This window comes from Methylobacterium sp. HMF5984 (assembly GCF_045033435.1).
Taxonomy (GTDB): Bacteria; Pseudomonadota; Alphaproteobacteria; order Rhizobiales; family Beijerinckiaceae; genus Methylobacterium.
On sequence record NZ_JBJFLN010000001.1, the window covers coordinates 1,758,657 to 1,815,116 of the forward strand.

The 56,460-nt window shown below is 70.2% G+C and carries 51 protein-coding genes (2 of these 51 running past the window's edge); 33 read left to right on the top strand and 18 right to left on the bottom strand.

What is annotated here, in order from left to right; translation table 11 throughout:
* On the bottom strand, positions 1-537 hold the beginning of the coding sequence (gene flhA / locus ACFZ8E_RS08370; RefSeq protein WP_147728230.1) for a flagellar biosynthesis protein FlhA. Its footprint begins 1,611 nt before the window's first position; only the first 537 of its 2,148 coding nucleotides appear in the window; the start codon lies at positions 535-537; its stop codon lies off the left edge, out of view.
* Positions 538-734: 197 nt separating this feature from the next.
* On the opposite strand from flhA, the gene ACFZ8E_RS08375 reads away from it, so the two are divergent.
* On the top strand, positions 735-1,475 hold the full coding sequence (locus tag ACFZ8E_RS08375; protein WP_243946191.1) for a general stress protein: 741 nt from the start codon (positions 735-737) through the stop codon (positions 1,473-1,475).
* Positions 1,476-1,503: 28 nt separating this feature from the next.
* Here ACFZ8E_RS08375 and ACFZ8E_RS08380 read toward each other — a convergent pair whose 3' ends face one another.
* From ACFZ8E_RS08380 to ACFZ8E_RS08400, 5 genes are all read right to left on the bottom strand, one after another.
* Positions 1,504-2,745 carry a capsule biosynthesis protein gene (locus ACFZ8E_RS08380; protein WP_147843642.1) on the bottom strand — a complete coding sequence of 414 codons (1,242 nt, stop codon included), beginning with the start codon at positions 2,743-2,745 and terminating at the stop codon, positions 1,504-1,506.
* A gap of 88 nt (positions 2,746-2,833) precedes the next feature.
* Positions 2,834-3,487 (bottom strand): ABC transporter ATP-binding protein, encoded by a 654-nt coding sequence (locus ACFZ8E_RS08385; RefSeq protein WP_147726065.1) that lies wholly within the window; start codon positions 3,485-3,487, stop codon positions 2,834-2,836.
* Between the two features lie 94 nt (positions 3,488-3,581).
* Positions 3,582-4,376 (bottom strand): ABC transporter ATP-binding protein, encoded by a 795-nt coding sequence (locus tag ACFZ8E_RS08390; RefSeq protein ID WP_147726064.1) that lies wholly within the window; start codon positions 4,374-4,376, stop codon positions 3,582-3,584.
* A gap of 7 nt (positions 4,377-4,383) precedes the next feature.
* Positions 4,384-5,193 (bottom strand): ABC transporter permease, encoded by an 810-nt coding sequence (locus ACFZ8E_RS08395; protein ID WP_243946193.1) that lies wholly within the window; start codon positions 5,191-5,193, stop codon positions 4,384-4,386.
* The gene (locus tag ACFZ8E_RS08400) at positions 5,193-6,173 is read right to left on the bottom strand and encodes an ABC transporter substrate-binding protein (protein WP_405042579.1); all 981 of its coding nucleotides are present in this window, start codon (positions 6,171-6,173) and stop codon (positions 5,193-5,195) included. Before ACFZ8E_RS08400 ends, ACFZ8E_RS08395 begins: the two co-directional genes overlap by 1 nt.
* 114 nt (positions 6,174-6,287) lie before the next feature.
* Between ACFZ8E_RS08400 and ACFZ8E_RS08405 the strand changes: the two genes are divergently transcribed.
* The 5 genes from ACFZ8E_RS08405 (at position 6,288) to ACFZ8E_RS08425 (ending at position 10,726) form a co-directional block, all read left to right on the top strand.
* The gene (locus ACFZ8E_RS08405) at positions 6,288-7,220 is read left to right on the top strand and encodes a 3-hydroxyacyl-CoA dehydrogenase NAD-binding domain-containing protein (protein WP_243946197.1); all 933 of its coding nucleotides are present in this window, start codon (positions 6,288-6,290) and stop codon (positions 7,218-7,220) included.
* Between the two features lie 116 nt (positions 7,221-7,336).
* The gene (locus ACFZ8E_RS08410) at positions 7,337-8,254 is read left to right on the top strand and encodes an AEC family transporter (protein ID WP_279596327.1); all 918 of its coding nucleotides are present in this window, start codon (positions 7,337-7,339) and stop codon (positions 8,252-8,254) included.
* A 128-nt stretch (positions 8,255-8,382) separates the two neighbouring features.
* Positions 8,383-9,615 (top strand): acyl-CoA dehydrogenase, encoded by a 1,233-nt coding sequence (locus tag ACFZ8E_RS08415; RefSeq protein WP_405042580.1) that lies wholly within the window; start codon positions 8,383-8,385, stop codon positions 9,613-9,615.
* Positions 9,616-9,731: 116 nt separating this feature from the next.
* Complete coding sequence (locus ACFZ8E_RS08420; protein ID WP_243946199.1) at positions 9,732-10,409, top strand: BA14K family protein; 678 nt, start codon at positions 9,732-9,734, stop codon at positions 10,407-10,409.
* A gap of 101 nt (positions 10,410-10,510) precedes the next feature.
* Entirely contained in the window at positions 10,511-10,726 is a 216-nt protein-coding gene (locus ACFZ8E_RS08425; protein ID WP_147726058.1) for a hypothetical protein, read from the top strand.
* Positions 10,727-10,829: 103 nt separating this feature from the next.
* On the opposite strand, the gene ACFZ8E_RS08430 is transcribed toward ACFZ8E_RS08425, so the two are convergent.
* Entirely contained in the window at positions 10,830-13,121 is a 2,292-nt protein-coding gene (locus ACFZ8E_RS08430) for an FdhF/YdeP family oxidoreductase (RefSeq protein WP_243936268.1), read from the bottom strand.
* A 185-nt stretch (positions 13,122-13,306) separates the two neighbouring features.
* Here ACFZ8E_RS08430 and ACFZ8E_RS08435 point away from each other — a divergent pair, with 185 nt between their 5' ends.
* From ACFZ8E_RS08435 to ACFZ8E_RS08445, 3 genes are all read left to right on the top strand, one after another.
* The gene (locus tag ACFZ8E_RS08435) at positions 13,307-14,701 is read left to right on the top strand and encodes a pentapeptide repeat-containing protein (RefSeq protein ID WP_405042581.1); all 1,395 of its coding nucleotides are present in this window, start codon (positions 13,307-13,309) and stop codon (positions 14,699-14,701) included.
* 62 nt (positions 14,702-14,763) lie between these two features.
* Entirely contained in the window at positions 14,764-16,098 is a 1,335-nt protein-coding gene (locus ACFZ8E_RS08440; RefSeq protein ID WP_405042582.1) for an alpha-amylase family glycosyl hydrolase, read from the top strand.
* A gap of 51 nt (positions 16,099-16,149) precedes the next feature.
* On the top strand, positions 16,150-16,671 hold the full coding sequence (locus tag ACFZ8E_RS08445) for an SRPBCC family protein (RefSeq protein WP_405042583.1): 522 nt from the start codon (positions 16,150-16,152) through the stop codon (positions 16,669-16,671).
* Positions 16,672-16,684: 13 nt separating this feature from the next.
* Here the strand turns inward: ACFZ8E_RS08445 and ACFZ8E_RS08450 are convergent, their stop codons facing one another.
* A complete protein-coding gene (locus ACFZ8E_RS08450; protein WP_147726067.1) occupies positions 16,685-17,161 on the bottom strand; it encodes a MarR family winged helix-turn-helix transcriptional regulator in 477 nt (158 codons plus the stop codon).
* Between the two features lie 171 nt (positions 17,162-17,332).
* Positions 17,333-18,754: an L-seryl-tRNA(Sec) selenium transferase gene (gene selA, locus ACFZ8E_RS08455; RefSeq protein WP_405042584.1), complete on the bottom strand. Its 1,422-nt coding sequence runs from the start codon at positions 18,752-18,754 to the stop codon at positions 17,333-17,335.
* Between the two features lie 121 nt (positions 18,755-18,875).
* Between selA and ACFZ8E_RS08460 the strand changes: the two genes are divergently transcribed.
* The 6 genes from ACFZ8E_RS08460 to ACFZ8E_RS08485 all read left to right on the top strand — a co-directional run bounded on the left by ACFZ8E_RS08460 (position 18,876) and on the right by ACFZ8E_RS08485 (position 24,751).
* A complete protein-coding gene (locus ACFZ8E_RS08460; RefSeq protein WP_405044348.1) occupies positions 18,876-19,670 on the top strand; it encodes a thymidylate synthase in 795 nt (264 codons plus the stop codon).
* Positions 19,670-20,191 (top strand): dihydrofolate reductase, encoded by a 522-nt coding sequence (locus tag ACFZ8E_RS08465; protein WP_405042585.1) that lies wholly within the window; start codon positions 19,670-19,672, stop codon positions 20,189-20,191. Before ACFZ8E_RS08460 ends, ACFZ8E_RS08465 begins: the two co-directional genes overlap by 1 nt.
* Before the next feature lie 235 nt (positions 20,192-20,426).
* The gene (gene hflK / locus ACFZ8E_RS08470; protein ID WP_147728693.1) at positions 20,427-21,599 is read left to right on the top strand and encodes an FtsH protease activity modulator HflK; all 1,173 of its coding nucleotides are present in this window, start codon (positions 20,427-20,429) and stop codon (positions 21,597-21,599) included.
* A complete protein-coding gene (gene hflC, locus ACFZ8E_RS08475; protein ID WP_147843690.1) occupies positions 21,596-22,552 on the top strand; it encodes a protease modulator HflC in 957 nt (318 codons plus the stop codon). Before hflK ends, hflC begins: the two co-directional genes overlap by 4 nt.
* A gap of 127 nt (positions 22,553-22,679) precedes the next feature.
* Entirely contained in the window at positions 22,680-24,203 is a 1,524-nt protein-coding gene (locus ACFZ8E_RS08480; RefSeq protein ID WP_405042586.1) for a Do family serine endopeptidase, read from the top strand.
* 161 nt (positions 24,204-24,364) lie between these two features.
* Positions 24,365-24,751 (top strand): DUF1640 domain-containing protein, encoded by a 387-nt coding sequence (locus ACFZ8E_RS08485; RefSeq protein ID WP_405042587.1) that lies wholly within the window; start codon positions 24,365-24,367, stop codon positions 24,749-24,751.
* Positions 24,752-24,757: 6 nt separating this feature from the next.
* Here ACFZ8E_RS08485 and serB read toward each other — a convergent pair whose 3' ends face one another.
* Positions 24,758-25,654 carry a phosphoserine phosphatase SerB gene (serB, locus tag ACFZ8E_RS08490; RefSeq protein WP_243946208.1) on the bottom strand — a complete coding sequence of 299 codons (897 nt, stop codon included), beginning with the start codon at positions 25,652-25,654 and terminating at the stop codon, positions 24,758-24,760.
* A 19-nt stretch (positions 25,655-25,673) separates the two neighbouring features.
* Between serB and miaA the strand changes: the two genes are divergently transcribed.
* The gene (gene miaA / locus ACFZ8E_RS08495; protein WP_405042588.1) at positions 25,674-26,597 is read left to right on the top strand and encodes a tRNA (adenosine(37)-N6)-dimethylallyltransferase MiaA; all 924 of its coding nucleotides are present in this window, start codon (positions 25,674-25,676) and stop codon (positions 26,595-26,597) included.
* 6 nt (positions 26,598-26,603) lie between these two features.
* Here the strand turns inward: miaA and ACFZ8E_RS08500 are convergent, their stop codons facing one another.
* Entirely contained in the window at positions 26,604-27,470 is an 867-nt protein-coding gene (locus ACFZ8E_RS08500; protein WP_243946299.1) for an NAD(P)-dependent oxidoreductase, read from the bottom strand.
* 206 nt (positions 27,471-27,676) lie between these two features.
* Between ACFZ8E_RS08500 and ACFZ8E_RS08505 the strand changes: the two genes are divergently transcribed.
* From ACFZ8E_RS08505 to ACFZ8E_RS08530, 6 genes are all read left to right on the top strand, one after another.
* Positions 27,677-29,734: a carbon starvation CstA family protein gene (locus ACFZ8E_RS08505; protein WP_405042589.1), complete on the top strand. Its 2,058-nt coding sequence runs from the start codon at positions 27,677-27,679 to the stop codon at positions 29,732-29,734.
* Positions 29,735-29,739: 5 nt separating this feature from the next.
* Positions 29,740-29,964 carry a YbdD/YjiX family protein gene (locus tag ACFZ8E_RS08510; protein WP_147844055.1) on the top strand — a complete coding sequence of 75 codons (225 nt, stop codon included), beginning with the start codon at positions 29,740-29,742 and terminating at the stop codon, positions 29,962-29,964.
* Positions 29,965-30,076: 112 nt separating this feature from the next.
* Positions 30,077-30,511 carry a tellurite resistance TerB family protein gene (locus ACFZ8E_RS08515; RefSeq protein ID WP_147844056.1) on the top strand — a complete coding sequence of 145 codons (435 nt, stop codon included), beginning with the start codon at positions 30,077-30,079 and terminating at the stop codon, positions 30,509-30,511.
* A 33-nt stretch (positions 30,512-30,544) separates the two neighbouring features.
* Positions 30,545-31,798, top strand: a complete 1,254-nt coding sequence (locus ACFZ8E_RS08520) for a YjgN family protein (RefSeq protein ID WP_405042590.1) — start codon at positions 30,545-30,547, stop codon at positions 31,796-31,798.
* A complete protein-coding gene (locus ACFZ8E_RS08525; RefSeq protein ID WP_405044349.1) occupies positions 31,795-32,925 on the top strand; it encodes a M48 family metallopeptidase in 1,131 nt (376 codons plus the stop codon). Before ACFZ8E_RS08520 ends, ACFZ8E_RS08525 begins: the two co-directional genes overlap by 4 nt.
* Before the next feature lie 143 nt (positions 32,926-33,068).
* Entirely contained in the window at positions 33,069-36,305 is a 3,237-nt protein-coding gene (locus tag ACFZ8E_RS08530; RefSeq protein ID WP_405042591.1) for an efflux RND transporter permease subunit, read from the top strand.
* Here the strand turns inward: ACFZ8E_RS08530 and gph are convergent.
* A complete protein-coding gene (gene gph / locus ACFZ8E_RS08535) occupies positions 36,296-36,979 on the bottom strand; it encodes a phosphoglycolate phosphatase (RefSeq protein WP_243946216.1) in 684 nt (227 codons plus the stop codon). The genes ACFZ8E_RS08530 and gph overlap by 10 nt on opposite strands.
* Positions 36,980-37,154: 175 nt before the next feature.
* Between gph and ACFZ8E_RS08540 the strand changes: the two genes are divergently transcribed.
* The 7 genes from ACFZ8E_RS08540 to ACFZ8E_RS08570 all read left to right on the top strand — a co-directional run bounded on the left by ACFZ8E_RS08540 (position 37,155) and on the right by ACFZ8E_RS08570 (position 43,766).
* A complete protein-coding gene (locus tag ACFZ8E_RS08540) occupies positions 37,155-37,619 on the top strand; it encodes a hypothetical protein (RefSeq protein WP_147842870.1) in 465 nt (154 codons plus the stop codon).
* Between the two features lie 166 nt (positions 37,620-37,785).
* Positions 37,786-38,499: a ribose-5-phosphate isomerase RpiA gene (gene rpiA, locus ACFZ8E_RS08545; RefSeq protein WP_405042592.1), complete on the top strand. Its 714-nt coding sequence runs from the start codon at positions 37,786-37,788 to the stop codon at positions 38,497-38,499.
* A gap of 83 nt (positions 38,500-38,582) precedes the next feature.
* Positions 38,583-39,155: a DUF2059 domain-containing protein gene (locus ACFZ8E_RS08550; RefSeq protein WP_405042593.1), complete on the top strand. Its 573-nt coding sequence runs from the start codon at positions 38,583-38,585 to the stop codon at positions 39,153-39,155.
* A gap of 79 nt (positions 39,156-39,234) precedes the next feature.
* Positions 39,235-40,422 carry an O-antigen ligase family protein gene (locus ACFZ8E_RS08555; RefSeq protein WP_147858168.1) on the top strand — a complete coding sequence of 396 codons (1,188 nt, stop codon included), beginning with the start codon at positions 39,235-39,237 and terminating at the stop codon, positions 40,420-40,422.
* The gene (gene gor / locus ACFZ8E_RS08560) at positions 40,419-41,804 is read left to right on the top strand and encodes a glutathione-disulfide reductase (RefSeq protein WP_405042594.1); all 1,386 of its coding nucleotides are present in this window, start codon (positions 40,419-40,421) and stop codon (positions 41,802-41,804) included. Before ACFZ8E_RS08555 ends, gor begins: the two co-directional genes overlap by 4 nt.
* 55 nt (positions 41,805-41,859) lie before the next feature.
* Positions 41,860-42,228 carry an RNA polymerase sigma factor region1.1 domain-containing protein gene (locus ACFZ8E_RS08565; RefSeq protein ID WP_147842866.1) on the top strand — a complete coding sequence of 123 codons (369 nt, stop codon included), beginning with the start codon at positions 41,860-41,862 and terminating at the stop codon, positions 42,226-42,228.
* Positions 42,229-42,383: 155 nt separating this feature from the next.
* On the top strand, positions 42,384-43,766 hold the full coding sequence (locus ACFZ8E_RS08570; protein WP_147727864.1) for a class II 3-deoxy-7-phosphoheptulonate synthase: 1,383 nt from the start codon (positions 42,384-42,386) through the stop codon (positions 43,764-43,766).
* Between the two features lie 59 nt (positions 43,767-43,825).
* Here the strand turns inward: ACFZ8E_RS08570 and ACFZ8E_RS08575 are convergent, their stop codons facing one another.
* Positions 43,826-46,648: an EAL domain-containing protein gene (locus ACFZ8E_RS08575; RefSeq protein ID WP_405042595.1), complete on the bottom strand. Its 2,823-nt coding sequence runs from the start codon at positions 46,646-46,648 to the stop codon at positions 43,826-43,828.
* Between the two features lie 280 nt (positions 46,649-46,928).
* On the opposite strand from ACFZ8E_RS08575, the gene ACFZ8E_RS08580 reads away from it, so the two are divergent.
* Positions 46,929-47,318: a plastocyanin gene (locus ACFZ8E_RS08580; protein WP_313898921.1), complete on the top strand. Its 390-nt coding sequence runs from the start codon at positions 46,929-46,931 to the stop codon at positions 47,316-47,318.
* 6 nt (positions 47,319-47,324) lie between these two features.
* Here ACFZ8E_RS08580 and ACFZ8E_RS08585 read toward each other — a convergent pair whose 3' ends face one another.
* Positions 47,325-48,599, bottom strand: a complete 1,275-nt coding sequence (locus ACFZ8E_RS08585; protein ID WP_405042596.1) for an efflux RND transporter periplasmic adaptor subunit — start codon at positions 48,597-48,599, stop codon at positions 47,325-47,327.
* 110 nt (positions 48,600-48,709) lie between these two features.
* A complete protein-coding gene (gene glp, locus ACFZ8E_RS08590) occupies positions 48,710-49,960 on the bottom strand; it encodes a gephyrin-like molybdotransferase Glp (protein WP_405042597.1) in 1,251 nt (416 codons plus the stop codon).
* Between the two features lie 52 nt (positions 49,961-50,012).
* Here glp and ACFZ8E_RS08595 point away from each other — a divergent pair, with 52 nt between their 5' ends.
* Both ACFZ8E_RS08595 and ACFZ8E_RS08600 read left to right on the top strand, forming a co-directional pair.
* Positions 50,013-50,186 (top strand): hypothetical protein, encoded by a 174-nt coding sequence (locus ACFZ8E_RS08595; protein WP_243933309.1) that lies wholly within the window; start codon positions 50,013-50,015, stop codon positions 50,184-50,186.
* 253 nt (positions 50,187-50,439) lie between these two features.
* On the top strand, positions 50,440-51,750 hold the full coding sequence (locus tag ACFZ8E_RS08600) for a hypothetical protein (protein ID WP_147858165.1): 1,311 nt from the start codon (positions 50,440-50,442) through the stop codon (positions 51,748-51,750).
* A gap of 21 nt (positions 51,751-51,771) precedes the next feature.
* Here ACFZ8E_RS08600 and ACFZ8E_RS08605 read toward each other — a convergent pair whose 3' ends face one another.
* The 3 genes from ACFZ8E_RS08605 to ACFZ8E_RS08615 form a co-directional block, all read right to left on the bottom strand.
* Positions 51,772-52,899: a GNAT family N-acetyltransferase gene (locus tag ACFZ8E_RS08605; protein WP_405042598.1), complete on the bottom strand. Its 1,128-nt coding sequence runs from the start codon at positions 52,897-52,899 to the stop codon at positions 51,772-51,774.
* Complete coding sequence (locus ACFZ8E_RS08610) at positions 52,896-53,891, bottom strand: sterol desaturase family protein (RefSeq protein ID WP_405042599.1); 996 nt, start codon at positions 53,889-53,891, stop codon at positions 52,896-52,898. Before ACFZ8E_RS08610 ends, ACFZ8E_RS08605 begins: the two co-directional genes overlap by 4 nt.
* 388 nt (positions 53,892-54,279) lie before the next feature.
* Positions 54,280-55,440 (bottom strand): glycosyltransferase, encoded by a 1,161-nt coding sequence (locus ACFZ8E_RS08615; protein WP_405042600.1) that lies wholly within the window; start codon positions 55,438-55,440, stop codon positions 54,280-54,282.
* 223 nt (positions 55,441-55,663) lie between these two features.
* Between ACFZ8E_RS08615 and ACFZ8E_RS08620 the strand changes: the two genes are divergently transcribed.
* Positions 55,664-56,460, top strand: partial view of a DUF1972 domain-containing protein gene (locus tag ACFZ8E_RS08620; RefSeq protein WP_405042601.1) — the 5' portion only. The gene runs 427 nt beyond the window's last position; only the first 797 of its 1,224 coding nucleotides appear in the window; the start codon lies at positions 55,664-55,666; the stop codon falls past the right edge of the window.

The following is a 56,460-nucleotide window of genomic DNA, read 5'->3' on the forward strand; positions in this document are numbered from 1 at the left end:
CTGCTTGCCGGGCATCGCGTCGAGGGTGAACCGCGCCGCGACCTCGGCGATGCGGCCCGAGCCCTTGGTGATCACGACGAAGTTCACGATGATCAGGATCGCGAACACGATGATCCCGATGACGAAGTTGCCGCCCATCACGAAGTTGCCGAAGGCTTCGATGACGTGGCCGGCCGCCGCCGTGCCCTCGTGACCGTGCCCGAGGATCAGCCGGGTCGAGGCGAGGTTGAGCGCCAGCCGCAGCATGGTCGCCATCAGCAGCAGCGTCGGGAAGACGGTGAACTCGAGCGGGTTGTCGATGAACAGCCCGGTCATCATGATCAGCACCGACATGATGATCGACACGGCGAGCAGCAAGTCGAGCAGCACCGACGGCAGCGGGAAGATCAGCACCGCGAGGATGCCCATCACCGCGGTGGCGAAGAACAGGTCGGTGCGCTTGGTGAGCGCATCGAGGCTGGCGCGGTTCGGCATCGAGAAGCCGGCGAGCGCCGACAGGCCTCCGCTCCGCTCCGACGCGATCGCCGTCTCGCTCATGTCCACCGCTCCCGCCCGCGACGGGCGGACCCGGCAAGATCTGCCGGGCGGATGGTTAGCGGCGCCTTAACGGACGCGATCGATGCCTAAGGCCAAGCTGGAACCCGGCTCGGATCCCGGGGCTTGAACGGGCTCGGGATCGGGTCCGCCGTCCAGGCGGTTTGCGCGATCCGAGGTTCGAGACCGGAGGAATGCCCATGGCGATGCGAGCCATCACCGCCCTGTTCGACGATTACGACGCGGCGGCCCGCGCGGTCGACAAGCTCGAGGCCGAGGGCATCCCGCACGGCGACATCAGCATCGTCGCGAACAACGCCGAGGATCGGCACGCCGGGCGCTTGGCCCCCGTCGGGGATCCGACGCGCTCGTCCGACCCGAACGACGCCAACGTCGGAGGCGCCGGCACCGGCGCGACGCTCGGCACCGTGCTCGGCGGCGGCGCCGGCCTCCTGGCGGGGCTCGGGATGCTGGCGATTCCCGGCATCGGCCCGGTGGTGGCGGCGGGCTGGCTCATCGCGACCGCAGCCGGCGCCGGCGTCGGCGCGGCGGCGGGCGGGCTGCTCGGCGCGCTGACCGGCGCCGGCCTCAGCGAGCACGAGGCGGAGACGTATGCGGAGGGCGTGCGCCGGGGCGGGACCCTCGTCACCGCGCGCGTCGACGAGGGCCATGCCGACCGCGTCCTCGCCATCCTTGATCGGCACGGCTCGATCGATCTCGACGAGCGGGCGCAGGGCTGGCGGGCACAGGGCTGGACCGGCGGGATGACCGGCTCGGACGGGGCGAGGGGCGAGATCGGGTCGACCGCGATCGGCGCCGCAGGCTCGACCACGACGGGGCTCGACACCGAGAGCGGTCACACCCTGCTGCCGGCGGAGGAGCACAAGGCCGCGGGCACGCCGCCTGCGCCGACCCAGACCTTCGGATCGGACCGCCGCTGACCGCCCGAACCTGGTCGCCTTGCGGCGATCAGGTTATCTGCTTGCGGGCGAACAGGGCGGCGGCGAAGAACACCGCCGCGCCCGCCGCGACCAGGCTGCTCATCAGCAGGCGCCGCGGTTGCGTCGAGGATTCCGCCAGCACCGGCTCGACGATCGGGCTGAAGAACTCGATCTGCCGCGCCGCGATCATCCGCGCGCGCTCGTTGGCGGCGATGACCTTGGCGTAGTATTTCTCGGTGTCCTTGCGCTCGTTGTCCAAGGCTTCGAAGCGCGTCAGCGCGTCGGAAAGCAGGCGCTTCTGCTCCGGATCCTGGCTCGCCGACTGACGCTCGATCCGGCTGATGTTGTCGTCGAGGTCCTTGATCTGCGCCTTCATGTCTTGGATCCGGCGCGATTCCGGTGCGAGGTCGCGCAGCGACATCGTCAGCTGAACCGACAGGTTGATGCGCGCGGCACGAAGCTCGCCGATCACCTTCAGATTGGTCTCGTTGGCCTTCTGGGCGTCGAGGACGCCGTCCCGGTTGCGCAGGTCGCGCACCGCGAGGCGGATCTTGGCGAGGCGTTCCTCGGCGAGGCGCATCTCGCGGTTGCTCTCGGCGACCGCGTCGGTGCGCGCGCGCATGCTGAGCTCGTTCACCATCCGCTCGGCTTCCGCCATCACCGCCTTGGTGATCGCCAGCGACTCGGCCGGGTCGAATGCCGACACCGTCAGCGACATGATGCCGGAGCTGCCCTCGAGCTCGACGTTCACGCGCTCGTGCCAGTATTTCAGGAACTTCTCGATCGGCTTCTCGGCGTCGAAGCGGGAGAGGAAGTCGATCTGATCCCGGCTGAACCATTCCCGGATCGGCAGCTTCGCCTGGATGACTTCCAGCATCGGCCGGCTGAGGACGTACTGGTGCGTGATCAGCACGTCCTGGGCCAGCATCTCCTTGGGAACGCCGGCGTTGGTGCCGACCGCGTCGGGGGTCGCCTTCTCGGCGCCGCCGAGCGCCGGGCGCAGCGCAAAGCGCGCCTCGGTGACGAAGCGGTCGGAGGCGATGAGGCCGTAATAGATCCCGCCGAGCGCGGTCGGCAGGACGAAGCAGAGCACGAACAGGATCGGCAGCCACGGATCGCTCTTCACGTGGCTCTGGTAGGAGCGGATGCCCTTCTTGCGGTCGGCGAAGCGGGACAGCCGCGCGATCTGGCTCAGCGACTCCGCCACCGCCTTGGACCGGTCGGCGGTCGTCAGCGGCTGGCCCTGGGGATTGCGGATCTCGACGTTCATGGACCTGCTGTTTCCGTTGTCCCGGCGGAGGCGGCGACCACCCTCGGCTTCGTGCGCGGCGAAACGATGTCCGCCGCGCCGCGCATCCTCACGCGTTCAGGCGGCGATAGACCTCGATCGCGTCGTTGACGTCCTCGTAGATGATCGCGCGGCCGTTGATCAGCACGATGCCCTGCGTGCACCACTCGCGGATGGTCTCCATCGAGTGGGACACCATGATGACGTCGGCCGACTTGCGCCGCTCGGCGAACACCTCCGAGCAGCGCCGCTGGAAGCGCGCGTCGCCGACCGCCGTGACCTCGTCGATCAGGTAGCAGTCGAACGGGATCGCCATGCTCATCCCGAAGGCGAGGCGGGAGCCCATGCCGGAGGAGTAGGTCCGGATCGGCACGTCGAGGTAGCTGCCGAGTTCCGAGAAGTCCTCGACGTAGTCGAGCACCCGCTTCGGGTCCTCGCCGTACACCCGGGCGACGAAGATCACGTTGTCGCGCCCCGTCATCATCGGGTGGAAGCCGCCGCCGAAGCCGAGCGGCCAGGAGACCCGGAGGTTCCGCTTGATCTTGCCGCTCGTCGGCTCCTCGGTGCCGCCGATCATGCGCATCGTCGTCGACTTGCCGGCGCCGTTGATCCCGAGGATGCCGTAGCTGATGCCGGGCTTCAGCGTCAGCGACACCCGCTCCAGGATCGTGCGGCGGTGGCCGTCGGTCTTGTAGATCTTGGTGACGTTCTCGAAGCGGATCACCGCGGGCCGGTCTCCTCGGCGCGACCGGGTCGGCAGGCCGCCCCGCGGCTGTGCGCACCGAAAACGGCGAATCTGAGGATGGCCGGCCGCGCGCCTAATCGACGGCCGGGGCGTGCAACTCGGCGTTGGTGAAGCGCTGCTGCTCCTCCATCACCAGCGCGCCGAGCTCGCGCTTGATCGCGTTAAAGTCCTGGCTCGCCGGATCGCGCGGGCGCGGCATCGGCACGACGACGTCGCGTTTGATCCGGCCCGGGCGGTAGGTCATCACCAGGATGCGGTCGGCGAGGTAGATCGCCTCCTCGATCGAGTGCGTCACGAACACGATCGTCTTGCGGTATTCCGACCAGATCCGGAGCAGCTCGTCCTGCAGCGTTCGGCGGGTCAGGGCGTCGAGCGCGCCGAAGGGCTCGTCCATCAGCATCACCGGCGGGTCGAGGGCCAGGATGCGGGCGATCGCGACGCGCTGGCGCATGCCGCCGGACAGGTCCTTCGGATAGCGCTTGCGGAAGTCGGAGAGGCCGAGCGTCGCGACGATGCGGTCGACGGTGACGGTCGCCTCGGGCTTGGGCACCCCCTTGATGTCGAGGCCGAAGCGCACGTTGTCCTCGACGTTCATCCACGGGAACAGCGCGTATTCCTGAAAGACCATGCCGCGGTCCGGCCCCGGCTGGGTCACCGGGCGGCCGCCCAGCGTGATCCGCCCGTCGGTCAGCGGGGTGAAGCCGGCGATGGCGTTCAGCAGGGTGGACTTGCCGCAGCCCGACGGACCGAGCAGGCACAGGAACTGGCCTTCGGGCACCGTGGCGGTGATGTCCTGCAGCGCCGCGACCGCGGCGGTTCCAGAGCCGAACACCTTCACGGCGTTCGCGACGACGATCTCTGCGGACATGAACGGCCTATCGCTCGAGGCCGCGATGCCAGCGCAGCAGGTGGTCGTTGAGGCGGCTCATCGCGCCGTCGATGATCAGGCCGAGGATGCCGATCGTCAGCATGCCGCCGATGATCTTGTCCGACCACATGTACTCGCGCGCCTCGAGGATGCGGTAGCCGAGGCCGTCGGAGACCGCGATCATCTCGGCGACGATCACGACGATGAAGGCCGTGCCGATCCCGATCCGCATGCCGGCCAGCACATAGGGGCTCGCCGCCGGCAGGATCACGCGGCGGAACATCGTCCAGGAATTCGCCCCGAGGTTCCGGGCTGCGCGGATGTAGATCGAGTCGACCTGCCGGACGCCGGCGATGGTGTTGACCAGCACCGGGAAGAAGGTGCCGAGCGCGATCAGGAACAGGGCCGGCGGGTTGCCGAGCCCGAACCAGACGATGGCGAGCGGGATGTAGGCGATCGGCGGGATCGGGCGCAGCACCTGCAGCAGCGGATTGAACAGCGCGTAGAGCCGGTCGCTGGTGCCGAGCATCAGCCCGGTCGGCACCGCGAGCCCGGCCCCGATGACGAAGCCCGAGAGCACCCGCGTCAGGCTCGACACCGCGTCGTGCGGCATCTCGCCGGAGAAGAGCCAGGCGGCGTAGCTCTCCTGGCCCGGCTCGTAGGGGAGGGCGGGCAGGAGGCCGGCATACCACTTCACCGCGACCGCGCTCGGCGGCGGCAGGACGATCGGCGAAAACACCCCGACCCGGCTCAGGATCTCCCAGAGGACCAGCAGCCCGACCGGGACGACGGCGCCGCGAAGCGAGGACAGCCGCATCACTTGATCTTCAGCTCGGCCTTGGCCCTGTCGAGAAGATCGGTCTTCACCCACTCGGCGTCGCTCTTGGGCGGGGTCACCATCTTACCCAGGCCGTACTTCATCATGTAGTCGGTGGTCGTCTGCATGTGGCCGGCCGGGACGTCGTAGGTGTAGCTCGCGTTGGCCATGCCGTCGCGAAAGTCCTGGCTCGAGAGCTGGCCCTTGAACACCGATTCCCGCACGTACTTCTCGGCGAGCGCCGGGTCGTCGATGAACGCCTTGGTCGCGGCCACGAACAGCTTGAGGACGCGTCCGGCGATCTCGGGCTTCTCGTTGTACATCTTCTCGGTCATGACGAGCGGACGCACCGGAATGCCGATCGGCGTGTCGTAGGGCTTCACCACCTCGACGCCCCAGCCGGCGCTGATCGCCTGGGTCGATTGCGGCTCCGACTGGCAGATCACGTCGACGTACTTCTGCGCCAGCGCCTGGTTCAGGTCGGCGTAGTTGTTGAAGTAGATCAGCTGCACGTCCTTGCCGGCGCGCTCGCCCCAGGTCATGCCGTGCTTGTCGAGCTCGGCGAGCAGCATCAGGTCCTGCGTCCCGCCGCGGACGGTGGCGACCTTGAGGCCCTTCACGTCCTTCAGCGTCTTCACCGCTTCGAGGTCCGGCCGCTTCAGGATCCGCACGCCGCCGTTGGCGAAGCCCGCCACGACGTAGAGCTTCACGCCGTTGCCGCGCGCCGCCACCGCGCCGTCGGCGCCCGAGGCCGAGATGTCGATCTGGTCGACCGCCATCGCCGGATAGATGTCGGCGCCCTTGGCGAACTGCTTCTCGTCGATCTTCAGGCCGAACTTCGGGGCGATCTCCTTCATGTACGAGATCGCGCCGTAATGGGCGAACTTCAGGTTCCCGAGGCGGACGACGTCGTCGGCCTGCGCCGCTCCGGCGGCCAGGAACAGGATTGCGGCGGCGGCGGCCGAAGCGCGCTTGAACATCGATGTCCTCCGGTCGCAGGTTGTCCCGCCTGCGTTTGGCCCGACGCTGTACGCCGGGCGTCGCATTGACTAGGCGCGGGCTCGACTGAAAGTAAAGCGCAGGGAGGCGACGCGGTGACAGCTGTTGAAACGGATGAAACCGGCCCGATAGCCGTGGTCGGCTGCGGCACGCTCGGCGCGAGCTGGGCGGCGCTCTTCCTGGCGCACGGCTTCGATGTGGCGGCCTACGACACCGCCCCCGGCTTCGCCGATCGGATGCTTGCGTCCGTCGCCCGATACCGCGATCAGCTGGCCGAGCTCGGCCCGACCGGCACGGGTCGCCTCGAGATCTGTGAGACGCTCGACCAAGCCGTGTCCGGCGCCGTCTTCGTCCAGGAGAACGCGCCGGAGAACGAGGCGGTCAAGCGCGCGATCCTGGCCGAGCTCGACGCGCGGGCGGCCCCCGGCGTGATCGTCGCGTCGAGCACCTCGGCGATGCTGCGCAGCCGGATCGTCGCCGATTGCGGCACGCCCGAGCGCGTGATCGTCGCCCACCCGTTCCACCCGCCGCACCTGGTTCCGCTGGTCGAGATCGTCACCGGCGACGCCGCGGTCGCCGAGCGCGCGGCGGCGTTCTACGCCGGGCTCGGACGGCGCCCGGTGATCCTGCGGCGCGAGATACCGGGCCACGTCGCCAACCGCCTCGCCTCGGCCCTGTACCGCGAGGCGGTGAACCTCGTTGCCGAGGGGGTCGCGAGCGTCGCCGACATCGACGCCGCGCTCTGCAACGGGCCGGGCCTGCGCTGGGCGGCGATGGGGCCGCACATGACCTACCATCTCGGCGGCGGCGCGGGCGGCATCCGGCACTATCTCGACCATCTTGGCCCGAGCCAGGTCCGCCGCTGGGAGAGCCTCGGCCATCCCGACCTGAGCGAGGCGGTGAAGGACGCCATCGTCGAGGGCGTCGCGGCGGAGGCGGCCGGACGCTCGCTCGCCGACCTCGAAGCCCGCCGCGACCGGGCGCTGATCGACATCCTGAAGGCCCGGACCGAGGTCGCCGGGCCGTAGCCGGCGCAAGGGTTCGCTGCGGCCATGCGCCGGGCGCAGCGCGACGCCCGGAGCGGGCGTGCTATGCGCGGCACCTCCTCGAACACGAACCGGTCTGCCATCCCGTGAACGCCGTGATGATCATCGTCCCGATCTTCGGGATCATCCTGATCGGCTGGGGCGCCGCGCTCGCCGGGCTGCTCTCCGACAAGGTGAGCGAGGGCCTGTCGGAATACGTCTTCGCCATCGCCGTGCCGTCGCTGATCATCGCGACGCTGACCCGGCCCGGCCTCGAAGGCGAGATCGCCTGGGGCTACTGGATCGCCTATTTCGGCGGCGCCGGCGTGTCGTGGCTCGCCGGCTCGCTGATCGCGCGGCGGCGGGACGGCATCGGGCGGCAGGGCGCGATCCTGCACGGCTTCGCTGCGAGCCAGTCCAACACGATCTTCGTCGGCGTGCCGACCATCCTGCAGGCCTACGGCGAGGAGGGCGCGTTCCCGCTCTTCCTGCTGCTCGCCGTCCACCTGCCGCTGATGATGGGCTGCGCCACCTTCCTGATCGAGGCGGAGGCCGGTCGCTCCCTGTGGCAGCGCCTGCGCGGCCTCGCTCTCGTGCTGATCCGCAACCCGATCTTCGTGGCGCTGCTCATCGGGATGGCGCTGAAGCAGGGCGGCGTCGTCCCGTCCGGTATCCCGAAGTCGCTGATCGACATGTTCGCGGCGACCGCCTCGACCTGCGCGCTGATCGCGCTCGGCGCCGGGCTGCGGCGCTACCGGGTGCTGTTCGACCTGCCGGGTGCCGTGGTGATCGCGCTGCTCAAGCTCGTCGTGCATCCGCTGATCGTGTGGCTGCTGGCGACCAAGGTGTTCGCGATGCCGCCGGCCTATGCCGGCGTCGCGACCCTGTTCGCGGCGATGCCGGTCGGCATCAACGCCTACCTGCTCGCCATGCGCTACCGCACCGAGACCGGGCTGATCGCGGCCTCCCTGCTGGTCTCGACGCTGCTCGCGCCCTTCACCACCATCGCCTGGCTGACCCTGCTCGGCCGGGCGTGACAGCGGCGCGCGGCTGACCCTTCGCCGCGCCGGGCGCGGTGGAAGTCGGCGCGCATCCGTCTATCTTCGCGAGCAACGGACCGGCGGACCACCGAACCGGCGAAGACAGTCTCGGAGAGGGACCGACCATGAACGCACCGATGCGCGCGCCTGCCGGAAGCGCCGGCCCCACGGCCAAGGCGTCGGCCGGCTTCGTCTGGGACGACCCGTTCCTGCTCGACGACCAGCTCACCGAGGACGAGCACGCGATCCGCGACGTTGCGCACGACTTCGCGCAGGAGCGTTTGCTGCCCGGCATCGTCGAGGCCTACGCCGAGGAGAAGACCAACCCGGACCTGTTTCGAGAGATGGGCGCGCTCGGCCTGCTCGGCGTGACGATCCCGGAGGAGTACGGCTGCGCCGGCGCCGGCTACGTCGCCTACGGCTTGGTGGCCCGCGCCGTCGAGCGGGTCGATTCCGGCTACCGCTCGATGATGAGCGTGCAGTCGTCCCTGGTGATGTACCCGATCCACGCCTACGGCTCCGAGGCGCAGCGCCGTAAGTTCCTGCCGAAGCTCGCATCCGGCGAGTTCATCGGCTGCTTCGGCCTGACCGAGCCCGATGCCGGCTCGGATCCCGGCGGGATGAAGACGCGAGCCGAGAAGATCGACGGCGGCTACCGCCTGTCGGGCGCCAAGATGTGGATCTCGAACGCGCCCTTCGCCGACGTGTTCGTGGTCTGGGCGAAGTCCGACGCGCATGACGGCGCGATCCGCGGCTTCATCCTGGAGAAGGGCATGAAGGGGCTCTCCGCCCCAACGCTGAAGGGAAAGCTGTCGCTTCGCGCCTCGACCACGGGCGAGATCGTGATGGAGGGCGTCGAGGTCGGCGAGGACGCGCTGCTGCCGAACGTCTCCGGGCTGAAGGGGCCGTTCGGCTGCCTCAACCGCGCCCGCTACGGCATCTCGTGGGGGGCGATGGGTGCCGCCGAGGATTGCTGGCACCGGGCGCGGTCCTACACCCTGGAGCGCAAGCAGTTCGGCCGTCCGCTGGCGCAGACGCAGCTGATCCAGAAGAAGCTCGCCGACATGCAGACCGAGATCACCCTCGGGCTGCAGGCGTCCTTGCGCGTCGGCCGCCTGATGGACGAGGGCAAGATGGCGCCGGAGATGATCTCGCTGATCAAGCGCAACAATTGCGGCAAGGCGCTCGACATCGCGCGGACCGCCCGCGACATGCACGGCGGCAACGGCATCATGGGCGAGTACCACGTGATGCGGCACGCCCAGAACCTCGAGACGGTCAATACCTACGAGGGCACGCACGACGTCCACGCCCTGATCCTCGGGCGTGCGCAGACCGGGCTGCAGGCCTTCTTCTGAACGGAGGACCGCGACGATTGGATGTTTCGCCGCGGGCACACGATACAACGGTACGTTTCTCTCTCTCGCGCGTTGTTTATCCGACAACATCATGTCGATGAACGAGTGAGAGTCTTATGAAACGGATTGTTCTGACATCCGCGCTGATGGTCGGCGCCCTCGCGATGCTTCCGGCGACGGTCGACGCCCGCGGCTTCGGCGGTCGCGGCGGCGGCATCGGCGGCGGTCACGGCTTCGGCGGGGGCGGATTCGGCGGCGGCCGTGGCTTCGGTGGTGGCGGCTTCGCGGGTCGCGGCATCGGCGGCGGTGGCTTCGCCAATCGCGGGATCGGCGGCGGCTTCGCCAACCGAGGCGCGTTCGGCGGCAATGCCGGCTTCGCCAATCGCGGCGCATTCGGCGGAAACCGCGGCTTCGCCAACAACGCGGGCTTCGCCAACCGCGGGATCGGCCGGGGCTACGGCGCCGGTTATGGGCGCGGTTACCGCGGCGGGTACGGTCGCGGCCTCGGATACGGCGCCGCCGGGCTCGGCCTCGGGCTGGCGACCGGCGCGCTGATCGGCGGCGGCCTGGGTTACGGCTACGGCGGATACGGCTACGACGACAACTACTACGGCGGCGGCTATGCGCCAGCCGGCTACGGCTACGGCTACAATCCGGGATACACCGAGGTTCAGACCGAGGTGGCGCCGGGGCCGCAGGAATCGGTGAGCTACTGCATCCAGCGCTTCCGCTCCTACGATGTGCGGTCGCAGACCTACCTCGGCAACGACGGCCAGCGGCATTCCTGCCCGTAACGGCATCGTGCCGAACTGAAGGAGAGCCCCGCGGCCGAGAGGGTCGCGGGGCTTTTTGCTGCCGGCCGGATACCGTGCCGGGCCGAAGGGAAACTCACATCATGATGGCCGACGAAATCGAAGACCTGCACCGCGCCCGAACCGTGCTCGCACGCCAGCGCAACGCGATGACCAAGCGGCTCGCCGGGATCGATCTCGCGCCGGTCTCGATGGCCGAGGACCTGACCCGCATCCTCGTCGCGATCGAGGCCGTCGACCGGGCGCTGACCGCCGAGGGCCGTCCTTACATGGCGCCCGAGATACAGGCCGAGGGCTGACGGCCCAACGCCGACCCGAAAGGCTCGGGCCGGCGTTCCATGATCGATCACCCGTCGGATCGGCGCCCGCCAGGCGCCGGTCGTCCCTCGCCCGCGACCGGTCTCAGGCCGAGGCGACCTCGATCCGCACCGGGACCGACTTCGCCGCGGGCACCTTGCTGCGCTCGGCATGGTGCCAGAGCGGGATCAGCGGATTGCATTCGGGGTAGTAGCCGCCGACGCAACCCTTCGGGATGTCGTAGGCGAGCACCCGAAACCCATCCACCCGCCGAACGACCTGGTCGTTGGCCGCACCGACGAGATCGACGTTCTGCGCATCGCGCAGGCCGAGGCGGGCGATGTCGTCGCGGTTCATGAACAGCACCATGCGCGTGCCTTTGACGCCGCGGAAGCGATCGTCGTAGCCGTAGATCGTGGTGTTGAACTGATCGTTCGACCGCATCGTGATGAGGCGCATCACGTCCGGATCGGCCTGCTCGGTGTCGGGATCGGCCGACAGCCCGCGGGGGGTGACGAAGTTCGCCTTGCCGCTCTCGGTCTTCCAATCGCGGTCGGCCGCGGGGATCGGACGGCGGAAGCCGCCGGGCGTCCACATCCGCGCGTTGAAGTCCTTGAACTGATCCGGATAGGTCGCCTCGATCGCGTCGCGCACGCTGGCGTAGTCGCTGCCCCAGCGATCCCAGTCGATTCGCGGATTGGGCGCCAGCGTCGCCTTGGCGATCCCGGCGACGATCCGCGGCTCGGAAAGCAGTTCCGGTCCCGCCGGCTCGGCATAGCCCTTCGAGCCGTGGATGCACGCGGTCGAATCCTCCATCGAGACCGCCTGCCGTCCTCCGGCCTGCTGGTCGATCTCGATCCGGCCGAGGCAGGGCAGGATGTAGGCGACCTCGCCGTGGATCAGGTGGTTGCGGTTGAGCTTGGTCGAGATCTGCACCGTCAGGCGCAGGGTCTTCCAGGCCGCCTCCATCAGCGTGGTCTCCGGGACGGCGCGGATGAAGTTCCCGCCGAGCGCCACGAACGCCTTCACCGACCCGTCGAGGATGCCCTCGCAGGCCTCGACGGTGTTGAGGCCCTTCTCCATCGGCGGCTCGAAATCGTAGAGCTGCCGCAGCTTGTCGTTCGGCACCAGCTCCGGCTTCTCGGTGATGCCGACCGTGCGCTGCCCCTGGACGTTGGAGTGCCCCCGGACCGGGCAGATGCCGGCGCCGCGCTTCCCGATGTTGCCGCGCATCAGGAGCAGGTTGACCAGGGCCTGCACCGTCTCGACGCCCATGCGGTGCTGCGTCAGCCCCATCCCGTAGACGCCGATCGTCGCCTTCGCCTTGGCGTAGGTCGCGGCCGTCTGCTCCAGGGCCTTCCGCGTCAGGCCGGAATGCCGCTCGAGCTCGTCCCAGGTCTTTTCGCGCACGGAGGCCGCGAACGCCTCGAAGCCCTGGGTGTGCTCGGCGATGAAGGCGGTGTCGAGAACCCGCTCCGCCCCGCTCGCGATCGCCGCGTCGTCGAGCGCCAGCAGCGCCTTGCAGATGCCGTAGATCGCCCCGAGGTCGCCGCCGGCCTTCACCTGGAGGTACTGCGACGAGATCCGCGTCTCGGATCGCGTCAGCATCTCGAGCGGCGCCTGCGGATTGGTGAAGCGCTCCAGCCCGCGCTCGCGGAACGGGTTGAAGGTGATGATCGGGACGCCGCGCCGGCTGGCGTCCTGCAGCGGGTGCAGCATCCGCGGCGCGTTCGAGCCGGGGTTCTGGCCGAAAAACAGGATGCAGTCGGTATGCTCGAACGCCTCCAGCAAAACGGTGCCGACCGGCGAGCCGATGCTCTCGGGCAGGGCCACGGAGGTCGATTCGTGGCACATGTTCGACGAGTCGGGCAGGTTGTTGTTGCCGTAGAGCCGCGCCAGCAGGCCGTACATGTACGAGGTCTCGAGCGAGGCGCGGCCCGAGGCGTAGAACACCGCCTGCTTCGGCTCGAGCGCCTTCAGCTCGGCGCCGATCTCCGCGAAGGCGTCGTCCCACGAGACCGGCCGGTACCGGTCGGTCGCCGCGTCCCAGCGCAGCGGCACGGTGAGGCGGCCGAGCTCCTCGAGATCGTAGTCGCGCCAGCCGGCGAGCTCGGTCACGGTATGGGCGGCGAAGAAGTCGGCGCCGACGCGCTTGCGCGTCACCTCCCACGCGGTGGCCTTGGCGCCGTTCTCGCAATACTCGAACACCGCCGGCTTGCCGGGCTTGGCCCAGGCGCAGCTGACGCACATGAACCCGCCGGGCTTGTTTTGGTGGCGCAGCATCAACCCGCCGGTGACGGGGATCTGCTCGCGCAGCAGGATCTCGGTCAGCGACTTCGCCGACCCCCAGCCGCCGGCCGGCCCCTCGTAGGGATCGAGCTGCACCGAATCCGTCATTCCCGAGACTCCAACTTCGCGTTCGCGGATCGGGCCGAAGGCGCGATCATCGGGGAAGAACCGTCCGTCGGTGCGAAAGGGTCCGGTCGGGCGCATGCGGCAAACATCGCGCGCGCGCAGGGTCGGCGGCGGGCGGTCGGCCGTGCTACGGCTCGCCCCGGCCATCATCGAAAGCACGCCCCCGATTGTCCGACCGGAACGAGACCCCGCTGCCGCGCGCCGCAGACGCCCCGCGCGACGCCCGAACCGAAGCGGTCCTCGACCGGATCGCCGCCGCGGGGAGCACCCGCTTCGGGACCGGCGAGCACGGGCTCGATCTCGTGCGCATCGACGCCGCGGGCGCAACGCTCGCGCAGCGCATCGACCCGGAGGCGCCCGCGCCGGCGTGGTGGGACCCCGAATGCGGCGGCCTGAACCTCGCCGACGCGGTCCTCGACAGGGCCCGGATGGAAGGGGCGAACCTCTCGGCCGCGAACCTGCGGCGGGCGAACCTCTCCGGCGCGGTCGGCCGCTCCGCCACCTTCGCCGGCGCGAACCTGGAAGAGGCCGACCTCGGCGAGGCCGACCTCAGCGGCACCGATTTCCGGGGCATCGTCGCCGGCCAGGCGAGCTTCCGCGAGGCGATGCTGGAGGATGCACGCTTCGACGACGCGGCGTTGCGCTTCGCGAAGTTCCCGCAGGCGCTGCTCGACGGCGCGAACTTCTCCGGCGCCGACCTGTGGGGCGCGGACTTCACCGGGGCGGATGCCGACGACACCAGCTTCAAGGGGGCGCGGCTCGACGAGGCCGACCTCTCCGACGTGAACCTGACGCACGCGGACTTCGAGGGCGCGAGCCTGACCAAGGCGCGCCTCGTCGGCTCGCGGCTTCGCGGCGCCAACCTCTCGAACGTCAAGCTCGACGGCGCCGACCTCTCCGGCGCGGACCTCTCGGAGACCAGCCTGGTCCGGCTCAACTTCGTCACGTGCAAGCTGCACCATGCCCGCTTCGCCGGCGCCTGGCTCAACGGCACGCGGATGCGGATCGAGCAGCTCGGCGGCATGGTCGGCGAGGAGGCCGCGGGCGACTACGCCGGCGCGCAGGCGAGCTACCTCGCGCTGGAGCAGAACCTGAAGAGCATCGGGAGCCACGACGAGGCGAGCTGGGCGTACAAGCGCGGCCGAAGGATGGGGCGGTTCGAGGCCGGGGAGAAGACCAACGCGGCCTGGACCGCACGGGACGGGCGGGCGTTCCTGCGCCACGGCTACCGCTGGACCTCGGACCGCTTCGTCGAGTGGCTGTGCGACTACGGCGAGAGCCTGTCGCGGATCGCCCGCGCCTTCGCCATCTTGATCGTCGTCTTCGCGGTCCTGTTCGGTTTCGCCGGCGGCCTGATCCCGGACGGGTCGACCGAGCCGACCTGGAACGCCGTCGACTGGCTGAGCTACAGCGCGCTCAACATGATGACGGCGAACCCGCCGGAGATCGGCGTCAAGCCGATCGGCCGCTTCACCAACCTGCTCGTCGGCATCGAAGGCGCCGCCGGCATCATCCTGATGGGGTTGTACGGCTTCGTGCTCGGCAACCGGCTGCGCCGCTGATTTTGCCGGGTGCGCCCTATGTCACGGGGCAGGGCCGCGCCGGCCGAGGATCACGCACCTTCATGCCCGACTGGATTCGCGACACCGTGTGGTGGCAGGTCTACCCGCTCGGCTTCGTCGGGGCGGAAGGCACGCGCCGACGCGGCGCCGAGGTCGCGCATCGCCTGGACCACATCGTCGCCTGGCTCGACTACGCCGCCGATCTCGGCGCGACCGGCCTCGCGCTCGGCCCGATCTTCGCGTCCGAGACCCACGGCTACGACACGATCGACTACCTGCGCATCGACCCGCGGCTCGGCGACGAGGCCGACTTCGACCGGCTGATCGCGGCGGCCCATGCCCGCGGGCTGAAGGTCCTGCTCGACGGCGTGTTCAACCATGTCGGGCAGGATTTTCCGGCGTTCCGCACTGTCCTCGACGAGGGCCCGTCCGCCGCCCGGGCCGGCTGGTTCCACCTGTCCTGGCCGGAGGGCACCAACCCCGGCGACGTGCCGGACCACCGCTGCTTCGAGGGCCACAGCGCCCTGGTCACCCTGAACCACGACCACCCAGAGGTCGCCGACCACGTCGTCGCGGTGATGAACCACTGGCTGGCCCGCGGCGCCGACGGCTGGCGCCTCGACGCGGCCTACGCCGTCCCGCGCGCCTTCTGGACGCGCGTCCTGCCGCGGGTCCGCGCGGCGCATCCGGACGCCTACCTCGTCGGCGAGGTGATCCACGGCGATTACGCCGGCATCGTCGCCGAGACCGGCCTCGATTCGGTGACGCAGTACGAGCTGTGGAAGGCGATCTGGAGCGGTCTCAACGACTGCAACCTGTTCGAGCTGGCACACGCGCTGAAGCGGCACGACGACTTTCTCGACGCCTTCGTGCCGATGACCTTCGTCGGCAACCACGACGTCACCCGGATCGCGAGCCGGATCGCCGACATCCGGCACCTGCCCCATGCCCTGGCCGTGCTGCTCACCGTCGGCGGCACGCCCTCGATCTATGCCGGCGACGAGCAGGCCTTCCGCGGCATCAAGGAGGACCGGGCCGGCGGCGACGACGCCATCCGCCCGGCCTTCCCCGCGAGCCCCGACGACCTCGCGCCGGAAGGCTGGCCGACCTACCGGCTGCATCAGGACCTCATCGCCCTGCGCCGGCGGCATCCGTGGCTGCACACAGCGCGGACGCGCGCGCTGCATCTGACCAACACCGCCCTGACGCTGGAAGCGCACGGCGACGGGCAACGGCTCCTCCTCGCCCTCAACCTGTCGGACAAGCCGTCGGAGCAGCCGGCGCCGGGCGCGCTCGGCCTCGAAGCCGGGCAGGGCGAGGTGATCGGCGAGGGCGAGTCTCAGGCCCGCATCCGCCTTTCGCCGCACGGATGGGCGATCCTCGCGGCAAAGGCGTGATCGCCGGGCGCGCCGCCCTAGGTGGAGATCGTGAAGCGGACGAGGCCGACCATGCAGACGCGAGCGCGCACGACCGGGATCCGCAAGCCGTCGCTGAGACACCTCGTCTTCGCGGTCTCGCTCGGCATCGTCGCGCATGCCGGGGCCGCCTCGGCGCTGGAAGTGACCCGCTCCCGCATCGTCGCCGCGCCGCCCGCCGCGATCTGGTCGTTGATCGGCGGCTTCTGCGACATCGCGCGGTGGCACCCGCAGGTGACGCGCTGCACGCTGTCGTCGGAAGACGGCGCCCCGGTGCGCGCCCTCGTCGCGGCGGGCGGCCTCGGCACGCTCATCGAGATCGAGACCGCGCGGGACGAGGCGGCGCTGAGCTATTCCTACAGGCTCGTCTCCGGGCCGTTGCCGGCGAAGGACTACACGTCGACGCTCTCGGTCACGCCGATCGGCAAGGGCGCGACGGTCACCTGGACCGCGCGCTTCGAGGCGGAGGGGATGACCGAGGCCGAGGCGGTCGCCGACATCGCCGGCGTCTACGAGGCGGGCCTCGCCGGCATTGCCAAGGAAGCCGCTCCCTAGGCGAGCCGTGCGGTCAGTCCTTCGACAGGCTGTCGATGAGGTGGTTCAGGTCGATGCGCATCGCCTGCACCTCGGGCTCGGTCAGATCGAGCTGGCACATGACGCTCTGGCGCACCTCCGCCGCGTCGGCGCGCAGGGCACGCCCCTTCTCGGTCAGGGCGATCTCGACCTCGCGCTCGTCGGAGCGGCGTCGGTTGCGCTGGAGCAAGCCGGCCGCCTCGAGCCGCTTGAGCACCGGCGTCAACGTGCCGGAATCGAGGCGCAGGCGCCGCCCGATCTCGGAGACGGTGACCCCGTCGGTCTCCCACAGGACCATCAGCACGAGATATTGCGGGTAGGTCAATCCGATCCGCTCCAGCAGCGGGCGGTAGGACTTCGTCATCCGGTGCGCGGCCGCATAGAGGGCGTAGCAGAGCTGGTTGTCGAGCAGCAGGGGATCCCTGGTCCGCTCGGCTTCCGCCTCGGGCGCCTCCCGCGTCGCCTCCGTCATGCACGCCATCTCAGTCGCCCACATCGTCACGCGCGGGTCTCCGTCGCGCTCGCGCGTCGCCCCGGACGTCCCGCATAGCACGATATGTCCGATCGGTGAGGGGGCGAACGTGAAATTCTGTCGCAAACCTCATTGCATAGAGCCACTTATTGCATGGAGCCACTTGCCGTCTCAGGCGGCGAGCGCGTCGAGGCTCGCGAGCAGGCCGGGCTCGTCCTCAAGCGTGCGCAGGTCGAGGTGCAGGACGCCGTCGGCGATCCGGCCGATCACCGGGACCGGCAGATCGCGCAGGAGGGCGGCCATGCGCTTCGGCCAGGCACCGCCGCGGCGCCCGCCCTCGCCCGCGGGCGGGGTCAGGATCAGACAGGCGCTCGGCAGGGTCTCCACCGGCAGGGCGCCCGAGCCGATCTGGCTGCTGCAGGCCGCGACCGCGACCTCCGCCCGGCCGGCGAGGCGACGCGCCACCTCCGGCGCGAGCCGGCGCGCCTGGGCGTCGATCGCCTCGGCCGGGCGCGTCAGGAGGCGCAGCGTCGGCAGGCGCTCGGCCAAGCGCTCGGGATGCAGGTAGAGCCGCAGCGTCGCCTCGAGCGCGGCGTAGGTCATCTTGTCGACCCGCAACGCGCGCTTCAGCGGGCTCTTGCGAACCTTCCGCAGCAGGTCGGCGCGCCCGGCGACGATCCCGCACTGGACACCGCCGAGGAGCTTGTCGCCGCTGAAGGTGACGAGGTCGGCATGGGCGAGGGCGGCCCGCACGGTCGGCTCCGGCGGCAGGCCATGCGCGGCCAGATCGATTAGGCTGCCGCTGCCGAGGTCGAGCGCCAGCGGCACGCCGCGCTTGCGGCAGAGCGCGCCGAGCGCCTCCTCGCGGGGCTGCGCCGTGAACCCGCGGATCTCGTAGTTGCTGGGATGGACCCGCATCACCAGGCCGGTGCGCGGGCCGAGCGCCTCGTCGAAGTCGCGCAGGTGGGTCCGGTTCGTGGTGCCGACCTCGCGCAGGCGACACCCGGCCCGCGCCATCACGTCGGGCACGCGGAACGAGCCGCCGATCTCCACGAGCTCGCCGCGGGAGACCACCACCTCCTTGCGCATCGCGAGCGCGTTCAGGACGAGGAAGACGGCCGCCGCGTTGTTGTTGACGACGATCGCCGCCTCCGCCCCGGTCAGCCGACAGATCAGCGCCTCGACATGGTCGTCGCGCTCGCCGCGCTCGCCCGTGGCGAGGTCGAACTCGAGGTTGCTCGCGCCCGTCATCACCGCCGATACCGCGGCGGCCGCCTCGGGCGGCAGCAGGGCGCGGCCGAGATTGGTGTGCAGAACGGTGCCGGTGAGGTTGAAGACCGGCCGCAAGGACGGGCTCGCCTGCCGGGCCAGAGCATGGCCGACGCGGGCGAGGATCTCGGCCGCCTCCGGCACGCCATCCCCGCCGGCCCGGATCGCGGCGAGATCGTCGCGGATCGCGTCCCGGAGAGCGGTTCGGCCGAACCTCTCCACCAGCGCGACGGAGGCTTCGTCACCGAGAAGCCGCTCGACGGAGGGAGGTCGCGCGCCCTGTGCCTGTTCGCGAGGACGGGGAGCGGACGCACGTGAAGCCATGAACGAGTGATAGCAGGTCGGACCGCTCCATCCAGTCCCGCGAAGCCGCACGCGCGCCGTCGGCCCTCCGCCCGCGACCCGCTCTTGGCAACGCCCGCGAACGCGGGCAGGAAGTCGGATGATGGACGCGTATCACCAGCTGCTCACCCGCATCCTCTACGAGGGCTGCGCCAAGGAAGACCGCACCGGCACCGGCACCCTCTCGGTGTTCGGCCACCAGATGCGGTTCGATCTCGGCCGGGGCTTTCCCCTGGTCACCACCAAGCAGCTGCACCTGCGCTCGATCATCCACGAGCTGCTGTGGTTCCTCACCGGCGACACCAATGTCGGCGCGCTGCGCGCCAACGGCGTGACGATCTGGGACGAGTGGGCCGACGCGCAGGGCGATCTCGGCCCGGTCTACGGCAAGCAGTGGCGTTCCTGGGAGAAGCCCGGCGGCGGCACCGTCGACCAGATCGCCTGGGTCGTCGACGAGATCCGCCGCAATCCCGATTCGCGCCGTCTCATCGTCTCGGCCTGGAACCCGGCCGACCTCGACCGGATGACGCTGGCGCCGTGCCACTGCCTGTTCCAGTTCTACGTCGCCGACGGTCGGCTCTCGTGCCAGCTCTACCAGCGCTCGGCCGACGTCTTCCTCGGGGTGCCGTTCAACATCGCGAGCTACGCCCTGCTGACCGCGATGATCGCGCAGGTCACCGGGCTGCGCCCCGGCGATTTCGTCCACAGCTTCGGTGACGCGCATCTCTACCGGAATCACCTCGACCAGGCGCGCCTCCAGCTCACGCGCACGCCGCGGCCGCTGCCGACGCTGCGCCTCAACCCGGAGGTCCGCGACCTGTTCGCCTTCCGCTACGAGGACATCGCGATCGAGGGCTACGAGCCCCATCCCGCCATCCGCGCGCCGGTGGCCGTCTGATGCCGTCCCCGACGCACGGGGCCGTTATGCGGCCGGCCAAGATCACCTTGGTGGTGGCCTTGGCCGAGAACGGCGTGATCGGCCGGGACAACGGGCTCGCGTGGCACCTGCGCGGCGACCTGAAACGGTTCAAGGCGGTGACCATGGGCAAGCCGATGCTGATGGGGCGCAAGACCTACGCCTCGATCGGCCGCCCCCTGCCGGGTCGCCGCACGCTGGTCATGACCCGCGATCCCGCCTTCGCGGCCGACGGGATCGAGACGGTTCACGATTGGTCGCAGGCGCTGGCGGCCGCGGCGGCCGAGGAGTTGATGGTGGTCGGCGGTGCCGAGATCTACCGGCTCGCGCTCCCCCATGCCGACGCCCTCAGGCTGACCGAGGTCGCGGCGAGCCCGGACGGCGATACGCGCTTCCCCGCCTTCGACCGGACCCTGTTTCGCGAGACTTTCCGCGAGGCGCATCCGGCCGGTCCGCACGACGAGCACGCCTACACGTTCGTGGACCTCGAACGCATCCCGTGAAAACCACGATTTCCCTCGGATGTGGAGGGGCGTCCGGTCGCGGTTGCCAAAGGCGGCGCCGATGCCCACCTGCTTGCCTTGAGAGCAGGCGACGGTCCCTCGCAGGTGCGTAGGCCTCCGCTCGTTCCGGTGGCTGCCTCATCCGGGCAGGTTTGGACACGGTCGCGGGCCGTTCGGGCGGTTCGAACCGTTGGCGCGCGGGCAATCCCGCAGCAGGCAGGAGAAGACGGCTAGCATGCCTTGGAGCAATCAGAGCGGCGGCAGTGGCGGCGGGGGAGGTCCCTGGGGTCGTGGCGGCGGCGGCAATGGCGGCGGCCCCTGGGGCAGCGGCGGTGGCGGTGGCGGCAAGACACCGCCCAATCTCGAGGATCTTCTGCGCCGCGGCCAGGACCGCCTGCGCGGCGTGATGCCGGGCGGCTCGCTCGGCGGCGGCAAGAGCTTCGTGGTGATCGGCGCCTTGGCGGTGGGCCTCTGGCTCGCGACCGGCTTCTACACCGTCGCCCCCAATCAGGTCGGCATCGAGACGATCTTCGGGCGCTACGTCGGCTCCAAGGGCGAGGGCCTGCGCTACAACTTCCCCTATCCGGTCGGCGGCGTGATCAAGCCGAACGTCGGCCAGGTGAACTCGATCCAGGTCGGCTTCCGCTCCGGCGGCGGAACCCAGGCGCGCTCGCGCGACATGCCCGACGAGAGCCTGATGCTGACGGGCGACGAGAACATCGTCGACCTCGACTTCGAGGTGCAGTGGCGCGTGAACCCGCTCAAGGCCTCGGACTACGTGTTCAATCTCCAGAACCCGGAAGGCACGATCAAGGCGATCGCCGAGAGCGCGATGCGCGAGGTGGTCGGCCGCCGCAACATCCAGGCGATCCTGACGAACGAGCAGTCGAGCGTCGCGCAGGAGGTCAAGGAGATCACCCAGAATGCGCTCGACGAGTACGGCGCCGGCGTGCGCATCGAGGTGGTGCAGCTCGTCAGCGTCAACCCGCCGCCGGAAGTCCGGCCCGCCTTCATCGACGTGAACGCGGCCCAGCAAGACGCCGACACGGCGCAGAACGAGGCCAAGACCTATGCCAGCCGCGAGGTCCCGCAGGCCCGCGGCCGTGCCTCGCAGATCGTCCAGGCGGCGGAAGCCTACAAGACCAAGGCGACCGCCGACGCGACGGGCCAGGCCGCGCGCTTCGACGAGGTCTACGCCTCCTACAAGACCGCCCCGGCGATCAGCCGCGAGCGGATCTTCCTGGAGACGATGGAGAAGGTGCTCGGCTCCGTGAACAAGGTGATCATCGATCAGGGCGTCGCCGGCTCCGGCGCGACCGGTGCCGCAGGCGTCGTGCCGGTGCTGCCGCTGGCCGAGTTCGGGTCCCGCACCCCCGCCCCGGCGCAGACCAATGGAGCGGCCCGATGAACGCACAGGCCATCCGCACGGGCTCGGCGGTCGTCGCCGCCGCCCTCGCACTCGCCTTCTATGCCTCGGTCTTCACCGTCGGGCAGATGCAGCAGGCGCTGGTGCTTCAGTTCGGCCGCGTCCGCGCCGTCCTGAACCAGACCGGCGAGGACAAGCCCGGGCTCTACTTCAAGCTGCCTTTCGTCGAGAACGTGGTGCTCTTCGACAAGCGCGTCCTCGACCTCGACCTGCCGGTGCAGACGCTCCTGACCGCCGACCGGCAGAACCTCGAGGTCGACGCCTTTGCCCGCTACCGGATCGTCGATCCGCTGCGGTTCTACCAGTCGGTGAACAACGTCGCGCTGGCCAACCAGCGCCTCGCGAGCTTCACCAACTCGTCCCTGCGCAACGTCCTGGCGCGCTCGACACGCGACGCCATCGTCAAGACCGAGCGCACCCGCCTGATGAACCAGATCCAGGAGGACGTGAACCGGGAGGCCAAGGCGCTCGGCGTGCAGATCGTCGACCTGCGGATGACCCGCGTCGACCTGCCCGCCCAGAACAGCGTCGCGGTCTATCGCCGGATGAAGACGGAGCGCGAGCGCGAGGCCGCCGACATCCGCGCCAACGGCGACCAGATCGCCGCGACGATCAAGGCGAAGGCCGACCGGGACGTGACCGTGATCCTCGCCGACGCGACCCAGACGGCGGAGAAGCTGCGCGGCCAGGGCGACGCGGACAAGAACCGCATCCTCGCCGAGGCCTTCGGGAAGGATGCGGGCTTCTTCAGCTTCTACCGCTCGATGCAGGCCTACGAGACCGGGCTGAAGGGGAACGAGACCCGGCTGGTGATGAGCCCGAACTCGGACTTCTTCCGCTACTTCAGCGATCCGCAGGGCAAGGCGGCGCAGGGCGGGGCGCCACGTGGGTCCGATCCGGCGGCGACGACCGGCTCGACCGGCCCGGCACGCTGACCATGACGCAGGCGGCCCGCCCTTGAACGGGGCGGGCCGCCGCCGATCTTAAGGCGGCCATCGAATCGCCAGCCGCCGATCGGCGGCACCCGACAGCACCGGAAACGCGTTCTTGAAGAGGTCGATCATGCACCCCGCCGCGAGCGCGCCCGCGCATCCCCTCGCCCGGTTCCGCCGCTCCGCGCGGTCCGTCGCCGCCGCGATCCTGATCGTATCCTCGTCCGTGGCGATGCCGGCCTATGCCAAGGGGCCGGATTCGCTCGCCGACCTCGCGGAGAAGGTCGACGACGCGGTGGTCAACATCTCGGCGTCGACCACCGTCGAAGCGCGCCCCGGCAACCGCGCCGGCCCGCAGCTGCCGCCCGGGACCCCGTTCGAGGACCTGTTCGAGGAATTCTTCAACAAGCGCGGCGGGCGCGGCGGCCCGGAGCAGCGCGGCGAGAGCGACAACCCGCGCCAGCAGCGCAAGTCGAGCTCGCTCGGCTCCGGCTTCATCATCGACGCGTCCGGGATCGTGGTGACGAACAACCACGTCATCGGCGACGCCAACGACATTCAGGTGATCCTGCATGACGGCACGAAGCTGAAGGCCGAGATCATCGGCAAGGATTCCAAGATCGACCTCGCCGTGCTGCGCGTGAAGCCGACGGCGGAGCGCCCGCTAAAGGCGGTGCCGTTCGGCGATTCGGACAAGATGCGCGCCGGCGACTGGGTCATTGCGATCGGCAACCCGTTCGGCCTCGGCGGCTCGGTGTCGGCCGGCATCGTCTCGGCGCGCGGCCGCAACATTGAGTCCGGTCCCTACGACAACTACCTGCAGACCGATGCGGCCATCAACAAGGGCAATTCGGGCGGCCCGCTGTTTAACATGGACGGCGAGGTGATCGGCATCAACACGGCGATCCTGTCGCCGACCGGCGGCTCCGTCGGCATCGGCTTCGCCGTCCCGTCGAGCTCGGCCAAGCCGGTGATCGACCAGCTCCGCGAGTTCGGCGAGGTCCGTCGCGGCTGGCTCGGCGTGCGCATCCAGAACGTGGACGACGCCACCGCCGAAGCGCTCGGGCTGAAGGGGGGCGCCAAGGGCGCGCTGATCGCCGGCGTCGACGAGAAGGGGCCGGCCAAGACCTCGGGCCTCGAGGTCGGCGACGTGATCGTCAAGTTCAACGGCACGGCGGTGAAGGCCTCGAGCGACCTGCCGCGCATCGTCGCCTCGACCCCGGTCGGGCAGAAGGTCGACGTCGTCGTCGTCCGGAAGGGTGAGGAGAGCACCAAGGCCGTCACGCTCGGCCGTCTCGAGGACAGCGACAAGCCGCAGCTCGCCAACCTTCGCCAGCCCGAGGCCGAGAGCGCCACGCGTCAGGCGCTCGGCCTCAACCTCTCGGGCCTTACCGACGAGCTTCGCCGGAAGTACAGCATCAAGGACGGCGTGAAGGGCGTGGTCGTCACCCGCGTCGACCCGAACTCGACCGCGGCCGACAAGCGCATCCAGCCGGGCGAAGTCATCGTCGAGGTCGGGCAGGAGGCGGTCAACACGCCGGCCGACGTGACCAAGCGCGTCGAGGCTCTTCGCAAGGATTCCCGCAAGTCGGTGCTTCTGCTGGTCGCCAGCGCGACTGGCGACGTCCGGTTCGTGGCGATCGGCCTGGACTGACCTTTTCGCGAAGATAACGGCACGAACCGACGCCGCCGCCCGATCCGGGCGACGGCGTTCTCTTTGGTGGCGGACGAAAGCCGGCGGATGCCTTGCCCGCAAGGACCGAACCCGTCACCCTTCGCATCCTGCGGATGCCCGCGTGCGAGCCGGCCGGTCCCGTGAACGCCATCGCCTTCGATACGTTGAAGTTCGTGCGCAACCTGCGCGAGAAGGCTCACCTCACGCCGGAGCAGGCGGAGGGGATGGCGGACGCCATGTCCGAGGTGTTCGCCGGCGGCATTCCGACCAAGACCGACATCGCGGATGTCCGGCACGACATCGAAGCGTTCCGCGTGACGACGCAGGCCGACATCGTCGCGGTCCGACATGACATCGATGCGCTGCGCTTCTCGACGAAGGCGGACATCGATGCCCTGCGTCTAGCAACCCGCGTGGACATCGCGACGGCGAAGTCCGACATCATCAAGTGGATGTTCGGGATGATCGGGTTCCAGACGGTCGCGATCCTCGGCGCGGTCGTCGCGCTCGTCCGCAGCCTGCACTGACGGCGGTCAGGCGACGAACTCGCTCGCCATGTAGCCCTGCAGGTAGAGCAGCGCGCTCAGGTCGCCGTGCTCGATCCGGGCGCGCGCCGCGGCGGCCACAGCCGGCTTCGCGCGAAACGCCACGCCGAGGCCCGCTTCGCCAAGCATGTCGAGGTCGTTGGCCCCGTCGCCGACCGCCATCGTCTCCGCTACGTCCAGTCCGAGGCCATCGCGGAGCGCGATCAGCGTCGCGCGCTTCTCGGCACGCCCGACGATGGGGTCGTCCACCAGGCCGGTCAGGCGCCCGTCCGAGAGCCCGAGCCGGTTGGCGTGATGCTCGTCGAAGCCGAGCGCTTCGGCGATCGGCCCGGTGAACAGCGTGAAGCCGCCCGACACCAGGCAGGTGCGTGCGCCGTGCGCCTTCATCGTGTGCACGAGCGTGCGACCGCCCGGCGTCAGGGTCAGCCGGTCGCGGATCAGCGCGTCGACGACGCCGGCCGATACGTCGCGAAGCAGGGCGACGCGCTGGCGCAGAGCGGGCTCGAAGGCGATCTCGCCGCGCATCGCGCGCTCGGTGATCGCCGAGACCTGCTGCTTCAGGCCGATCGTGTCGGCGAGCTCGTCGATGCATTCCTGCTCGATCATGGTCGAGTCCATGTCCGCGAGGAACAGGCGCCTGCGCCGGTGGGCGTCCGCCGGCAGCACCGCGACGTCGATCGGCTCGCCCGCGAGCGCCGTCCGCAACCGCGCGGTGAACGCCGGCGCGGCGACCGCAGCCCCCGGCACCAGCAACTCGGCGGCGACCTCGCCGTGCAGGATGCGCGGCTGATGCTCGGTCGCGAGAACCAGGCGCGCCTCGGCCAGCACCGCATCGGTGATGGCGGGGCGGGCCTCGTTTGCTATCAGGGTCGCGACAAGGGTCATCGGAGCCGACGATTTCGTGTTGCCGCTTTCAAGTGCGTCGTCGCAGGGGCGGCCGGAGGCGATCCTCATTGCAGGGCCGACCGCGTCGGGCAAGTCGGCGCTCGCGACGGCGCTGGCGCTCCGTCACGGCGGGATCGTCGTCAACACCGACTCGATGCAGGTCTACGCCGACCTGCGCATCCTCTCGGCGCGACCGGAGCTGGCGGAGGAGGCAAGCGTCGCGCATCGCCTCTATGGGCATGTCGACGGGGCGGTGAACTACTCTGCCGGGCATTTCGCGCGGGACGCCGCGTCGCTGCTGGCCGGTCTCGACGGGCGACTGCCCGTCTTCGTCGGTGGAACCGGGCTGTACTTCCGCAGCCTGGAGGAGGGCCTGTCCGACCTCCCGCCGGTGCCGGAGGCCGTGCGCGCCGCGATCCGCTCCGAGAGCGAGGGCCGCCCGACCGAGGCGCTGCACGCCGATCTCGCCGAACGCGACCCCGCCGGCGCCGCCCTGTTGCGGCCGAGCGACCGCGCCCGGGTCATGCGCGCGCTCGAGATCCTCGCCGCCACCGGCCGGCCGATCGCCGCGTTCCACGGGCCACGCGTGCCCGGTCCGCTCGCGGGGCGAAGGCTGCTGAAGATCTTCCTGGCGCCCGAGCGCGAACTGCTGCGCGCCCGCATCGACGGGCGCTTCCGCATGATGATGCAGCGGGGCGCCCTCGACGAGGTCGCGGCGCTGCGCGAGCGCCGCCTCGACCCGCTGCTGCCGGTGATGCGCGCCCACGGGGTGCCCGGCCTGATCGCGCATCTCGACGGCGCGATCGGGCTCGAGGAGGCGATCGTGCGCGGGCAGGCCGACACCCGGCGCTACGCCAAGCGCCAGTTCACCTGGTTCCGCCACCAGATGGGAGCGGAGTGGCGCTGGCTGGCGCCCGAGGCGGCGATGGCGGAAATCGCCTGAGGGATTTCAGCGCTCCAGGCGCGCGACGAGGCTCGACGTGTCCCAGCGGTTGCCGCCCATGGCCTGGACGTCGGCGTAGAACTGGTCGACGAGGGCCGAGACCGGGAGCTTGGCGCCGTTGCGGCGCGCTTCGTCGAGCAGGATGCCGAGGTCCTTGCGCATCCAGTCGACGGCGAAGCCGAAGTCGAACTTCCCCGCGTTCATGGTCGAGCCGCGGTTCTCCATCTGCCAGGAGCCGGCGGCCCCCTTCGAGATCACGGAAAGCACCGCCTCCACGTCGAGCCCCGCCTTCTTGGCGAAGTGCACGCCCTCGGACAGCCCCTGGACGAGGCCGGCGATGCAGATCTGATTGACCATCTTGGTGAGCTGGCCCGCCCCGACCGGCCCCATCAGCCGGCAGGCGCGCGCATAGGCGCCGATCGCGCTCTCGACCTTGTCGTAGCAGCCCTGGCCGCCGCCGCACATCACGGTGAGCATGCCGTTCTCGGCGCCGGCCTGGCCGCCGGAGACCGGGGCGTCGATGAAGCCCAGCCCCCTCGCGGTCGCGGCCTCGGCAAGCTCGCGGGCCACCTCGGCCGAGGCGGTGGTGTGATCGACGAAGATCGCACCGGCCTCCATGCCGGCGAGCGCGCCGTCCGGACCGAGCACGACGCCGCGCAGGTCGTCGTCGTTGCCGACGCAGGCGAAGACGATCTCGGCGCCCTCGGAAGCCTCGCGCGGCGTCGGCGCATGCGCGCCGCCGTTGGCCGCCACCCACGCCTCGGCCTTGGCGGCCGTGCGGTTGTAGACGGTGACCGAGTGGCCCTTCTTGACCAGGTGTCCGGCCATCGGGGCGCCCATGACGCCGAGCCCCAGGAACGCGACCTTCGCCATCATCCGTCTCCGTCTCGTGTGCTGATGGAGCGGTCTAGGTATCGCGCACCGCAGCGTCAAACCGCGGCGCCGACGATGCGAAGCGGATCGCGACAACGCCGCGCGGTTGTCCACTCGCTGCCGCGATGGGGATTTTCCTCAATCCAAAATTGCGGCATCACGCGCGGGATCGTCGGCCCCCGAGTGCCGGCTTCGGGAGTGGAACAATGGGCGCGATCGGTAGGCATGGCCCCTGGGCCCTGGTCGGTGCGTTGGGGGCGGCGGCGCTCGCCATCGTCGCCGTCGAGCGCGGCGAAGCGGTGAACGCGCTCTGGCTCGTCGTCGCGGCGGTCTGCGTCTACCTCATCGCCTATCGCTACTACGCGCTGTTCATCGCCGAGAAGGTGATGCGGCTCGATCCCAAGCGCGAGACGCCGGCCGTCCTCCACAACGACGGGCTCGACTACGTCCCGACGAACAAGAGCGTCCTGTTCGGCCACCACTTCGCGGCGATCGCCGGTGCCGGCCCCCTCGTCGGCCCGGTGCTGGCCGCGCAGATGGGCTACCTGCCCGGCCTGCTCTGGATCCTCGCCGGCGTCGTGCTCGCCGGCGCGGTGCAGGACTTCATGGTCCTGTTCGTCTCGATGCGGCGCGACGGGCGCTCGCTCGGCGAGCTGATCCGCACCGAGCTCGGCACCGTCCCGGGCATCATCGCGCTGTTCGGCACGTTCCTGATCATGGTGATCCTTCTGGCGGTGCTCGCGCTCATCGTCGTCAAGGCGTTGGCCGAGAGCCCGTGGGGCACCTTCACCGTGATGTCGACGATCCCGATCGCGATGCTGATGGGCGTCTACACCCGCTACATCCGCCCCGGCCGCATCGGCGAGGTCTCGATCCTCGGCTTCGTCCTGCTGATGGCGGCGATCTTCGGCGGCGGCGCGATCGCCGACAGCCCGGTCTGGGGCCCGGCCTTCACCTTCACCGGGACGCAGCTCTGCTGGATGCTGATCGGCTACGGCTTCGTCGCCTCGATCCTGCCGGTCTGGCTCCTGCTGGCCCCGCGCGACTACCTCTCGACCTTCCTGAAAATCGGCACGATCGTCGGCCTCGCGCTGGGCATCGCCTTCGTCGCCCCGCACATGCAGATGCCGGCGGTGACCAAGTTCGTGGACGGCACCGGGCCGGTCTGGGCGGGCCAGCTCTTCCCGTTCCTGTTCATCACGATCGCCTGCGGCTCGGTCTCGGGCTTCCACGCGCTGATCGCCTCGGGCACCACGCCCAAGCTGATCGCCAGCGAGGCGGATGCGCGCTTCATCGGCTACGGCGGCATGCTGATGGAGAGCTTCGTCGCGGTGATGGCGCTGGTCTCGGCCACCGTCATCGATCCGGGCGTGTACTTCACAATGAACGCGCCGGTCGCGCTCCTCGGCACGACGCCGGAGACCGCCGCCGCCGCGGTGACGAAGCTCGGCTTCCCGACCACGCCCGAGGTGATCGCCCAGACCGCCAGCGATGTCGGCGAGCGCACCATCGTCGCGCGGGCCGGCGGCGCGCCGACCCTCGCCGTCGGCATGGCGCACATCATCTCCAGCGCCATCGGCGGCAAGGCGATGATGGCGTTCTGGTATCACTTTGCGATCCTGTTCGAGGCGCTGTTCATCCTCACCGCGGTCGATGCGGGGACCCGCGCCTGCCGCTTCATGGTGCAGGACCTGGTCGGGCTGGCGGTGCCGTCGTTCAAGCAGACCAACGCCTGGGTGCCGAGCATCCTGGCGACGGCCATCGCGGTCGGCGCCTGGGGCTACTTCCTCTACCAGGGCGTGACCGACCCGCTCGGCGGCATCAACACGCTGTGGCCGCTGTTCGGCATCTCGAACCAGATGCTGGCCGCCGTCGCGCTGACGCTGTGCACGGTGGTGATCTTCAAGATGAAGCGCGAGCGCTACGCGTTCGTGACGATCATCCCGACCGCGTGGCTGTGCATCTGCACCCTCACTGCCGGCTGGCAGAAGATCTTCTCCGTCGACCCGAAGATCGGGTTCCTCGCCCATGCCGAGCGCTACGCGGGCGCGCTGGCGGAAGGCAAGGTGCTGGCGCCGGCCAAGGACCTCGGCCAGATGGGTCAGATCGTGCTGAACGACCGGATCGACGCGGTGCTCGCCGGGCTGTTCATCGGCCTCGTCGTGGCGATCGCCGGGTTCGGCATCGCCGCATGCGTCAAGGCGCTGCGCACCGACCGCTGGACGGCCCTCGAGAGCGAAGCCCGCATCGTCGCGGCGGAGTAGGGCCGATGGAGGCCGCCTCGCAGAACCTGCGCGACCGTTGGAAGGCCCTGTCCAAGTGCGTCTGCGACGGCGCGCGCCTGATGGTGGGGCAGGGCGATTACGCGGCCTACGCCGCCCACGTCGCGCGGACGCATCCCGATCAGGCGCCGATGACCGAGATCGAGTTCTTCCGCCATCGGGAGAACGCGCGGTTCGGTGTCGGCAACACCAGCGGATTTCGCTGCTGTTGACCATGCGACGGCGTGACGGACGGATCGTTCGAGGATGCGGCCCGGTCGCGGGCGGGAAACGCTTGACTCCGAACGGGCATTTCCCGTGAGTCAGGCGAGTGCGAGGTAGGCAATGAGCATCTTCCAGGACGCCATTCTGCGGTTCGGCCGGACGATCATGTCCTATGCCGGCGACGGCCTGTTTCTTGCTGCCGCGGTCTCGGCCGCGGCCAACGTGACGATCGCCGACGGCGACGTCGACGAGGAAGAAGTCGAGTCGGCGATCTCGGGCATGCGCGCCAACCCGATCCTCCAGAAATCCTACGACACCCTGCGGATCGAGCAGGAGCTGTACGAGGGCATCGCCCGCGCCAAGACCCGCGCCGGGCGGATCGAGAATCTGCGCCACGTCGCCGCCATCGCCGACCGGCCGCTCGACCAGCGCCAGGACATCTTCCTGATCGCCGCCGACGTCGCCGATTTCGGCGGCATCAGCGAGGTCGAGCACAAGGCGCTCGACGAGATCGCCGCCGCCCTCCAGGTCGAGAAATCGGCCCTGCTGCGCTGACCGGCCGTCGATCGCAGGCCCGGAAGGGGATCCATGTCGCGGACCGGACAGGTTGCCTTCGACACCCGGCTCCGCGACCTCACCGGGCTCGCGATCGTCGGGTTTCTGCTCTCGCTCGTCACCTTCGGCATCTACCGCTTCTGGTACATGACCGACCTGCGGCGCTTCTTCTGGAGCCGCACCGTCGTCGACGGCAGCCCGGCGGACTACACCGGCACCGGGCGCGAGCTCTTTCTCGGCTTCCTCGCGGCCCTCGGGCTGCTGATCGTGATCTATGTCGGGCTGTTCGGCCTGGCGATCGCGCTGCCGAGGCTGGCGCCGTACTCGGCGATCCTGTCCTTCGTCATCCTGTTCCTGCTCGGGCAGTTCGCGATCTACCGCGGGCGCCGCTACCGGGCGATGCGGACGCTGTGGCGCGGCATCCGCCTCGGCCAGGACGGCTCGGGCCTCGCCTATGCCGGCCGGGCCGCCCTGTGGTGGGCGCTGACGCTGGCGACGCTGGGCCTCGCCTTCCCGTTCATGCGTGCCAGCCTCGAGCGCTACCGCATCGGCCACACCCTGATCGGCACCAGCCGGATGGCGTCCGACGCGCGCGGGCGCGCGCTCCTCGGGCCTTGGCTGCTGTTCTACGCGGTGGCGCTCGGCCCGGTGCTCACCTTGCTGCTGGCGCTGGTCGCCGCCAACGACTTCGTCCTGCCGATCGACCTGATGCTGCCCAAGCCCGGGGGCAAGGGCGGCGATCTCATCCTCAACCCCGCCTATGCCGGCACCCAGATCGCGACCCTCGCCGTCGCGCTCGGGATCACCGCCGGCTTCTGCCTTCCGCTCTCGCTCCTGCTGGTGCCGTTCTATCGGGCGCGCGAGACGCGGGTCTTCATGAACGCGGCGCGCCTCGGGCCGGTGCGCCTCGTCTCGACGCTCCGCGCGCGGCAATTCTACTGGCCCTACCTCGTCTACGCGCTGTCGCTCCTCGGCTTCGTCGTGGTGGTCGGCCTGATCGCGCTGCTCGCCGGCCTCGCCGCGCGGGCCGCGGGCGGCGACGGGCTGGCCTGGGCGGCGGTGCTCGGCGGCGGCCTGCTCTATCTCGGCGGCGCGCTCGCCTTCGCGGTGCTGTACGTGCGCGTCGTCCAGGCCCGCCTCTGGGCCGCGGTCGCGACCACGACGCAGGTCGCCGATGCCGACGGCCTGAACCGCATCCTCGCCGCGAGCCACGGGCCCGGCAGCGGCCTCAACGAGGGCCTCGCCGACGCGCTCGACGTTGGCGGCGCGCTGCAGATCGGGTTCTGATGGCGCTCACCGCGTCCGGCCGCTGGTTCGACGGACGGAGCGCCGCGCCGCACGCGGTGACCCTGCACCTCGGCGAGCGCCTCGAGATCACCGGGCCGGAGGTGCATCGCGACTGGAACCTGATCGACCTGCGGGCCGGCGAGGGCCAGGCCCCGCTGCTGCGCCTCGGGATCGCGGGCGATCCCGGCCATGTCGAGATCGTGGACCCGTCGTTCGCCGCATGTCTCGAAACCCGCTGCCCCGACCTGCGCAAGCGCGCGGACGCGGGCGGAGGGACCTGGCGCCTCGTCGCCGGCTCGCTTGCGGTCGGCATCGCGGTCCTGCTCACCGTGTTCTTCGGCCTTCCGATCGCGGCGGGCGTTCTCGCGCCGCTGGTGCCGGCCGGCATCGAGGCGCGCCTCGGCACCGCGGTGGAGGCGCAGGTGCTCGACCTGATGGGCGAACCGCCGCCCTGCGCGGAGCCGGCCGGCCGGGCCGTGCTCGACCGCCTCGTCGCCCGCCTCGCGGCCGGTCGCGGCCTGCCGCCCGATCTCGCGGTCACGGTCCGCCGCCACGACACCGCGAACGCGGTGACGTTGCCGGGCGCGCGCGTCGTCGTGCTCTCCGAGCTGATCGCCAAGGCGCGGAGCGCCGACGAGTTCGCCGGCGTGCTGGCGCACGAGCTCGGGCACGTGGCGTTGCGCGATCCGACCCGGGCGCTGATCCAAGCCTCGGGCACGTCGTTCCTGCTCAGCCTCGTGCTCGGCGACCTCACCGGCTCCACCGTGATCGTCGCCCTCGGCCAGGCCGTGCTCTCGGCCGGCTACAGCCGCGATGCCGAGCGGGCGGCCGACGCCTATTCCGTCGCCGCGATGCGGTCGGCCGGCGGCGACGCGGCGGCGCTGGCCTCGATGCTCGAGCGGATCGCCAAGGACGAGGCGGATGCCGACCCGGCCCTCCTGCGCAGCCATCCCTTCACCCGCGAGCGTGCCGCGACGATCCGCGCCCTCGCCGGGGCCCGGGACCCCGACAGGCACATCCTGAGCGACGCCGATTGGATGCAGCTGCGCGGGATCTGCCCCGGGGCGACGGACGGGCCGGACAAGCCTGCACCGAAACCCCGTCCGAGCCAGCGACGGCGGGTCTGAGCCGGCCTTCGACCACGCCGCAAGGGCCTGCGGCCTCTTCGCAGCCGCAGCGCGCGGACATGATCGCGAAACAATACTCGCGTTCGGTGGCGCCTGAATTCATGATGCGATGATCCGGGCCGTGGCCGGATCACGGAGACCAGATGGGCCTCGTCCAGTACGCACTGAAGTTCCGCATCACGACCTACGTGCTCGCCGTGCTGATGATGCTCGCCGGGGGCGGCGCGATCGTGGTCGCGCCCAAGGACGTGCTGCCGATCGTCGACATCCCCGTGGTCGTGGTGGTCTGGACCTATACCGGCCTGTCGACGCCGGAGATGGAGCGGCGGATCACCACCTACGCCGAGTTCTCGCTTTCGAACAACGTCAACAACATCAAGCGGATGGAGTCGACGACGCTCCAGGGCACCGCGATCCAGAAGATCTACTTCGACGGCGAGGTCAGCGTCGACCTCGCCATCACCCAGGTCGTCTCGGCGATGAACTCGATCCGCTCGGCGATGCCGCCGGGCGTGCAGCCGCCGATCGTGCTGCGGTTCTCGGCCTCCTCGGTGCCGGTGATCCAGCTCGCGCTGACCTCGACCAAGGAGAGCCTGACCAAGGTCTACGATTACGCGCAGTACCGCATCCGCCAGCGCCTCGTGCAGGTGCCGGGCTCGACGCTGCCGTCGCCGTTCGGCGGCACGCCGCGCCAGATCATGGTCGATCTCGACCTCCAGGCGCTGCGGGCGCTCGGCCTCACGGCGCTCGACGTCACCAACGCGATGACGGCGCAGAACCTCACCGTGCCCTCCGGCTTGGTCAAGATCGGCGAGCAGCAATATCCGGTCCTGCTCAACGCGACCCCGGACGCGATCGCGGCGCTGAACGAGATCCCGATCAAGGTCGTGGCCGGCCAGCCGGTGCTGGTGCGCGACGTCGCCTACGTCCGCGACGGCGGGCCGCCGCAGGTCAACATCGTGCGCTCGGACGGGTTGCATTCGGTGCTGATGCGGATCTTCAAGAACGGCACCGCCTCGACGCTGGACGTGGTCAACAACGTCAAGAAGGTGCTGCCCGAGATCCAGGCCGCCGCGCCCGACGGCATGGCGATCAAGCCGCTGTTCGACCAGTCGGTCTTCGTGTCCGCCGCGATCGAGGGCGTGATCCATGAGGCGGCGATCGCCGCCTGCCTCACCGGCCTGACGATCCTGCTGTTCCTCGGCTCGTGGCGCTCGACCATCGTCGTGCTGATCTCGATCCCGCTCTCGATCCTGACCTCGCTCGCGATCCTCGCCGCGCTCGGCCAGACCATCAACGTGATGACGCTGGGCGGCCTCGCGCTCGCCGTCGGCATCCTCGTCGACGACGCGACGGTGGCGATCGAGAACACCTATCGGCTGTTCGAGGAGGGCGAGCCGTTCCGCAAATCCGTGGTCGAGGGCGCCGCCAGCATCGCGAAGCCGACGCTGATCTCGACGTTGTCGATCTGCGCCGCCTTCGTCTCGGTCTTCGCGCTGGCCGACACGCCGAAGTACCTGTTCACACCGCAGGCGCTCGCGGTCGTGTTCGCGATGCTGACCTCGTACCTGCTCTCGCGCACCCTCGTGCCGGTGCTGATCGACGTGCTGGTCGCGCGCGAGTACGTCGAGCGACATGGCGGCGGGCCCGACGCCGTCGCGCCGCCGCGGCGCGGGCGAGTGGCGCGGGCCATCGGTTGGCTCGGGCGCCCGGTGATCCACGTCGCCGGGCGTTTCCGGAACGGCTTCGAGGCGCGCTTCGAGCGCTTCCACCGCGGCTATCTCGGGCTGCTCCACGTCGTGGTGCGCCGCCGCGTCGCGACGATCGCCGTCGTCCTGCTGGTGTTCCTCGGCACGGCCGGGCTGTTCACCTTAGTCGGGCGCGACTACTTCCCGCAGGTCGCCTCGAGCCAGCTCACGCTGCACCTGCGCACCCGGCCCGGCATGCGGATCGAGACCGCCGAGCAGGTCTTCGCGGCCGTCGGCGCCACGGTGCGCGAGGTGATCCCGGACGGCGAGATCGAGCAGATCCTCGACAACATCGGCCTGCCCTCGAACAACTACAACTTCGCGTTCTCCGACGGCTCCTTCGTCGGCTACAACGACGGCCAGATGCTGGTGAACCTGCGCGAGGGACACGGCGACGTCGGCGCCTACACGAAGCGCCTGCGCGAGGTGCTGCGCGAGCGCTTCCCCGACGTGATCGTCTACTTCCAGCCCTCCGACATCATCACGCAGATCCTGAACTTCGGCACGCTGGCGCAGATCGACATCCAGGTCTCGGGTCGCAACGCCGAAAAGGACCTCGCGGTCGCCCAGAACATCGTCCGCCGCCTGAAGGAGACGAAGGGCGCGGTCGACGTGCACCTGCACCAGATCGTCGGCACGCCGCAGTTCTTCGTCGACGTCGACCGCCGCCTCGCCTCGGAGCTCGGGCTGACCCAGCAGCAGGTGGCGCAGGGGCTCAACGTCTCCTTGTCGGGCTCCTTCCAGGTGACGCCGAACTTTTGGACCGACCCAAAGACCGGCATCCCGTACCAGCTCTGGGTGCAGACGCCGGAATACCGCAACGCCTCGCTCACCGACCTGCAGAACACGCCGCTGCTGGTGCGCGCCAACAGCGACCAGCCGGGCGTGCTGACCCTGCTCTCCAGCGTCTCGACCCTGCGCCGCGAGGCGACGCAGACCGTGGTCAACCACGTCAACACGGCGCCGACCTACAACATCTACGCGGCGGTGCAGGATTCCGACCTCGGCTCGGTGGCGCGGGAGATCCGGACCATCGTCGACGAGGAGCAGAAGGCGCTGCCGGTGCCCGACAAGATCACCGTGCGCGGGCAGATCGAGAACATGGACTCGGCGTTCCTGCGCCTCGGCGTCGGCCTGAGCATCGCGCTGATCGCCGTCTACCTGCTGATGGCGGTGAACTATCAGAGCTGGGGCGATCCCTTCGTGGTGCTGGCCGCCCTGCCGCTCGCCTTCTGCGGCATCGTCGCGAGCCTGTTCATCACCGGCACCACCTTCTCGATCCCGTCGCTGTTCGGCGCGATCATGTCGGTGGGCATCGCGTCCGCGAACTCGATCCTGCTCGTGACCTTCGCCCGCGAGCATCGCGAGGCGACGGGGTGCTCGGCGGTCGACGCCGCCCTGCTCGCCGGCGAGACGCGCCTGCGCCCGGTGCTGATGACGGCGGGCGCGATGTTCCTCGGCCTGATCCCGATGGCGCTCGGCACGGGCGAGGGCGGCGAGCAGAACGCCGCGCTCGCCCGCGCCGTGATGGGCGGCATCGCCTTCGGCACGCCGGCGACGCTGCTGTTCGTGCCGTTCCTATACACGCTGCTGCGCGCGGGCAAGGTCCGGGTGCCGGAGGACTACGCCTGAGCCGACATCAGCTCGGCGACGGCACCGGGCAGGTCCGAGAAGTGCGAGATCACCCGGTCCGGCCCGAGCTGGTCCACCGGCGTGTCGGTGTAGCCGAAGGTGACCGCCACCACCGGGATGCCGGCGGCCTTGGCGGCGTCGATGTCGGCGCGGGAATCGCCGACCATCACCGCGCGCTCCGGATCGCCGCCGGCCCGAGCGATGGTCAGCGTGATGTGGCGCGGGTCGGGCTTGCTGTAGGGGAAGGTGGCGCGCCCGCAGATCGCGGCGAAACGGCCGCCGATGCCGAGCTGGTCGAGCAGGTCGACCGCGAGCCCCTCGACCTTGTTGGTGCAGACGGCCAGCCGGAAGCCCTCGGCCTCGAGCCGATCCAGCGCCTCGACCACGCCGGGATAGAGGTGCGAGCGCTCGCACAGATGCGCGCCGTAATGCTCCAGGAAGTCGCCGAACAGCGTCTCGTGCCGCGCCGGCGTCAGCTCGCGGCCGGCGGCCTCGAAGCCGCGGCGGATCAGCGCCTTGGCGCCGGCGCCGATCAGGTCGCGGGCCTCCTCGAGCGCCAGTTCCGGCAGGCCTTCCCGCACAAGCAGCACGTTGAGCGTGCCGACGAGGTCGCCCGCGGTCTCAGCCAGGGTGCCGTCGAGGTCGAACACGGCGATCTTCGGCAGGGTGGGCATCGGGTCTTTCCGGGGCGGCGGGGGGAGGGGCCCTCGCTAGCCGGCCGCCCGCGGCGGGGCAAGGTTGCGGGCAGGTTTCGAAACCGTGCGCGTCGTGCGCGAGACGGCGTGCAGCGCCCCACACTTGCCCGAAACCCCCTCGAAAGGAGGGGCGTCACACCCTCCGGGACCCCCCATGAAACTCCCTCTGCTCGCCCTCGGCCTCGGCCTGCTCGCGCCGGGTGTCGCCGCCGCCGCCTCGTTCGAGTTCGTTCCGGCGCCCCAGGCCGACCTCAACCGCATGTATCGGGTCGACAAGGTCACCGGCGAGGTCACCTCGTGCCAGTACGGCTTGCAGGAAGGCGCCGGCGGCATCGGCCTCACGGTCTGCTTCGCGGCCGGCGAGGGCGCCGGTGCGCAGCCCCCGTCGGAATACGGGCTCGTGGCGACGCGCCACACCCGGGAGGCGGGCGTGTTCCGCGTGAACTACCGCACCGGCGAGATGAGCATCTGCTTCGTGCTGGTGAAGAAGGAGCAGGTCGTCTGCACCCAGCAGACCAACCCGTCGGCCGAGGGGGCCGCCGAGGCGCCGCTCGTCGGCAGCGTCCCGGGCCGGGCCGGCGCGAGCGCGACGCCGCCGCAGGGCGGCAGCCGGTTCTGACGAAGCCTGATCCCACCGGGGGGATCGTCATCCGAATACCGGTCTCGGCCGGTACCGCGGCTTCCCGGCGCGACGGCGGCCATGCTAGGGCGTGCCGCATCCCAACGGGACGGACCGGCACCCTGCGCATGCATCCTTTCGTGAGACCCGACGGCGGGACGTCGTCGTGAGCGGCCCGGACCTGCGCCGCGCGGCCGCCGCCCGCGCCCTCGATCTCGTCGAGCCCGGAATGCGGCTCGGCCTCGGCACCGGATCGACGGCGGCGGCCTTCGTCGCGTTGCTCGGCGCGCAGGTTCGCGACGGCCTCGACGTCGTCGGCGTCCCGACCTCCGAGGCGACCCACGCGGCGGCGACGCGGGAAGGCATCCGCCTCGCGACGCTGGAGGAACTGCCCGAGCTCGACCTGACGATCGACGGGGCCGACGAGGTCGATGCCGATCTCCGGCTGATCAAGGGCGGCGGCGCGGCGCTGCTGCGCGAGAAGATCGTCGCCTGCGCCAGCCGCCGCATGGTGGTGATCGCCGATGCCGCCAAGCGCGTCGGGACGCTCGGCGCCTTCCCGCTGCCGATCGAGGTCAACGTCTTCGGCCTCACGGCGACCCGGCGCGCCGTCGAGGCGGCGATCGCGCGCGCCGGCTGCACGGGTGCGGTCGCGCTGCGCATGGCCCCCGGCGGCGCGCCGCTCACGACCGACGGCGGCCATCACATCCTCGACGCGCGCCTCGGGCGGATCGCCGATCCCGAGCGGCTGTCGGCGCTGCTCTGGTCGGTGCCGGGCGTGGTCGAGCACGGCCTGTTCCTCGGGATCGCCACCGCGGCCATCCTCGCCGAGGACCGCGACGGGCAGGCCGAGATTACCGTGATCGGCAGCCTCGCATAGCTGCATCAGCGCGCCCGACGGCGCCCCGGCGACGGCCTCGGATGCCGGCGCCGGCTCTTCCCCTCGCTTCAGGAATGCCCGGAATGCCCGTCCTCTCCCGCCGCCTCTTCCCCGTGCTGGTCGCGGCCCTAGTCGCCGCTGCGCCCGGCCTCGCCCAGGCCCAGAAGGCTGCGCCTCAGAAGCCCGCCGCGACGCCGGCCGCGCCCGCCGCCCCGGCCACGCGCGGCGCCCCGACGATCGGCGCCAACCATCTCGCGCTCGCCCGCGAGGTGATGCTCAATTCCGGCATCGCGCGCTCGTTCGACTCGATCATTCCGGCCTTCGCCGAGCAGATCAAGCAGCAGACCGTCACCCGCCCCGAGCTGAGCAAGGACCTCGACGAGGTGCTGCAGGGCCTCAACCCCGAGATGGAGCTGCAGAAGCAGCGCATCATCGACACCGCGGCGCGAATCTACGCGAACAAGCTGAGCGAAGCCGAGCTGCAGGACATCGCGGCCTTCTTCCGCTCGCCCGCCGGCAAGCGCTACGTCGAGACCCAGCCTCAGATCCTCGACGAGATGGTGCAGGCGATGCAGACCTGGACCCAGGAAGTCTCGGAATACGTCATGGTCCGCGTGCGCGCCGAGATGGGCAAGCGCGGGCACCAGCTCCAGTAGGCACACGAATCGACCGCGCGGCCGGCCCGTGTCCCCGTCCCGACGTCTTTATGCAGCGGGCGCCGTCGCGCTCGCCGTGATGCCCCTGGCGATGGCGCTGGCCAACCGGTCGAGCCCCCTCGTCGTCGCCATCGCGGCCGTGCTGTTCCTGGCCGGGCGCTGCGTCGAGGATGCCGGCGCGGTCCCGCGCCGCCTCGTCCCGCCGCTCGCGACGCCGGTCGGCCTCGCCGCGCTGGCGTTCCTCGCCTGGTGCGCGCTCACCCTGGCCTGGACGCCGTTCCCCGCGCTGTCGCTGCGGATGGCCGGCGAGTTCCTGCCGACGCTCGTCGCTGCCTACCTCCTCGTCCGCCTCGCGCCGGGGCGCATCCCGGCCTTCGCGGCTCCGCTCGCGGCGGCGATGGTGGTGCTCGCCGGGCTGACCATCGCCGTCGGCCTCGCCACCGGCCTGCCGCTGCAGCGCGCGCTCGGTCAGCGGGTGGCGGAATTCGTCTACAACCGCCCGGCGCTGACCCTCGCCGTCGTCGCCGGCCCGCTCGCCCTGGTGCTGTGGCGGCAGGGCCGGCGGGTTCTCGCCCTCGTCGCCTTGGCCTTCGCGGCCCTCGGCATCCTGCGCTCGGTGAGCGGAGCCGCCGCCATGGGGCTGATCGCCGGCGGGGCGATGTTCGCCCTCGCGCGGCTCGTGCCGGGCCGGCTCGCCGTCGGCGTGGCCGGGCTGAGCCTTGGCCTCGCGGTGGCGCTGGCGCCGGTGGAGGGCGACCTGCTCGATCGCTTCATGCCGGAGGCCGCGCACGAGCGGCTGGTGCATTCCTCGTCGCGCGCCCGCGTCGCCATCGCCCGCAGCTTCGGCGCCGCGGTCGCGGCGGATCCGTGGGTCGGGGCGGGCTTCGGCACCTCCGCCCGCTTCGCCGAGACGCCGGTGGCCCAACGCCTCGATCCCGAGATGCGCACGCTTCTGGCGGTCGGCCATCCGCACAACGCGTTCCTTCAGGTCTGGGCCGAGCTCGGCGTCGTCGGCGCCGTGCTCGTGGCGGCCGTCTCGATGCTGATGCTCGCGCCGGTTGCGGGTTCGGATTCGGCCGAGCGCGCGACGGCGCTCGCCCTGATCGCGGCGGCGGCGGCCATCGCCTTGGTCGAGCACAACACCTGGGCGGCGTGGTGGACCGCCGGCCTCGGCGCTGCCATCACCTGGCTGCGCGATGCCGGGCACCGCACCGCGCAGGCACCCCTTCCCCGGCCCTCGGCCGCGCCCGATCGGACCCCGTCATGACCGACACCTACGACGTCGACCTGTTCGTCATCGGCGGCGGCTCGGGCGGCGTTCGCGCCGCGCGGATCGCGGCCGGCTACGGCGCCCGCGTGACCATGGCGGAAGAGTACCGCGTCGGCGGCACCTGCGTGATCCGCGGCTGCGTGCCGAAGAAGCTGATGGTCTATGCCGGTCGCTTCGCCGACGAATTCGAGGACGCCGCCGGGTTCGGCTGGACCGTCGAGGCACCGCGCTTCGACTGGAGCGTCCTGAAGCGGAGGCGCGACGCCGAGGTGACCCGGCTCGAAGGGATCTACGACGCCAACCTGATCCGCGCCGGGGTCACGGTGGTGCCGGAGCGCGCCGTGATCGAGGACGCGCACACGATCCGCCTCGTCGGCAGCGGCGCGCGCGTGACCGCCAAGGTGATCCTGGTGGCGGTCGGCGCCCATCCGGTGAAGGAACCGGCGGTGCCGGGCGCCGAGCTGGCGATCACCTCGAACGAGGTGTTCGAGCTGGAGACGCTGCCCGAGCGCATCCTGGTGATCGGCGGCGGCTACATCGCCGTCGAGTTCGCCGGCGTGTTCGCGGCCCTGGGCAGCCGGACGACGCTGCTCCATCGCGGCGACAGGCTGCTGCGCGGCTTCGACGACGAGATCCGCGACGCGCTCGGCGAAGCCTACGCCAGGCGGATGTCGCTCAAGCTCGGGCGCACCCTCGCGAAGCTCGAGCGCGTCGCGGGCGGGATCGCCGCGACGCTGGACGACGGCGAGACGATCACGGTCGACCAGGTGCTGATCGCGACCGGCCGGCGCCCGAACGTCGGCGGGCTCGGCCTCGACCGCGTTGGGATCGAGACCGACGCCGCCGGCGCGATCCCGGTCGACGCCTACTCGCGGACCGCGGTGCCCTCCATCTACGCGGTCGGCGACGTCACCAATCGCGCCAACCTCACGCCGATCGCGATCCGCGAGGGCCACGCCTTCGCCGACACGGTGTTCGGCGAGAAGCCGGCCTGCGTCGACCACCGCCTGATCCCGACCGCGGTGTTCTCGACCCCGGAGATCGGCGTCGTCGGCCACAACGAGGACACCGCCCGCGCGATCTTCGGCAAGATCGACGTGTTCAAGGCGAGCTTCCGGCCGATGAAGGCGACGCTGTCGGGACGCGACGAGAAGATCCTGATGAAGGTGCTGGTCGACTGCGCCAGCGACAAGGTCGTGGGCGTCCACATCTTCGGGCACGATGCCGGCGAGATCATCCAGGCGGTCGGCATCGCGGTGACCATGGGCGCGACGAAGGCCGATTTCGACTGCACCATCGCGGTGCACCCGACCGCGTCCGAGGAACTGGTCACCATGCGGGTCCCGCAGGTGACCAAGCATCCCGTCGCCGTCGGCTGACGATCCCGGTCGCGCCGGGTCTCGACGGCGCGGTTTCACGAGCCATATCCGATCGATGGGCAAGAAAGACTCCGGCAAGAAAGACCCCGGCAAGCGCGAGCCGGGCAAGGCCGGCCCGGCCGAGCCGGTGCCGACGGCCGGCGACGCGCAGGCGCGGCGTCAGCGCGTGATCGACGGCCTCCTGGCCGACGCGCTCCGGCCAGCCTTCACCACCACCCTGCCGAGCCGGGACGCGCTGGCGCCCGACATCCAGGGCGCGATCGAGGCGCTGCTGACGAAGGCGGCGGCCCGGCGCAGCCGCTGCCTGACCTACGAGGACCTGGAGGAGGCGCTTCCGCCCCGGGACGTCTCGGCGGAGGACCTGGAAGCGATCTTCTGGATCCTGGCCGAGCACGGCATCGAGGTCGAGGACGGCGAAGGCTGATCTTCGCGGAGGCGGATACGGGACCTGACCCCCGATCCGCCCTGGCCTGCGCCGGCCTCATCTCGCTCCCCGGAAAAAAGCACTCTATAAGCCGCGCTTCGCGCCAGGATTCGGCGTGGAGGAAAGATCGCCGCACGGTGCGGGGGAGTTGTGTGATGGGCGAGCGTTGGACACCGAAGACATGGCGTGACCTGCCGATTCAGCAGGTGCCGGCCTATCCGGATCCGGCCGCCCTCGAAGCGGTCGAGGCCCAGCTCGCGAGCTTCCCGCCCCTGGTCTTCGCCGGCGAGGCGCGCAAGCTCAAGACGGCGCTCGCGCGTGTCTCCACCGGGCAGGCCTTCCTGCTTCAGGGCGGCGATTGCGCCGAGAGCTTCGACGAGCATTCGGCCGACAACATCCGCGATTTCTTCCGCGTGTTCCTGCAGATGGCACTGGTGCTGACCTTCGCCGGCGCGTCGCCGGTGGTGAAGGTCGGGCGCATCGCTGGGCAGTTCGCCAAGCCGCGCTCCTCGCCGACCGAGACGCTCGACGGCGTGAGCCTGCCGAGCTACCGCGGCGATATCGTCAACGGCCTGACCTTCACGGACGAGGCGCGCATCCCGGACCCGCGCCGGCAGCTCGAGGCGTACCGGCAGTCGGCGGCGACGCTCAACCTGCTGCGCGCCTTCGCGACCGGTGGCTACGCCAACCTCGAGAACTCGCACCGCTGGATGCTGGGCTTCGTCAAGGACAGCCCGCAATCGTCCCGCTACGCCGACGTCGCCGAGCGGATGACGGAGGCGCTCGACTTCATGCGCGCCATCGGGATCAATCCCGAGACGCACCAGGAGGTGCGGACCACCGACTTCTATACCAGCCACGAGGCGCTGCTGCTCGGCTACGAGGAGGCGATGACCCGCGTCGATTCGACGACCGGCGATTGGTACGCCACGTCGGGCCACATGCTGTGGATCGGCGACCGGACGCGCCAGCCCGATCACGCCCACGTCGAGTACGCCCGAGGCATCTGCAACCCGATCGGCCTGAAGTGCGGGCCGTCGATGGAGGCCGACGGCCTGATCCGGCTCGTCGACAAGCTGAATCCCGGCAACGAGGCCGGTCGGCTCAGCCTGATCTGCCGGTTCGGGGCGGACAAGGTCGGCGAGCATCTTCCGCGCCTGGTTCGCGCGATCGAGCGCGAGGGGCGCAGCGTCGTGTGGGTCTGCGATCCGATGCACGGCAACACGATCTCGGCCGGCCGCTACAAGACGCGCCCGTTCGAGCGGGTGATGCAGGAGATCGAGGGCTTCTTCGGCGTCCATTCCGCCGAAGGCACCATCCCGGGCGGCATCCACCTGGAGATGACCGGCAAGGACGTGACCGAATGCACGGGCGGCGCCCGCGCGCTGACGGCCGACGACCTCCAGGATCGCTACCACACCTACTGCGACCCGCGCCTCAACGCGGAGCAGGCCCTGGAAGTGGCGTTCCGCACGGCCGAGCTGGTCAAGCGCGGCCGGACGGTGATCGAACGCCCGCGCCTCGACGCGGCGGAGTAGGACCGCCGGTCCGCGACTCGACCGATCGAATCCACGTCGGCCGAACCGGGCGGCGTGGATCAGGCGATCGCCCGCGCCGCGCCGTTCCAACGGGTGATCAGGGCGGGCAGCTCGACCGAGGGAACCGGTCGGCTGAACAGGTAGCCCTGGACCTCGTCGCAGCCCTCGGCTCGCAGCTTGGATAGCTGCGCCTCGGTCTCGACGCCCTCGGCCGTCGTGGTCATCCGCAGGCTGGCGCCCAGGCCGATCACCGCACGGACGATGAACTCGGTCCCGTTCTCGGCGCACAGGTCACGCACGAAGGATTGGTCGATCTTGATCTTGTCGAAGGGGAAGCTGCGCAGGTAGCTCAAGCTCGAGTAGCCGGTGCCGAAATCGTCCATCGAGACGCGGGCGCCGAGCATCTTGAGATTGTGCAGGATCGCCGTCGTCGCGCCGGGGTTGGCGACCAGCACCGATTCGGTGATCTCCAATTCGAGGTGCTGGCCGGGCAGGCCGGTGCGCTGCAGGGCCTCGCGCACGGCGGTGATCAGGCTCGCGGAGGTGAATTGCACCGCCGAGACGTTCACGGCGACCTTCAGGCCCTCGGGCCAGCGGGCGGCCTCCTCGCAGGCGCGGTGCAGCACCCATTCGCCCAGCGGCACGATCAGGCCGAGCTCCTCGGCGACGGGGATGAACTCGACCGGCGACACCCATCCGCGCACCGGGTGGTTCCAGCGCAGCAGCGCCTCGAAGCCGCAGATCCGGTCGGCGTTGAGGCAGTAGATCGGCTGGTAGTGGACCTCGAAGGCTTCGTTGGCGACCGCCTCGCGCAGGTCGACCTCGAACAGCCGGCGTGCCTGCAGGCGCGCATCCATCTCCGGCTCGAAGAACCGGAACGATCCGCGGGCGTCGACCTTCGACCGCGCCAGCGCGACGTCGGCGTTCATCAGGAGCTTCTCGCAGCTCGTGCCGTCGTACGGCGCCAGGGTGATCCCGAGGGTGACGCCGAGGGTCACCGTGTGGCTCGACAGGACGAAGGGCGCGCCCAGCACCTCTACGAGGCGGCGGGCGAGCACGGCGGCATCCTCGGCGGTGTCGATCCCGCGCTGCAGGATCGCGAACTCGTCGCTGCCGAGGCGGGCGCAGCTGTCGATCTCGCGGATGCAGGCGCCGATCCGGTTGGCCGCGGCCTGCAGCAGCTCGTCGCCGACCACGTGGCCGAGGGTGTCGTTCACCGGCCGGAAATCGTCGAGATCGAGGCAGAACACGGCAAAGCCGGTGCCGCGCCCGGCCTGCGCGATCGCGGCGTCGACCTGCTCGCTGAACAGGATCCGGTTCGGCAGGCCGGTGAGGGTGTCGTGGTGGGCGAGATAGGCGATCCGCGCCTCGGCCTGGCGCCGCTCGGTCACGTCGTCGTAGGTCGCGACGAAGCCACCATCGGCGGTCATCCGCTGCTCGATGGCGACGACCCGGCCGTTGGCGAGTTCCTGGAAATGGGTGCGCTGGCGGCTCGTCCCGAAGATGCAGGCGGCCTCGCGCAGCATATCGGCGAGGGTCGAGCCCGGATGGTGGCCGGCGCCGAGGCTGCATTGGAGCACCGCTTCGGCCGACATGCCCGGCACGACCGAACCGGGCGGCAGGTTGTAGATCTCGGCGTAGCGCCGGTTCACCACCATCAGGCGGTGGTCGGCATCGTACAGGCACAGGCCCTGGCTCATGTTGTCGAGCGCCGCGTCGAGGCGCAGGTTCGTCTGCGTGAGCCCGGCCTCCTGCTCCTTCAGGACGCTGATGTCGCTGCACACGGCGACGAACCCGCCCTCCTGCGTGGCGCTGCGGCTGACGCGCAACCAGCGGCCGTCGGCGAGCAGGACCTCGCCATCGCACGACAGGGTCCGCGCGCAGTCGATCATCGGGGCCGGCGCGTCGATCTCGCCGTTGGCGAGCGCGATCACCGACGATCCGACCTCGACGGCCGAGCGCAGGCCGCTGAAGAACTCCAGCGCCTGGGCGTTGGCCAGAGCGATCCGCCCGTGGGCGTCGACGACCACGACGCCTTCGCGCGAGCTTTGGAGCGCGTCGGCCAGCAGTGCCTCGGCGGAGCGGCGCTGGCTGACCTCGCGCTCCATCATCGCCTGGATGTTGTCGCGCATGGTCGCCATGGCCCGCAGGAGCGCACCCAGCTCGTCGCGGCCGCCGGTCGGCACCGCGTCGTCGAGGCGGCCGGCCGCGATCCGCTCTGCGACCGCCGAGGCCGAGGCGAGCGGGCCGATGATCCGGCGGTTCAGCAGGTAGGCGACGAAGCCGGACAGGATCAGCGCCACCGCCATCGCGATCACGTTGAAGCGGATCTCCTGCGCGACGACGGTCCGGGCGGTCTGGCGGAAGACGAAACCGTCGCCGGCGGTATAGTTGACCAAAAGCTCGATCTGCCCGTCGACGATGCCGGCCTGGCGGTCGAGGGCGTCCCAGGCGGCGCTCTTGCCGGTCGATCCGTCGAGGCCGTGGCGCATCGACTCCCAGAGCTCCACGCCCTCCTGGACGGCCTTGGCCGAACGGATCACACGGTCGGATTGCGAGCGCTCGACGGCGATCCCGAGGTCGTCGGAGAGCGTCGCGGCGAGCTCGTTGATCTCGGCATCGAGCTTGGAGGCGGCCGCCGGATCGCCGGTCACCATGCGCCGGGCGAAGGCGGAGCGCATCTTGGCGAAGTCCGCTGCCGCGGCCCGCGCGTAATTGATCGACATTAGCGATTCGTCGTAGGTGCGGTTGACGAGCTCGCCCGCATCCTGAAGGCCCCGGATCGCGTAGAGACCGAGCGCGCCGGTGATCAGGCTCATGGTCAGGAACGCCAGGAGGATCCGGCCACGGATGGTCACCCGCGCATCCACCATGCGCGGCATCCCGCTCGTTGCCGAGCGTGGCCTCCTATTCGGTCCGGTCCCATTCCATCGCATCGAGACGTAACTTCTTTCTGCCCGCGCTCGGCCAAGTTAAATGCGAAATGTTAAGGCGCCATTAGCCGGTGCACCGCGTATCGGCGGCTGGATCGGGCACCGAGGATCGCACCGAAGCCCGATGCAACGCTGCAGTTACGTTGTGGAGCACGCGAAAGCCGCCGTCGACATCAGCAGAATCTTAACCACGGCCGCGCAACCATGAGGCGTTATCTTCGAGGACGCCATGCCCAACCTCAGGGAATCGGTGATCGGCCGCGCGAGCCCACGCTCGGCCCCACGCTCCGTCGCCGGCACGGCGGCGGCGCTGGTCGCGGGCGTTCTGGCAGGCATGGCCTTCGTCGGCCGGCTGGAAGCGAGCGGTCACCTCGTGTCGCAGAAGGGCCGGGCGTTCCAGCCCAACAGCCTCGTCGTCACCCGCGGCGACACGATCACCATCGTCAACGACGACAGCGACCTGCTCCACCACATCTACATCGAGTCGGACGCCTTCAACTTCGATTCCGGCGATCAGGTCCCGGGCAGCCGCACGCCGGTGACGTTCGAGAAGAACGGCACCTTCCTCGTGCTGTGCGGTATCCACCCGAAGATGAAGCTCATCGTCCGGGTGAACTGAGGGCCCTCAGCGCGCCGCCGCCTGGACCGGCTTGGCCTCGCCAGGGCCGCCATCGCGCTTGATCCGCTGGCCGTCGCGAAGGTCGGCCGGCGGCCCGAGCACGATCCGCTCCTGCCCGGTCAGGCCCTGGTCGATCTCGATCGTCGTCCCGAAATCGCGCCGGATATGCACCGAGCGCCACTCGGCCCGGTCGTCGTCTCCGACGACCACGACCTGGGTGCCCGCCTGGTTGAACACCAGGCCCTCGGCGGGAACGATCACCGCCGGCTCAGGACGCGGAATCTGCAGGGTCACGTAGACGTAGAGGCCGGCGCGCAGCGTCCCGTCGGGGTTCGGCACGTCGACTTCCGTCGTCAGGGTGCGCGACGCGGTCAGCAGCGCCACCGAGCTGCGCTCGACCCGGCCCGAGAAGGTGCGGTCCGGAATCTGCGGCACCTTGATCGTGGCGACGACGCCCTTCCTAACGCCGATCGCCGCGTTCTGCGGCACGTTCACGCTGATGCGCAGGATGTCGTCGCGATCCATGCCGAGCAGCGCCGTGCCGCTGCCGTCGGCCTTGACCAGGTCGCCGACGTCGACGCTGCGGGTGGTGACGACCCCGTCGAAGGGGGCGACCACGTCCTTGAAGCTGGTGAGCGCCTTGAGGCGGTCGACGGTCGCGTCCTGCGCCTTGATGTTGGCCTCGGCGACCTTCACCCCGGCTTCCGCGGCCGCGAGGGAGGCGCCCTGGCTCAGCACGCCCGCCTGCGAGTTGTCCGCGTTCTGGCGCGAGGCCCAGCCCTGCGTCGCCAGCGTCGAGGTGCGGTTGTTGGTGAGGTTGGCGAGATTGACGTTGGCGCGCGCCTGGTCGACCTGCGCCTTCGCCTGAAGCAATTGCGCCCGCATCTGCCCGGCCTGCGCCTCGGCCTGAGCGAGCTGCTGGTCGAGCTCGGGCGCCGCGATCCGCAGCAGGATGTCGCCGGCCTTGACGCGCGACCCGATGTCGACGCGGCGCTCGGCGATGTAGCCGGTCGCGCGGGCGAAGATCGCGGCGCGGGCGAAGGCCTGGGTATCGCCGGGCAGGGTCAGGTCGACCGGCTTGTCGCTGCGCTCGACCGCGGCGACGCGCACGGCCGGCACGGTCTCCCGCACCTTGCGCTGCGTCTCCGTGGCGGCGGCGGCCTGCTTCCAGTGCCCGTAGCCGCCCCAACCGAACAGGCCGGCCGCCACCAGGCCGACGAGGACGAACGGGCGCTTGCCCGGCGGCGGGGGAACGTCGCTGACCGCGGCGTGGGGCTTCATGATGCGCTCGCCTTCAACCGGCAGCAACGATGCCGATGCGACCTCGACGATAGCCGGCATCGCGCTTGGAGCCTAGCGGTTGCGGTGCCGCATCGCCGACGATCACGCCGTCACCACATCGCGGCAAAGGCGTGGAATGCCAGAACGTCTCCCGGATCGATCCGGCCGAGATGGTCGGGCACGTCGGCGAAGCCGTCGCTGCCGGTGAGCGAGGTGATGGTGCCCGAGCCGCGTCGCGGGAACAGCGTCGCCTCGCAGGCCCCGTCGGCGGCTCGATGCACGCAGACGCGCAGGAACTCGCGCCGACCCGGCTTTCGCGACAGCGCGAAGGCGGCCCGCACGGGCATGCCCCTGGGCTCCGTATGGACCGCGCCGCCGAGGCGATCGAGAAGCGGCCGGACGACGAAGGCGAGGGTGACGAAGGCCGCGACCGGATTGCCGGGCAACCCGACGAACGGCGTGCCGGCGACCACCCCCATGGCGACCGGGCGTCCGGGCTTGATCGCCAGCCGCCAGAACGCGAGCGATCCCGCGGCGGCGACCGCGTTCTTCACGTGATCCTCCTCGCCGACCGAGACGCCGCCCGAGGTGAGGATCAGGTCGTGCCCCTGCGCCGCCTCGCGCAGGCGTGCGGCGAGCACATCCGGGTCGTCGCGTAGGATGCCGAGGTCGCGGGCATCGGCCCCGAGCCGCCGCAGCAGCGCGATCAGCATCACGCGGTTGCTGTCGTGGATGCCGGACGCCGCGCGCGCGCCGCCGGGCTCCGTCAGCTCGTTTCCCGTGGAGAACACCGCGACGCGCAACGCCCGCCGCACGGGAATGGCGTCGCGTCCGATCGCGGCGGCGAGCGCCAGATCCTGCGGTCGCAGCCGACGGCCGGCGGGGATCGCGACGCTGCCTCGCGCGATGTCCTCGCCCGCCGGGCGACGATTGGCGCCGCGGACGATGCCGGACGGCAGCACGACGCCCGCGGGCGTGACCTCGACGTCCTCCTGCATGACCACCGTGTCGGCACCATCCGGCATCGCCGCGCCGGTGAAGATCCGGTCGGCGGCGCGCGCGGAAAGCGCCGACGGCGCGGCGCCGGCCGGCAGGCGCCCGCGGACCGGCAGCAGCGTCGATCCGGTCTCGGACAGGTCGGAGAAGCGCACCGCGTAACCGTCGACCGCCGAATTGTCGAAGGGCGGGACGTCGATCGCCGCCGAAACATCCTCGGCGGCGATGCGCCCGTCGGCCTGCGACAGCGGAACGGATTCCACGCCGGCCACCACGGGGAGCCGCGACAGGATCATCGCCGTCGCCTCGGCGACGGTCATCACCGGCACCGACGGATCGAAGCAGTCGTCGCTGAGGCGCGTCATCGTGCGCCGCGCCCGTGCCGCCCCTCTGGCGGTGCCGAACCGGATCGTGCGGATGAAGCAGGTGCTGCGCGAGGCGTCACGGGCGGCCGATGGATCGATGGGTGTCGGGCTTGCGGCATCGCGGCCGGCCGATCAAGCCCCGCTGAAACCAAACGGCGTTCCCGACGTAGGGGAACCGCGAGCCGGGCGCATGACGTTTCGCGGGCAGGACGATCCGCATGCGTAGTCGGCCGGCGACGATCTACGTAACCCGCGACCGCATGGTGCGTTGCAAAAAGATATGCGAGATTCGTCCTAGGCAAACGCGTGATCATTCGTCGATTCGGATATCGCACCGGGCGATCGTTCGTCTCGAAGACACCTTCACCTCGTCAGATCGATATCATGGCCGGACACGGAAACATTCAGATACGGACTGGCGTCGCGCGCGTGATTGCTGCACGGTGCCGCGCGCTCTCCGACCGTCGGGGACGCGGCGCATGAGGCTTCCGAAGATCGGACGCTTCGGTCGGCGCTTCGCCGTGATCCTGTCCGGCGAACTGATCCAGAGCCTGTTCCACTTCGTCCTGAACATCGTGCTCGTGCGGGAGCTCGGCGCCCACGGGTACGGCCTGTTCGCGATCGTGTTCACGATCGGCGCCGTCGGCGTCACGTATATCCGGGCCCTCGTCGCAGTGCCGGCGACGCTCTTTCTCGCGCGCAGTTTCGGCCGCCCGGCGGAACGCGGCCACGACATGGTGTTCGGCTCCGGAGCGACCGCCGTCGCGCTGCTGATGGCCGCCGCTGTGTCGGTCGGGCTCGCGCCGGTGCTCGGGGTCACGGCGCTCGCCGGCGGCGCCTTCGTCGGGCTCTACGCCTTCCGCAGCTACCTGCGGATCGTGCTGCTGGCGCGCCGCGCACCCTGGGTCGCGGGCGCGAGCGACATGGTCTATTCGGCCTGCGGGCTGGCGCTCGTCGTCTTCCTCCATGCCGGCGACGACGCCCTGCTCGAGCACGCCTTCCTCGGCATCGCGGCCGCGCACGCGGCCGGGATCGCCGTGGCGTTGGCGGCGATCGGGCGACCGGTCCGGGTCTCGTTCCGTGCCAGCGTGCGGCGGCGCTACCTGGAGATCTGGCGCACGCTGGCCTGGTCGCTGCTGGGCGTCACCGGCACGACTGTCCAGGGCCAGGGGCTGACGCTGCTGTTCGCGCTGCTGGCCGGGCCCGCGGCCTATGCGCCGATCGCCGCGACTTTGGTGCTGTTCGCGCCGCTGCGGATCCCGACCAACGCCCTCAACAACATGGTCCTGCCGGAGATCTCGGCGTTGCTCGCCGCGGGCCGCCGGCGCGAGGCGCGGCGCCTCGTCGTGCGCAGCACGGCCCTGATCGGCCTCGCCTGCCTCGCCTACGGGGTCGCGATGTGGACGGCGCTGCCGATCATCGAGCGGCACCTGTTCAACGGGCGCTTCGCAAGCGAGCCGATGGCCGCGATCGGTTTCGGCGTCTGGTGCGTGGTGACGATCGCGCTGCTCTACGCCATCCCGCGGGCGTTCCTCGAAGCGTCCGCCGCGTTCCGGGTGATCGCCGCAGGCGCCCTGGTCAGCGCCGGCATCGGCTTCCTGATCATGGTGCCGCTGCTGCTCACCCTGGCGCCGCCCTTCGCGCTGATCGGCCTCGCGGTGTCGGAATGCGTCACCGCGTTGTGGTCGGCGAAGGCGTTCCGCGACCGGTCCCGCCATCCCGACGGGCGGGTGCGCGAGGCCGCCGACCGCTTCGCGGCCGGCACGTCGGCACCGGCGGCCGCCGCCTGAACGGACGCCGGCGTTCCGGGTTCAGGCGGCTTCGCTCGCCGCTGCAACCTGCGGCGGCGGCGTGCCGCTGCGGCGGCGCATGTCGCGGACCACGAGGTTCCAGGAATCGAGCATCATCGCGGCGGCGCCCGGCAGCGTCCTGCGGCCCATGAAGGCGTCGAGCGTGACGCTGGTGGTGGCGAAGCGGCTCTTGAACGCCTCGGCCCCGCAGAGGAAGTCGACGGTGTGCAGCCCCTGGTCGATCGACCACTGGATGTAATCCATCATCAGCACCATGCCGGGCGAGCCGCGCTCGAACGCCGGATCGTAGGTGGTGACGAAGGCCATCATCGTGCCGGCCTGGACGAAGTTGATCGACACCGCGACGATGACGCCGTCGCATTCGAGCACGAAGGCGCGCAGCAGGCCGGTCTCGGCCAGCACCCGCACCAGGGCGGAGAGCGCGGGCGACCCCTCGTCGTAGAGGTTCGATTCGAGCTGGTTGCCGGCGAGCCACTTGCGCTTCAGGTCGGCGAGCCGCAGCAGCACCGGCTCCATCGGCGCGTCGGGCGGCAGCAGGCGGAAGCGCAACGGACCGGATTCGCCGATGAACTTCTGGCCGCGGCGATAATTCTGACGGGTCTTCTTCGATTGCGCCGCGACCCAGGCCTCGCCCGTCGGCCAATCGCCGGCGACGCGGAAGCTGACATCGCTGCGATGGTTCGGCCGCAGGCGCACGCCGGCCGCCTGGCTCGGATCGAGCAGCGCCCGTGCCTTCGCACCCGGAAGCAGGCGGTTCAGGTAGACCAGGTCGAACCCGCCGGCGGCGGAGAGATGCGCCCACATCTGCCGCACGAACCCGGGATCGTCGCCGGCCAGGAGGGCGTCGCCGTAATCGGTGTGGTCCTTGGCCGCCCATTCGAGCAGGCGCAGCCCCTTCCGCCGGCAGGTCGCCATCGGCAGCACCGCGACCAGGGCGTCGCCGCGCCAGGCCAGCACGATCTGCAAGGCGCGCCGCTCCCGATCCGGCACCGTCGCCCACCATGCGGCGATCCAGGCCTGGCTCTGGAACACCAGTGCACCGGACTCACGCCACAGGGCGGTCCAGGCCGGGCCGACCTCGGCGAGCCGATCGCCCGTGCGGACGATCTCGAAACGCTCCGAGCTCACGGCCGCGACCCTTCCCGGGCCTGGATCGGGGCGGCGCGACGCGGCTTCAAGCGGCGCTTGACGACCCGCCACATCTTCTTGAGCGGCAGGATGTAGAGGCCGTTCAGCGACTGGTAGTCGCGCACGTCGCGGTCGACGAGGCCGAACTTGAAGCTCTCGTTCGGCTCGGGAACGCACAGGGTTCCGAAGACCCGATCCCAGAACGAGAACAGCAGCCCGAAGTTCTTGTCGTAGTGGCGCGGGTTGGTGCTGTGGTGCAGCTGGTGCCAGTGCGGGCACAGGATCAGGTTGTTGAGCTTGCCGAACGAGATCTTGAAGTGCGTGTGCCGGACGAAATCCATCATCAGGATGTTGCGCATGATGTAGACGTTGACGCCGAACACCGTGACCTCCACCGGGTTGAGTGCGATCAAGGTCCACAACCCGAAGCAGATGCCGGGGATGACGCCGTCCCAGGCGCGGTTCATCAGCTCGTCGAGCGGGTGGACGCGATCCTTGGTGATGCCGACCATCACCTCGGCCGAGTGGTGGACCTTGTGCAGCTCCCACAGGAACGGGAACCGGTGCTGGGCGGTGTGATACAGGTAGTAGGAGATGTCGTAGGCGAGCAGCATGGTTACGGTGAAGACGATCACCGTGATCGGGCCCGGCGACCCGCCCATCAGCGGCGCATCGATGCCGAACATCGTGCCGACGATCTTGTTGGTCCCGTAGCCGACCGCGACGACGAAGGTCACGCCCGCCGGGATCAGCAGGAACGGCATGATCGCCTTGCGGGTGATGTAGAACAGCAGGTCGGCGCGCGCGGACGGGTGGGTGATCACCTCGTGCGGCAGCAGGAACTCGAAGAACTCTGCGAAGGACTTCTCCTCGACGGTCCGCCAATAGGCGATCACGGCGCAACCGAGGGCGGTCGCGAGCAGGAGGCCGGCGGCGAGGAGGTTGGCGGCCGAGATCCGATCGAGGATCTGCTCGATGAAGGTGCTGATCATATCCCATCTCTCATGCCCGTGCCGGCCATGGGGCCGAAAGCGGGTCGAAGCACGGAAGACCGGAGCGCGAACGCGATCCGGCGAGATCGTGTGAGTGTGGCAACCGCAGGCGCGATGTGCAGTGGATGAGGAACAGCAATACCGCGTGCGGTCGAACGATGGAACAACGTCCGCCGAAACGATCGCAGGAGAATACTTACGAAGCGATCACCGGAGGCTGTAAGCTCGACCGTATCGTCAAGACTTCGTTTCGAAACCGGTTCCGGGCCGGGTCGAGCATGCCGGCGACCGGCTTCGGTCTTGGCTAACGGAGCGTTGCGCAGAGCACGCACAAGAGGGCCGATGCCGGCGGGCTTCGCAGGTCCGGCGGTCGGGCGGACCGCCCCCGTCAGCCGGCGGAGTTCGACGGGGCGTTCGCCGGCGTGCGGGTGCCGGGCACACGGGCGGGCTCGCCCTGGAAGGTCAGGCGCAGCATCGCCGCGATCCCCTCGGCCGCGAGCTTCTCGTCGAAGATGCGCTCGTAGCGGGCGCGCGCCGCCGCCGGATACCCCGTCCACAGATCCGGGCGGGTGACGATCTCGGCGAGCGCCCGCGACAAGGCCTCGACGTTGCCGGGGGGCACGACCCATCCGGTCGCGCGATCCTCGACGATCTCGGTGAGGCCGCCGATGCCGGAGACCAACGGCGGGATGCCGTAGGCCAATGCCTCGATCGCGACGCGTCCGAGCGACTCCGGCAGCTGCGACGGCACCGTGACCACGTCCGCCCAGCGGTAGAGCGAAGCGGGGTCGGCGACGAACGGCGAGCAGGTGACCTGCCCCGACAGTCCGGCCTCGGCGACCTGTGCGGCCAGCGCCGCCTCGCGGGCGTCGTCCTCGAAGGCGCTGCCGACGATCTTCAGCTCGATGCGCGACCGGATCGCCTCCGGCAGCCGCCGGATCGCCTCGACCAGGACCTCCTGGCCCTTGATGCGGCTGATCCGGCCGAGCATCAGCAGGCGCAGCGGACGGCTGCCGTCGTAGCGCGCGGTGTTGGGCACGGCCGGGCCGGCGATGCCGTTGTAGACCACGCGCGCGGTCGCATCCTTCGGCATCGCGAAGGCGGCCTGCGTCGCCCGCGAGTTGAAGATGATGTTCGCCCGGCTCCAGCGGATCAGGTTGCGCAGCACCGTCAGGGTCGCCCCCTCCGGAATCTCATGGACATGGACGACGGTTCGGCCGGGCAGGAGCCGCGCGGCCAGCAGGTAGTCTGCCACGACGGTGGTGTTCACGTAGACGAGATCGCTGGCCCGGATGCGCCGGAGCGCGCAGGCGACGGCGAAGGGCAGGGCCGCCATGCCGAGCGTCGCCAGCCGCAGCAGGTTGCGCCGGCGCAGCACCCAGATCGGCTCGATCACGATCCGCGACGCGGCGTCCTCCAGCATCGCGACGATCGGGCCGGCCTTGGGCAGCACCACGTCGATCCAGGCCTGCGGATAGGCCTCGCGGATCGTCCGCACCGTCTCGCAGAAGCTGCGATCCGATCCGTAGAGCTCGTAGCCCTGATGCACGCAGGTGATGCGGCGGACGGCGCGTCCGTCCCGCGCGGCGAGGAACCCGCCCGGCGCCCGAACATTCCCGTCCGTGAAAGAATATCCGGTCCGAAGTATTGGATCAGCACGCATAAGTTGAATTAACCACTGATACAACAACTAATGGTTGTATTCCGGAGACGCTTCGTTAGTAAGTCTTCTCGCATACCGGAAGTTGACTGAAATCGGAAGGGGTTCGCGTATGCGGGATCTTGCGCCGGCGCTCCTAATTCTTGGGACGCGCGGCATCCCTGCGTCGCATGGCGGGTTCGAGACGTTCGCGGAACGGCTCGCGCTGCATCTCGCCGCGCGCGGCTGGCGCGTCGGCGTCTACTGCGAGCGGGATGTCGAGCGGGTCGGGCGGCGCGTCTCCACCACGATGTGGCGGGGGATCGAGCTGATCACCGTGGAGGTCGCTGCGACCGGCCCGGCGGCGACGTTGGCCTTCGACGCGTTCTGCGCACACGACGCGGTGACGCGCGGCGGCGTCTGCCTCGTGCTCGGCTACAACGGGGCGATCTTCCTGCCGTATCTCAGGCTGCGCGGTGCCAAGATCCTGACCAACATGGACGGCATCGAGTGGCGGCGCCCGAAATGGTCCTTGGCGGTGCGGGCGTTCTTCTGGGTGAGCGAGTGGATCGCGGCCTGGAGCTCGCACCGGCTGATCGCCGACCACCCGACGATCGCCGACCATCTCGCGACCCGCCGTCCGCGCCGGACGATCGCGACGATCCCCTACGGCGGCGACCCGATCCGCGCGCCGAAGGAAGCGCCGATCCGGGCGCTCGGGCTCGAACCCGATCGATTCCTCGTCTCGATCGCGCGGATCGAGCCCGACAACAACGTGCTGGCCTTCGTCGAGGCGTTCTCAAGGAAGCCGCGCTCTGCCAAGCTGGTGGTGCTCGGCACGTTCGACCCGAGCAACGCCTACCACCGGGCGTTGCGGCGAGCGGCAGGGGAGGGCGTGGTGTTCCCAGGCGCGATCTACGAGGCCGAGAC

Bases quoted from the DNA above. Each gene is read 5' to 3' on its own strand.
- ACFZ8E_RS08430 (WP_243936268.1), bottom strand. From the start codon at position 13,121: ATGACGGATTCGGTGCAGCTCGATCCCTACGAGGGGCCGGCCGGCGGC.
- ACFZ8E_RS08445 (WP_405042583.1), top strand. From the start codon at position 16,150: ATGCAGACGCGAGCGCGCACGACCGGGATCCGCAAGCCGTCGCTGAGA.
- ACFZ8E_RS08540 (WP_147842870.1), top strand. From the start codon at position 37,155: ATGAAACTCCCTCTGCTCGCCCTCGGCCTCGGCCTGCTCGCGCCGGGT.
- ACFZ8E_RS08380 (WP_147843642.1), bottom strand. From the start codon at position 2,745: ATGAACGTCGAGATCCGCAATCCCCAGGGCCAGCCGCTGACGACCGCC.
- ACFZ8E_RS08460 (WP_405044348.1), top strand. From the start codon at position 18,876: ATGGACGCGTATCACCAGCTGCTCACCCGCATCCTCTACGAGGGCTGC.
- ACFZ8E_RS08530 (WP_405042591.1), top strand. From the start codon at position 33,069: ATGGGCCTCGTCCAGTACGCACTGAAGTTCCGCATCACGACCTACGTG.
- ACFZ8E_RS08500 (WP_243946299.1), bottom strand. From the start codon at position 27,470: ATGGCGAAGGTCGCGTTCCTGGGGCTCGGCGTCATGGGCGCCCCGATG.
- ACFZ8E_RS08550 (WP_405042593.1), top strand. From the start codon at position 38,583: ATGCCCGTCCTCTCCCGCCGCCTCTTCCCCGTGCTGGTCGCGGCCCTA.
- ACFZ8E_RS08450 (WP_147726067.1), bottom strand. From the start codon at position 17,161: ATGACGGAGGCGACGCGGGAGGCGCCCGAGGCGGAAGCCGAGCGGACC.
- ACFZ8E_RS08410 (WP_279596327.1), top strand. From the start codon at position 7,337: ATGATCATCGTCCCGATCTTCGGGATCATCCTGATCGGCTGGGGCGCC.
- ACFZ8E_RS08575 (WP_405042595.1), bottom strand. From the start codon at position 46,648: ATGCCGCGCATGGTGGATGCGCGGGTGACCATCCGTGGCCGGATCCTC.
- ACFZ8E_RS08510 (WP_147844055.1), top strand. From the start codon at position 29,740: ATGGAGGCCGCCTCGCAGAACCTGCGCGACCGTTGGAAGGCCCTGTCC.
- glp (WP_405042597.1), bottom strand. From the start codon at position 49,960: ATGACGCGCCTCAGCGACGACTGCTTCGATCCGTCGGTGCCGGTGATG.
- ACFZ8E_RS08585 (WP_405042596.1), bottom strand. From the start codon at position 48,599: ATGAAGCCCCACGCCGCGGTCAGCGACGTTCCCCCGCCGCCGGGCAAG.
- serB (WP_243946208.1), bottom strand. From the start codon at position 25,654: ATGACCCTTGTCGCGACCCTGATAGCAAACGAGGCCCGCCCCGCCATC.
- ACFZ8E_RS08555 (WP_147858168.1), top strand. From the start codon at position 39,235: ATGCCCCTGGCGATGGCGCTGGCCAACCGGTCGAGCCCCCTCGTCGTC.
- ACFZ8E_RS08415 (WP_405042580.1), top strand. From the start codon at position 8,383: ATGAACGCACCGATGCGCGCGCCTGCCGGAAGCGCCGGCCCCACGGCC.
- ACFZ8E_RS08395 (WP_243946193.1), bottom strand. From the start codon at position 5,193: ATGCGGCTGTCCTCGCTTCGCGGCGCCGTCGTCCCGGTCGGGCTGCTG.
- ACFZ8E_RS08425 (WP_147726058.1), top strand. From the start codon at position 10,511: ATGATGGCCGACGAAATCGAAGACCTGCACCGCGCCCGAACCGTGCTC.
- ACFZ8E_RS08480 (WP_405042586.1), top strand. From the start codon at position 22,680: ATGCACCCCGCCGCGAGCGCGCCCGCGCATCCCCTCGCCCGGTTCCGC.
- ACFZ8E_RS08520 (WP_405042590.1), top strand. From the start codon at position 30,545: ATGTCGCGGACCGGACAGGTTGCCTTCGACACCCGGCTCCGCGACCTC.
- ACFZ8E_RS08565 (WP_147842866.1), top strand. From the start codon at position 41,860: ATGGGCAAGAAAGACTCCGGCAAGAAAGACCCCGGCAAGCGCGAGCCG.
- ACFZ8E_RS08390 (WP_147726064.1), bottom strand. From the start codon at position 4,376: ATGTCCGCAGAGATCGTCGTCGCGAACGCCGTGAAGGTGTTCGGCTCT.
- ACFZ8E_RS08600 (WP_147858165.1), top strand. From the start codon at position 50,440: ATGAGGCTTCCGAAGATCGGACGCTTCGGTCGGCGCTTCGCCGTGATC.
- ACFZ8E_RS08610 (WP_405042599.1), bottom strand. From the start codon at position 53,891: ATGATCAGCACCTTCATCGAGCAGATCCTCGATCGGATCTCGGCCGCC.
- selA (WP_405042584.1), bottom strand. From the start codon at position 18,754: ATGGCTTCACGTGCGTCCGCTCCCCGTCCTCGCGAACAGGCACAGGGC.
- ACFZ8E_RS08515 (WP_147844056.1), top strand. From the start codon at position 30,077: ATGAGCATCTTCCAGGACGCCATTCTGCGGTTCGGCCGGACGATCATG.
- gph (WP_243946216.1), bottom strand. From the start codon at position 36,979: ATGCCCACCCTGCCGAAGATCGCCGTGTTCGACCTCGACGGCACCCTG.
- ACFZ8E_RS08440 (WP_405042582.1), top strand. From the start codon at position 14,764: ATGCCCGACTGGATTCGCGACACCGTGTGGTGGCAGGTCTACCCGCTC.
- ACFZ8E_RS08570 (WP_147727864.1), top strand. From the start codon at position 42,384: ATGGGCGAGCGTTGGACACCGAAGACATGGCGTGACCTGCCGATTCAG.
- ACFZ8E_RS08465 (WP_405042585.1), top strand. From the start codon at position 19,670: ATGCCGTCCCCGACGCACGGGGCCGTTATGCGGCCGGCCAAGATCACC.
- ACFZ8E_RS08375 (WP_243946191.1), top strand. From the start codon at position 735: ATGGCGATGCGAGCCATCACCGCCCTGTTCGACGATTACGACGCGGCG.
- ACFZ8E_RS08400 (WP_405042579.1), bottom strand. From the start codon at position 6,173: ATGTTCAAGCGCGCTTCGGCCGCCGCCGCCGCAATCCTGTTCCTGGCC.
- ACFZ8E_RS08505 (WP_405042589.1), top strand. From the start codon at position 27,677: ATGGGCGCGATCGGTAGGCATGGCCCCTGGGCCCTGGTCGGTGCGTTG.
- ACFZ8E_RS08595 (WP_243933309.1), top strand. From the start codon at position 50,013: ATGAAGCAGGTGCTGCGCGAGGCGTCACGGGCGGCCGATGGATCGATG.
- ACFZ8E_RS08420 (WP_243946199.1), top strand. From the start codon at position 9,732: ATGAAACGGATTGTTCTGACATCCGCGCTGATGGTCGGCGCCCTCGCG.
- gor (WP_405042594.1), top strand. From the start codon at position 40,419: ATGACCGACACCTACGACGTCGACCTGTTCGTCATCGGCGGCGGCTCG.
- hflC (WP_147843690.1), top strand. From the start codon at position 21,596: ATGAACGCACAGGCCATCCGCACGGGCTCGGCGGTCGTCGCCGCCGCC.
- ACFZ8E_RS08580 (WP_313898921.1), top strand. From the start codon at position 46,929: ATGCCCAACCTCAGGGAATCGGTGATCGGCCGCGCGAGCCCACGCTCG.
- hflK (WP_147728693.1), top strand. From the start codon at position 20,427: ATGCCTTGGAGCAATCAGAGCGGCGGCAGTGGCGGCGGGGGAGGTCCC.